This is a genomic window from Sphingomonas morindae (assembly GCF_023822065.1).
In the GTDB taxonomy this organism is placed as follows: domain Bacteria; phylum Pseudomonadota; class Alphaproteobacteria; order Sphingomonadales; family Sphingomonadaceae; genus Solisphingomonas; species Solisphingomonas morindae.
The window spans coordinates 56,834-114,277 of the sequence record NZ_CP084932.1 but is presented as its reverse complement, the minus strand read 5'-3'; the positions used below and the strand labels follow the sequence as shown (position 1 = coordinate 114,277).

Genomic DNA, 57,444 nt, shown 5'->3' with positions numbered 1-57,444 from the left:
GACTGGTGGCCGGACCTGCTGGCCCACATCCCGATTGAGGACCCGTGGGCCGAACCCGACGTGCTGGTTGCGGAGATTCGCAGCTACGATGACCCCTGGATCCCGGGGACCCGCATCCTTTGGTCTGCGTTGATTCCTACCGCCGAGTTCGATGCCCTCAACGGCCAGCTTATCGCCTTCAACTATGAGGTTGAATCGACCGGGCGGCCCGGCCCCGGCCGCAATGTCGCGGGGTCGGTCAATCCGCGGTTCTGGATCGGCGCCTATACTGACGGACGGCGCATCGAATGCGAGCCGCTGATTCTGGGTTGGGAGAATCACAATCACTCGGCGATGGTACTCGACCCCAAATTTGCGATGACTTACGGCCTCATGCCGCGGGCATTGAATGACGGTTCAATCCATTGGGACAATCCCGCGGAACCCGAGTTCGATGTGGCCCGTGTCAGCGCACCGTCGATCTATGCCGACCTCCAGCAATCCGGCGCCCGAGCGACTGTCTCGCGTGATTATCTCCAGGACTATTTGAGCCTGCGCGGGATGGAGCTGGTCCAGGTCTACTGGGAAAGTCGCCATGGTCCCGTTGATGCCGCCGCCGACGCACTGCTCGGCGATCGCCAGCAAGCGAACGAGAAGCTGCGGACGCGTGAGGTGGACGTTCGCCGTCGGCGCGAGGGCGGCTTCTTCGCGCAGGTCTGGGGCGCGCGGCACATGGCCCGGCCGGGCCCGCTGCCGATTACCAACAATCCCCTCGAGGAGGCCGGGCTTTCCTGGCCGGGCATAGAGGTGCCGGTCACGATGACGGTCGCTCAGCGCTTCCGTCCATGGGACCATGTCTATGTCCGCGACACGGTACTCGGCATCTATGAAGGACGGCCCGGCTTTCACATCGGGGCAGAGGATGGACATGTCGGTTACGGCAACCAGTGGAGCGTTGGCCCGACGAGAAGGCTTGGTCGCGACGTTATCCAGCTTGAGGTGCGCAAGCTCTACGAGGGCACGCCGGCGCGAGTGGTTCAACACTTCCACGACCACGCGGTCATGCCGACCCCCGAATTGCTATCCGCGCAAAGCCACCAGGCGCGGAATGTCGGTGTTCGCGCAAAGGAGCTTGTCTACAGCGTCGCCGACATCGGGGTCATGCTCTGCGGGCTTGCCGCGATGTTCGGTCTCGATGCGGTCGGGACCGAGGACTACGTGGGGCTGGACCGCGCCTGGCTGACGCACAACGGGTGGTGGAACGGCTCGCACGTCGAGCCGATCCTGCACCATATCCCGGTTGATCTTTCGCGGGCCGATTTCCTGACCCGGTGCCTCGATCTCGACAAGCTGCTGATCGAGCCGCTCGCGGAACGGCGCCTTCGCCCACTCGTTCTGGCTTTCGGGACACCCGCGGATAAGATCACCGACTTTCGCGGACTGAAGCTGCTGGATCGGCTGATTTGCCTTTGCAATGTCGCGATCGATGCCGCGCTGGTTCCGTGGCAGGCCGGCGATGAGATCCTTCGGCGCTACGCCGAGGATGGGAGCGAACCGTCTCGACCGCTCGTGAAACTCTTCGCCCTCTCGGACCTTCGGCAGGCGGCTGGGCACAGGAAGGATCCGGATATCGTGATGCCGTCTGCGCTTGAGCGCTTCGGCCTGGACATGAACGCGGCACGCGGAGGCTGGGGGCTCGTGCTTGACGAAGTCTACGACCAGCTTTCCGCGCAGCTCGCACAGATCCACGCGACGCTCGTCGGCGTGATGAGAATCCCCGCCCGGTAGCCGATATCAAGCCGGCGGCGCTCCTCCCAACGCTGCCGGCAGTACCCAATCTTCAGCGACATAGGCCCCGTAACGCCGGAGAATGCCGCGGGCGGTGCGAGACGTGTCCCACACCAGCCCGTCGGTGCTCAGCACGCCGTTGAAATAGGTGCTTAGCGCGGCAAGCTGCATGTCGATGACGTCGTTGACGCGCAGATGGTGGGCGCGCCCCGTCTGGCGCCCGGTCTGCACCCAGAGGATGTAGTAGACCATCATGCACAGCGAGTAGCGGAAGGCGAACATGCCGCGGGCCTGGGTCAGCTTGATGCTCTTGCGCCGGGGGAGCGGCTGATTGTCGACGAAGAAACGAGCGGTTGTTTCCTTCAGAAGGCGGAACAGGATTTCGCGAGTCTCGTCGCTCACATTTGCGCCGGTCCGCAGCTCCTTGATTTGGGGCTGCTTGAACTCTTTGGTGATGTCGACGAGCGCTTCTTCGAGACCCTCCATCTGCTTGCCCAGCTCGGCGATGACGTTGACGGCTTCCTGCTCGAGTTCGGCCATTCGAGCCTTCAGGGCGTCCGAGGGCGGCAACTCCCTCAGCCCCTTCATGATGTGGTCGAGCTCAACCCCGCCTTCATAATCGAACAGGAGATCGACCTCTGAGGGCGACGCAATATCGAATTCCAGCAGCTCGTGGGTCCGCTTCAATAGGAAGACCTGGTTGGGAAAGGCCGACGCGATCAGCAGCGACTCGCGTGAGGTCGAGAGCGCGTTGCGTTTGCGCATCTCGATGAGCGTCAGGTCCGAAAGCACGATGTGATGGTCGCGCGCCGCGGCGAGATAGGCGCGGAGATCGGGATTCCTGAGTGCGTTTGAGTCAGCGAGGAGCATGGACATTCCTCCAAGCTAGCGCGCGAGATCATCTTTTGAACGCGAAATACGCTGGCCCAGGTTGGGGGCCCCTGAAGCAGGAGCTGAAGAACGATCGATAGGAGCTCCTTGACTCTTATCCGCACGCCATGAAACAAAAAGGGAACAGAATCACTGTCGCCGAGTCTCTTGAATGCCATGCGTCAATCCGCCGTCCTCGAAGATTTGCGAGCGCGCATCGCGCGTATCGAGGGCGTAGGCGTCCGCCACGACGCGCTTCCGTTCGGCATCGACGAACTGGATCAGCGCCTGCCGGGCGGCGGCATTGCAGCAGGTGCGCTCCACGAAATGGCGGGCAGCCCCGATCTGGCCGACGATGCGAGCGCGACCGTTTTCCTCGCAGGAATCCTGGCGCGGATGAAGGGACCGGTCTTCTGGTGCCTGCGCTGGCGCGACCTGTTCGAACCTGCGCTTCACCTTGCGGGTCTCCATGCTGACCGCGTGATCTATGTTGAAGCCGGCAACGACACCAATGTCCTGCTCGCGATGGAGGAATGCCTGCGGCATGCCGGCATTGCGGGCGTCGTGGGCGAGGTCGGGAAATATTCTACCACCGCGTCCAAACGCCTGCAGTTGGCAGCGGAGAGCTCGGGCGTAGCGGCGTTCGTTTTCCGCCGTGCGGCGAAAGCCGAGCAGGTTGCCGAGGGAACCGCTGCGGTGACGCGCTGGCGGGTGACGGCTGCGCCGAGCGAGGATCTTGGGATACCGAGCCTTGGGCGACCGCGGTGGCGGGTCGATTTGGAACGTGTGCGCGGCGGCAACCCGCACGCCTGGATTGTGGAGGCGTGCGATGCGACGGGTCGTATCGCTCTTCCTGCCGCACTGGTCGACCGACCGGCTGCGGCGGAAGATCGCAAAATTGTCGCCTGACCGCCGTGACGGACTGATCCTCGATCGTCCGCTCGCGACAGCGATACCCGATCATGGGCGCCGTATCATCGCGGCGCTCGATGCGGACGCGCGCGCTCTCGGCATTCGGGCGGGGATGACCGTGACAAAGGCCCGCTCGTTGGCGCCCGAGCTGCAGGTCGTGGATGCGGAGCCTGACAATGATCTCCAAGGGCTCCGCGATCTCGCGCTCTGGGCCGGTCGGCGCTATTCGCCATTCGTGTCACCCGACGCGCCCGACGGCATCTGGCTCGACGTCACCGGCTGCGCGGGACTATTCGGCACCGAAAAGGCGCTGCTGAAGGATCTTCACCGGCGTATCGCGGGCTCTGGCCTCAGCCTGCAGATCGCGGTGGCGGATACCGCCGGCTGCGCCCACGCGGTCGCTCGGCATGTGCCCGCCGGTCGCCCGGTGACGATCGAGCCCGGCGCCCAGCGTTCGGCGATATCGATCCTTCCCATATCGGCATTGCGGCTGCCAATGAGCGACGTCGAGGGCCTGCGTCGGCTAGGGTTCGAACGGATCGAACAGCTTATCGGCACACCCCGCGCGCCGCTCGCCAAGCGGTTCGGACGCGAGCTGCATCGCCGCCTGGACCAGGCCCTGGGTCTGCTCCACGAGCCGATCGAGCCAATCTTCCCCGAGCATCTTCCCCAAGCTCGCCGCGGCTTCATGGAGCCGATCGCGACGGCAGAGGCCTTCGCCCAGGTCATCAGCGATCTCGTCGAGGATGTCGTGGGCCAACTTGCCTGCATCGGCAAAGGTGCCCGGCGGCTGGACTGTTATTTCCATCGCGTCGACGGCAACACCCAGGCGATCCGCGTTGGGACCGCGGTCGCCTCGCGCGATGCGTCACATCTCGCCAAACTCCTGAGCTCGAAGATAGAAACGATCGAGCCGGGGCTCGGCATCGAGGCTATGACGCTGGTTACGCCGCTGGCTGATGTGCTGGCGCCGCGACAGGGCGAAGGGCTTGAGAATCGGGGCCGCGGCCCGGACCTTGGTGCCCTGGTGGACGCCCTCGCAAATCGCTTCGGCGCGCGAAGCCTTCACCGGGCCCGACCCCAGCCGAGCGTGATGCCCGAACGATCGGTCGTGATCTCGCGCGCGCTGACGAAGGAGAGTGGGGCAGGTTGGGACGATGATCTGCCCCGCCCCGCGCGGATGCTGGACCGGCCTGAGCCGATCGACGTCATCGCATTGCTGCCCGACGACGCCCCCCGGCTCTTCGTCTGGCGCCGCAAGCGCTACCGGGTGACGCAGGGCGACGGTCCCGAGCGGCTTCATGGCGAGTGGTGGCGCGAGAGCGGAGACGAAGCTGACAAGGCCCTTATCGTTCGCGATTATTATCAGGTCGAGACCGAGACCGGCGGCCGCTACTGGCTCTTCCGCCTCGGAGATGGCGTCAATCCCGCGACCGGGACAATGCGCTGGTTCATCCATGGTGCCTTTGCATGAGCGCCGCCGAGGCCGGCTATGTTGAACTGCAGGTGACGACGCATTTCAGCTTCCTGCGAGGCGCATCGTCGCCGGAGGAGCTATTCGCGGCGGCTGCCCTTCTCGGCATACCCGCGCTGGGCGTCGCCGACCGGGGGACCGTCGCCGGCATTGTTCGAGCCTGGGATGCGGAACGCACGACTGGCGTCAGGGCGATCATGGGGTGCCGCGTCGATCTGAACGATGGAACAGCTCTCCTCCTCTATCCGACCGACCGAGCTGCTTACGGCGGAATGTGCCGGCTGCTGAGCGCCGGCAAAGAGCGCGCGGGCAAAGGCGCCTGTCATCTCGATTGGCCAGATGTCGAACAATGGAACGAAGGGAATATCGCGATCCTCAACCCTGATCGCGCCGACGTCGCCACCGAGGTTGCGCTCGCTCGGACGAAGCGGATTTTCGGCGACCGGGCCTATCTTGCACTCTCGGTCCGACGACGGCCGAAAGACGCCATCCGCCTGCGCGATCTTGCAGCCCTCGCTGCGGCCGCACGGGTGCCGACCGTCGCAACGAACGACGTGCTTTATCACGCGCCCGATCGTCGGATGTTGCAAGACGTGGTCACCTGTGTTCGCGAGAAGTGCACGATCGACGAATTGGGTAATCGACGCGAGCGATTCGCCGATCGGTATCTCAAGACCGGCGAGGAGATGGAGCGGCTCTTTCGGCGCTATCTCAAGGATTCTTCGCCTGTCGCGCGCACGCTCGAGGTCGCCGCACGCTGCACCTTTAGTTTGGAAGAGCTTCGCTACCAGTATCCCGACGAGATCAACGTCCCGGGTCGGACGCCGCAGGAGGAGCTAGAGCGCCTCACCTGGCAGAAGGCTCCGGAGCGTTATCCCGAGGGCGTGGACGACAAGGTCCGTGCGCAATTGGAGCACGAGCTGAAGCTCATCGCCGAGCTGGAATACGCGCCCTATTTCCTCACGGTTCATTCCATCGTGGCCGAGGCCCGTCGGCGCGAGATCCTCTGCCAAGGTCGCGGTTCCGCCGCGAACAGCGCCGTCTGTTATGTCCTCGGCATCACCTCGATCGATCCGGTGCGATCCGAGTTGCTCTTCGAGCGGTTCGTCTCGGCCGAGCGGCGCGAGCCTCCGGATATCGACGTCGATTTCGAGCATGAGCGGCGGGAGGAAGTGATCCAATGGATTTACGAGACTTATGGTCGCACCCACTCCGCGCTGACTGCGGTTGTCACCCGATATCGCGCTCGCGGTGCGGTCCGCGACGTAGGCAAGGCGCTAGGCCTGAGCGAGGACGTTACGGCCGGGCTATCCAGTTCGGTCTGGGCCTGGAGCCGGGAGGGCGTCGAGGAGAAGCATGCCGAGGAGCTCAATCTCGATCTCGGCGATCGACGCCTGGCTCTGACCCTGGAGCTGGCGCGTCAGCTCATCAACACCCCGCGCCATCTTTCGCAGCATCCGGGCGGGTTTGTCCTCACGCGCGACCGGCTCGACGAACTGGTGCCGATCGAGCCGGCCGCGATGGAAGACCGGCAGGTGATCGAATGGGACAAGGACGATATTGATCTGCTCGGCTTCATGAAGGTCGACGTGCTGGCGCTGGGCATGCTCTCGTGCATGCGCCGCGCCTTCGAGTTCATGGAGAACGACAAGGGCGTGAAGCTCGACCTTGCCACGATCCCGGCCGAGGATCCGGCGACCTACGCGATGATCCGCAAGGCCGATACGCTGGGGGTCTTCCAGATCGAAAGCCGTGCGCAGATGGCGTCCATTCCTTTGATGGCACCGCGGACCTTCTACGACCTCGTCATCCAGGTCGCGATCGTGAGGCCCGGCCCGATTCAGGGCGACATGGTCCATCCCTATCGCCGCCGGCGCAACGGGCAGGAAGAGGTCACCTATCCGACCGAGGAGCTGCGCCGTGTGCTTGAGAAGACATTGGGCGTGCCGCTGTTTCAGGAGCAGGCGATGCGCGTCGCCATTGAATGCGCGGGCTTCACGCCGAGCGAGGCAGACCTTCTGCGGCGGGCGATGGCCACCTTCAAATTGACCGGCGGCGTCTCACATTTCCGGGACAAGCTCATCGATGGCATGGTCAGCCGCGGCTACGATCAGGAGTTCGCGGAGCGAACTTTCAAACAGATTGAGGGGTTCGGCTCTTACGGTTTTCCAGAGAGCCACGCGGCGAGTTTCGCGCTGATCGCCTATGCGAGCAGTTGGGTGAAATGCCATCATCCGGACGCGTTCTGCGCCGCGTTGCTGAACGCCCAGCCCATGGGCTTCTATGCGCCTGCGCAGATCGTGCGCGACGCGCGCCAGCACGGCGTCGAGGTGCGGCCGATCGACGTCAATCATAGTCGTTGGGATTGCACGCTGGAGCCGACGGGCGGCCAATATCTCGCTGTCCGGCTCGGACTTCGCATGGTGAAGGACCTTGCCAATACGGACGCGGCGGCCATCGTCAAAGTGCGAGGCGACGAACCCTATACGAGCGTGGAGGAGATCCAGCGCCGGGCCGGAGTAGGACGCGGCGCGCTCGACCGCATTGGCGAGGCCGACGGGTTCGGATCGCTCGGGAACAGCCGGCGGGAGGGCCTGTGGAGCGTGAAGGGGCTCGGTAACTGTGCGTTACCGCTGTTCGCCGCCGCCGACGAGCGCGAAGGCAGGTTGCGCGAGGAAGCGATCGAGCCGGAAGTGATCCTGGCCCCAATGGGTGTCGGCGCCGAGGTCGTGGAGGACTATCGAGCCTCCGGCCTATCGCTGCGCGCCCATCCGCTTGCGTTTTTGAGAGACGAGCTGCGCAGTCGGATGATGATCACCTGTGAAGAACTGCAGAGCGTGAAGGATGGTCGCTGGATCAATCTCGCTGGTATTGTGCTGGTCCGACAGAAGCCCGGCTCCGCGAAAGGCGTCATGTTCATCACGCTCGAGGATGAGACGAACGTCGCCAATCTGGTCGTCTGGACCAATGTGTTCGAGAAGCACCGCCGCGTCGTGCTGGGCGCGTCGATGATGGGCGTGCGTGGGCAGGTTCAGCGCGAGGGCGAGGTGATCCATGTAATCGCGCAGCGGCTTGATGACCTCTCTCCGCTGCTCGCGAGCGTCGGAAACCGCGCCGATGTCGCCGATATCTATCGGGTGAGCCGCGCCGACGTGGTGAAGAGCCCGATGCGTCCGGACCCTCGTGATCCGGAATCACCTCTGGGACGCCAGCCCCGCGACATTTTCATCCCCGACCTGCGTCTCGGGTCCGGCATCGTGCCGGGCAGGCCGACAGAAGGCATCAAGATCAAACCACGCGATTTCCGCTGACTAAGAGACGCGTCGCTCGATACGGTTGCCGCCAGCCGACTTCACGATCGAAAAGCCGTTGGGCACGGCTTGCTGGACCATCGGAACGTGAGAAATGAGACCGACTGCCCGGCGGTTGCCTACAATCGCCTGCAGCACGTTCAGCACCAGGTCGAGCGTGCCGCCATCATTGTCGGTATCCAGGCTTCCAAAGCCTTCGTCGATGAAGATGGTATCGAGGCGGATCTGGCCGTGGCTCATCTCGACGATATCGGCCAGACCGAGCGCAAGAGAGAGTGCCGCGATGAAGGTTTCGCCGCCCGATAAGGTGCTAATCTCTCTTGCACGCCCGGTCTCGATATCATGGACACGGACATCGAGGCCGCGTTTGCTCCTTCCACCCACGGACTCAATATCGCGTTCGAACCGGTAACGTCCTGCCGTCATCGGACCGAGCCGGAGGTTGGCTGCATCCAGCACATGATCGAACATTGTTCCGATCGCGAAGGTCTCTAGCGGGGTTTTCAGGGCGTTATCGCCGGCGAAAGCATCAGCCAGCGCGCGGAGAGGTCCGGTTTCGCGCTCGAGCCTCTCCAAATTGTCGAGTTGCTCCAGCAGCGATGTGCGCAGATCGACCAACAGCTTGAGAGCGGCCTCTATCTCCGCGGCCGTGCGGCGCGCAGCCAGGGCATCCGCTCGAGCCGTCTCAGCGTCTTGGGCAGTTACAGTCAGGTCCGGCCGGGTGAGGTTTTCGACCGCCGTTTCAGCTTCATCGATCCGGGCATCGGCAAGGTTCACGTCGTCGCGAAACTTCTGAACTTTGGCGGTTAGTACCCCGATCTCGGGAATCAGTTTGACGCCGTCCCGGTACGCATCGAGCGAGAGACCAACTTCCTCCAAACGCTTCGCGAGCGCGTCCCTGGCACCTGTCACGGCCGACCGAGCAGAGCCGACGGCGCGAGCCGCAGCGGTGAGCTGTTCAGCCGCAGTCGCCTTGGCAACGGCGGTGGTCTGGCGCTGCTTGTCCGCAGCGGCGACCGTCTCGCGAAGGGATTTGATCTTCTGATCGACGCTTGATGCCTCGGCATCGAGGACGCTCACGTCCCGCAGCGATTCCGGAACTCCTGAGATGGCGTCCTGGTACGATCGCGCCGCAACGGCTTCAGCGGTTTTCTTATCCTGCAAATGGCATCGGGCAGCGTTCGAGGCAATGATCGCCTCTTCGGCCTCTCGCTTCGCCTCGACGAGATCGCCTTCCATCGAGCCGAGGTCGACCGGCTCTCCGAGGGCCGACAATTCATCGGCGACCTCCCGCCCCTCCTTCTCGATGAAATCCACGTCCGCCCTTGGCGCTGATTGCTCGGCCAGCAGCTTCGTCCGATCGGTCACCAGCGCTTCTGCCGGCGTGATCGCACCCTCGGCGATCGTCGCGTCACGGACGACGCCGTCGTGCTTCCTTCGCGCCTCGTTGAAGTTCCTCTCAAGGCGCTTCGGATCACCCTCCCCGTGTGCTGGTTGAGGGTGGTCGGCGCTTCCACAAACTGGACAGGGTTCGCCGTGCACCAAATGCGTGCTTGCCAGCATTTGGGCCTGTGCTCCGATGAAGGCGCGTTCGGCGAGAGCCAGTTGCTCTTGTGATTGCTCCACAAGACCGGCGGTTTGGTCCCGCCTCGCCTTCGCTCTACCCAGGTCTTCAATGGCTGCGTCAAGGCGCTGTTTGGCTTGGGTGAAGGCCTTCGCCGCCCGGAATTCCTCGCGCAATGCACCCAGCTTCGCGTCGAGTTGTGCTCGCTCGAGAGCATTTCCACGGGCGACTGCAACGCGCTCGGAAATATCACTATAGAGCGTCTCGAGGCGAACTCGCGACGCGTCTGCGGTTTCGAAGGCATCTTGGGCGGCCTTATGAGCAGCCGACGCAAGGTCGGACTTCGCCTTTAGATCGGCCGCGCCTGTCAGCGCCTCACGATGGCGCTCCAGCTCGTTCGATCGCTTTATCAGTCCATCGACTTCAGTTGCCGCTGCTTCCGCGGCAACGAAAGCCAGTTCGCTTTCGTCATGGTCGGATTTTGCCTTAAACTCGTTATCGCGGGCTTTGGCTTCTGCAGCGGTCACGTCATCAAAATATCGTTCCGCTTCGACTACCCGAGCATCCAGATCTGTCGCCTTCAGCGCATTCTGGGCGGTGGTAACCGCCCTGTCGGCTATGTCGACGTCGTCGCGCTGCGTTTCGAGTGCTGCGCGCGAAGAGCGAGCATTCTCAACGGCCGAAAAGCGCGCTTCGAGCGATTCCGCCTCGCTGTGGGCTTTATCGGCGGCGGCCGAGATCGTCTCGGCGCTTGTGGCAACCAGGTCACTCTCGTTTGCCCGATTCCGAGCCTCTTCGATACCACTCGCCAGTTCGTCGGTACTGGCGAAGCCACTCTCGGTCAGCCGCTGGGCGACGAGGCGATGGCCGTCTTCGAACTCGCGCTTGGCGGAGATCGCGCCTTCCTTCATTCGTCTGGTAATGTCGCGATAGAGGGATACGTCGAAGAGTTCGCGGAGAATGGCGACGCGCTCATCGCTGCTGGCGAGAAGGAATTTCTCAAAGCGTCCTTGGGGCAAAAGGACGATCTGCCGGAATTGCTCGACCCCATAGCCGAGCAACTCGCGAATTTGGCGACCGACCTCGCCCACTTTCTTCTCAGCGAGGACGACGCCGCAGTTATCGGTGGTCACTTCGTCGATCGGGACATCAGTCGCATCGAACAGCCAAGCGGCGTGGCTATCGACGGTCTCGCCATCTCCGCGCCTCTTCGGGCGCGCTTGGTCGGGCTGACGACGCACAAAATATCGTCGGTCACCAAGCGCGAACAGGAAGGAGACCTCGGTCATACGGTCGGGGTCAGCATGTTGAGACCGCATCGTGATGATCGACTGTTCCTTCTTCGCGCCTTCGCCGAAGAGAGCGAAGGTCATGGCGCTGAAGATAGACGACTTTCCCGATCCGGTAGGTCCATAGATGCCGAACAGGCCAGCGTCGACGGCATCTCGAAAGTCTATCTCCTCCATACCGGCATAAGGGCCGAATGCGGACATGATGAGCTTGATGGGTCTCATGCCGCTTCTCCCCCAGCAGCGAATTCGGCGACCGCCTCGTCGACGAGGGCTTTCTCCGCGTCGGTGATGGGAGTTTCGCGAACGAACCGAACGAAGTTGGCGATCACCTCGCGAGGTTGGTCGAGCGCCGCGCGCCCCTCGGCGTATCGCCTCTCCTGGGACCGATCATCACGTTCGTAGCTGAGCTGCACAGCGTTTGGATAAAGCGCCCGAAGGCGCTTCATCGGGTCGATCTGAGGATGTTCGTCGGTGAGCACCACTCGGATCAAGTCAGCCGAGCCTTCCGGGGCTGCAAGGAGCTCGGCGAGCTTGCCTCTGATGGCACGAACACTGCGGATCGGTACAAGGGGAAGCTCCGCAAGCGAAACCGAGCCGTCAGCGGCGAGGTCGACGAGCGTCATAGATTTCGCATGTCCCTCCTCGTCAAATCCGAAAGCGAGTGGCGCGCCCGAGTATCGGATGTGACTCACCCCGACCGCTTGGGGGCGGTGAAGATGGCCCAAGGCGACGTAATGAGCGCCCTCGAAGAGCGATGCTGGCACTGTTTCGATTCCGCCGACCGACCGTGTCAACGGACGCTCACCCTCACTGGTGCTGGCACCTTCGACAAATGCGTGTGCCGCGACGACCCACCGAACGCCTTCCGGCAGGTGACGCCGGGCGCTTGCGATCTGCTCGGCGAGAACGTCCGCCGGGCAACTAATGCCTTCATTCTCGTAACACGCGCGTGCCGAGAACTCATATCCGAACGGCAGCGCAGAGATGGCCACAACGCCATGTTCGTCGGTGATCAGGAGCGGCCGTTCGTCCCGATCGAGCGGGCCTCTAACCAACGCATGGGCGGTGTTAGCAAGGATGCCCATCGCACCGATTTGCGCGGCCGCGTCGTGATTGCCTGCGATCAGGACGATTGCCAGTTTGCCGTCTGCAGTAACATTGCGAATGAAATCGGAGAATCGACGGAGCGCAGCTTGCGATGGCGTGAGCCGATCGAAAATATCTCCAGCGATAATCAAGGCGTCCGGCTGATGCTCGGCGATGGCCTTCTCCACCTGCGCGATGATCGCATCATGATCCTCCTCCAGGCTCACCCCATGGAACTGACGTCCGAGATGCCAATCACTCGTGTGCAAGATGCGCATGCCCTGGGTCCGTGTAATTTTTATTCGTGTAGAAACTAGATGGATTCGCTGACTGGAGTCAACTATGCTCCCCTCATGACCGAACTCGAACCGAAACCCGCAATGCGGGCACGCCTCCATTATCTTGACCAGTGCTTCGCCTGGTTGGGACAGGCGAATCGGCGGGATCTGATCGAGGCATTCGGCATCTCGAACGCTCAAGCGGCGGTCGACTTTCGCGCATATCTTGAACGGGTTGCGTCGCCGGCTCCGACATATGATCCGGTCAGGAAGATGTATGTGGCCGCTAAAGGCCATGTCGGGTTGAGCGACACACCGGCCCCTGCTTCGCTCGAGGCGATCTATGCCAAAGCCCACGGCGATGCCTTCGCCCGATTGCCAGGCCCTGCCCGGCATTGCCCCGAGGAAGTCATGCGCGAACTCAATCAGGCGATCGAACGGCGATGCTTCGTGGAGATCGACTATGTTTCGATGACAAGCGGCCGTCGAGATCGCCAGTGGATCGCGCCAACGCACATTGCGAGCGACGGCGAGCGACTGCATGTGAGGGCTTGGAGCGAGGACAGGAAGGAGTGGCGTGACTTTCTTCCGATCCGAGTGTCGGCCGACAGTAGCTTCGCGACACGGCCGATCAAGGAACAGCTCCCTCCCGACATTGACTGGGAGACCATCGTCGAGGTGAGGCTGCGGCCGCGGTCTGATCTATCAGCGGATCAACGGCGCGCGGTGCAGCGGGAATTTGGGTTCGAAGGCGAGGCACTGAGCTTTCAGACCCGGCGCGCACTCGATTTCTACGTCGAGCGACGCTGGGGGCTCGACCGGCCCGGCGCCCGTCTCGAACGATTTTAGGCGCGCCGATGGCTAACGTCACCGTCGCGCCGCGAGAACGCGCCACCCCCGTCGAGGACCCCGCGATTCCCGAGGCTCGAAGCCTACGGACCGGAAAAATCTTGGACGCAAAGCGCTTGATCAGCGCGTTCCCCTATGACGCGGCGATACGACTGAGGGAATGCCTCAAGCTGGCGGCCTTTGCAGGCCAACCTCGACTGTCGTGCCCCATTTGCGGCGTGACGCTTTTCCTCGCCAGCAGCATGCACAAGAACTTCTACCTCCGGCATCGGTCAGAAGATGGGTCATGCCCGGCGGTCACGCGTACCGGATTGTCCGAGGCAGATATCCGAGCGATGAAGTATCGCGGCGCCCAGGAGAGCGGCGCACACCTCCGGATCAAGGAATTGCTGGTCCGTAGCCTGGAGGCCGATCCACGCTTTCGAGATGTTGTCGTCGAGAAGACGTGGCACGCCAGTGAGGGAACGAAGGGCCTTCGGCGACCGGACGTCGCCGCCCGCATCAACGAGCTTAGACTGGCCTTTGAAGTGCAGTTGAGCACGACGTTCCTCGATGTCGTGCTGGGGCGGAAGATCTTCTACAGAGAGCAGGGCGCCGCGCTTGTGTGGATCCTGCCAGGTTTCGACCCGAACTATCGTCGCATGACGACCGACGACATCCTGTTCGGCAATAATTCGAATGTGCTCGTCGTGGACGAGGCGACCGTGGCGGCGTCCGTCGCAGCCGGTCGATTCATACTCCGGGTCTGGCATCGGCAACCCAAAATAAAGGGTGACCGGGTCGTAGACGACTGGATCGAGAGGTTGGTTGGATGGGACGAACTGAAAATCGACGTCGATCGCCAGACGATTTGCGCGTTAGATTTCGAAGCGTCCGAAGCTGCCTGCTACGCCGAGCTTCGCGAAGCGCGCGAACGTCAGCGCGTGGAAGCCGAGGCCGCTCACCGTGGATCCATCGCTCGCATCGAAGAGGAACTAAGGGGTGAAGTCTTCGAATGGGCGTTGACCGCCCCGGAGAACATCAACCCGGTCGAGCATGAAAAGCGGTGGGAAGCGCTGAACTATGCCTTGGTGCCCTTCTGTTACCACCTAGAAGGTCCATCGTGCCGCATCCTCGTGCCGATGCGCATGGTGTGGGTGATCGAGACGGCACGCACCGGCGTTCCTGTCGGGTTTGGCCATCGGAACGTCCTGGAGGTGGCACATCATCTACTCCATCAGCACCCTGAGCTGATCATCGGATTTGGTCATCTCCTGCGCGCCTACGGCAATTTTCATTTGCTCGAGGAACTGGACAAGACCGGCAAATGGAAAAGCAAGATAAGGAGCTATCGGGCGCTCATGCGCTCGGACCCACGCTTTAAGCTCGCCGAAGACGAGGACCGGCTGTTCGGTTTTCTCTCAAACGAGCTGTGCAGAAAGCCTCCCACCGAAAAGACGCCAGACTAGATGGCTGACAACAAAAACCAGCACTTTGTTCCGCGGGTCCACCTGCGCCCATTTACGGTGGGGGGCGAGGGGCTGGCGATCAATCTGTTCAACCTCGATCGCATGAAGGCGATCCCAAACGCGCCGGTCAGGAACCAGTGCTCCGGGGACTATTTCTATGGCCAAAACCGGCTGCTGGAGAACGCGATCAACTTCATCGAAAACCCCTATGGACCCGTCATTCGCCACCTGGCTGACAACGGCGCGATAGGTTCGGCTGTGGAAATCGTGCTGAAGCGATTCATTTACCTGCAATATCTGCGAACGGAGGCCGCTTCCTTCAAAGCCAGCGAGATGGTGCTGGCATTGCACGATGTTCCCGGTTCCGACCTGCCGGTGCCGACCGTCAAAGAAGCAGCGAAGGAGGCGGTCCAAGCTGCGATGCTCAATTACAAGGACACGATGCGCATCGTTGACGATCTCACTCTTTGCGTCGTGCGAAATCGAACTGGTTCGCCGTTCGTAACGTCGGACGATCCGGCAGTATTGACGAACCGACTTCACATTCAGCGGCCCAGAAAGGCTCGGCCGAGCTTTGGCGCGAAAACGGCCGGCGCGATATTCATTTTGCCGCTGACCCCAATGCTCTGCGCCCTCCTTTACGACGGGGCAGTCTACAGCTCGGGCCACCGCGCACATTGGATCGATGCCGATCGATCTGCAGATATCCTCGCTCTCAATTCTCACCAGATCATGGGCTGTTGGGCCAACCTGTATTTTCGGGATTGGGACGATCGCGAGCTTGTTGCTGCGCAGGCGGGGACGAGCAAACCGCTGCGCCCGGAGACCCGCCAGACCGTGACGCAGGCTGTCCTGGAGAAAACGAACGACTGGGGCGAATATTATGCGGTCAAGAAGCCCACGAATATCCGAAACGGCGAGAAGGTGCTGGTGCATGTGGTGTCGAACCATCCAGTCCCGGCTGCATGGCCGTCATTCTTGCGGTTTCGGCCGAACGGACGGGCTTATTCCAACAACACCGGCGCTGGCCTGACCCGTAGCTGGTGTCTCGAGCAGGGCTTCGTGCGCGGCGAGGGCTATCACAAAGTATCGATCTGAGGCGCGCAGTCTCGCGGGAAGGACTTTTGAATGACGGCGGTCACGGCATCTTCGGTCTACTACATTAAGCTCGGGCGCAAAGGCGATTGGGAAGCCGAGAGCATCCACGACGGTGTCATCCGGTTTGGTTATCGCGAGGCACCGCATGACCTTTGCGCGGCGGGAGATTGGGCGGCCGTTCGTGAGGCGATGATGCGCATTAGGGGAGATGCCGGCGCTGCGACCCGCGACGTGAAGCAGATCCGCGCCTTCTACGAGAGCGACGAGACGGTCATCTTCATCACGTTCGTGGGTGGTCTGCTCTATTGGTGCCGGCCGTCTGGCGAGATCGAGATCCTCGGCGACAACAGCCACCGCCGGCCTACGCTGGATGGGTGGCGCAGCACCACGATTGGCGGCACGCTGCTGACCGCCGACCGCCTCTCGGGCCATCTTCTCAAGGTGCAGATGTTCAGGGGCACGATCTGCGACGTCGCCGCTGCCGACTATTTGCTGCGTCGACTCAGCGATGAGCTGTCGCCTGAAGTGGCCGCGGCAGAGGAGGCAGAGAGCGCGCTCATGACGGCCGTGATCCCGCTGATGCGGCTCCTGACGTGGCAGGATTTTGAGCTGCTAGTCGACCTGATCTTCTCTTCGAGCGGCTGGCGCCGGGTCAGTCAACTTGGGCGAACTCAGAAGACCATCGACCTCGAACTGGTGCTGCCGAGCACGAGCGAGCGCGCGTTCGTCCAGGTAAAATCCAAGGCAAGCCGCGCTGCACTGGATGACTATGCTGTGCGCCTGGAGGAAGCCGAGGCCTACGACCGAATGTTTTTCGTTTGGCATACCGGTGTTATCCCCGAGGATGAGGCGCCGGAGGGCGTTATAATGCTGGGTCCGCAGCGCCTGGCAAGAATGGTGGTCGACGCCGGCCTTTCGTCGTGGCTACGCGAGAAGGTCGCTTAGGAATTGGCGGTCAGGTATCGGCCAATCGGACGGATTATTCGGACGGCCCTGACCTTGGGTCGAGATAGGTATCGATCAGCTCGAAATATTTGCGGGTGTCCGCGTAGACATATTGCTGCGCACTTTGGATGGATATGCGGTTGGCGGCATCGATCAGCGCCGGCGGCGCCAGGGCGTCGAGTTGGTTCAGCAGCTCGCTGTTATAGCTCGCGAGGAAGATTGCTGTCGGGGAGAGCGGCAGCGAGATCAGGCAATCCGGCGATCCAAGGCCCGGCAGCATGCAGATCGGAAAATCGCTGGTAAGGAGTCCATAATACCAAGATTCACTGATCAGAACCCGCAGGCCCACGCCCGTAGGCCGAGCGACATGATCCGCCAAGGTTGCTCGACGAGCTTGTTCCAGGCGTCGCAACAATGGTCGACAATCTCGTCGTAGGAGCCGAAAACACGGTTCGACAGCCAATTGTCGCGGATGAATTGCCACACGTTCTCCTGCGGATTGAGCTCGGGGCTTTTCGAGGGGATCGCGACGATCGAGATGTTGTTGGGTACGATCAGCTTCGGCGTCAGATGCCACCCGGCTTGATCCATGAGCAGCACGGCATGGGCGCCGGGTGCAACGTGCAGCGCGATCTCTTCGAGATGCAGGTTCATGGTGTCGGTGTTGCAGAAGGGAAGGACCAGACCCGCCGCCTTGCCCTGCTGCGGGCAGATCGCGCCAAAGATGTAGGCGGATTTGGTGCGCTGATCGTGCGGCGCCGAAGGGCGGGTTCCTCGCTTCGCCCATCGCCTCGTGATCTTGTTCTTCTGCCCGATCCGGGCCTCGTCCTGGAACCAGATCTCTATCGATGTGCCGCGCGGGAGGGACGCTCTGACCTTGTCCAGCTCGGCGGCAAAGCCCCCCTTTTGAAGGCTTCGATCGCTTCCGGGTCCTGAGCGTGGTGCTTGGGCCGCGCCGAGAGCTTGCGATATCCGAGCGCACGCAGCTCGCGGCTCAAGGTGGGCCGCGATACCGAAAGCGAGAAGTCGTCCCACAGCATCTGCGCCAGATCGACGATCCGCCAGCGCACCACGCCATGGACTGCCGGTATCGGACCCCGCTCGATGGCCTCGACCAGCGCTGCGCGGTGGGTCGCATTCAGGATCGACGGCTGTCCTGGCGCCTTCCGGTCGATCAGCCCCTCCGGACCGGCAGCGTTGAACTTCATCACCCAGTCCCGCACGATCTGCAACGTGACCCCGCCGATCCGCGCCGCCTCCGTCCGGCTCGCCCCATCGTAAATCGCCGCCAGCGCCAGCAATCGCCTGGTTTGTGCGCCATCCTTGGAGTGGCGGGCCGCATACCTCACAGAGGCGGCGTCAAAATCGGTGCGAAGCGCGATCGGCATGGCAAACTCCAATCCGTTTGCCATCTTGAATCAGCCCGAGCCGCAACTGGCAAGCCCGCGAGTCACGATCTGTGAGCCTTGGTATAAGGGCCGTCGCGGAAATGGAAGACGCGCCAGTCCATTCGGGCGATGTCCGCCTTCATCTGCGGCAAGTCGACCAAGCCCGGGATCAGCGTCGTTCCAAAATCCTCGACCAGGCCGTCGATGCCGCGCTCCTTCAGAAACTCCATCAAGGTCGGCGGGTGCCCGGGACGGCGCAACGCCACATACTCCTCGGGCCGCGCCGCTATTTCCCGCGCCAGCGTCTCCGACGCATCAGCCTTCAACTTTCGCAGGAGGCTCGGCAGGCGCACCAGCAGGGACATCAGGAAGCGAACCCATGCTATGCGTAAGTCCGTCTGCAGCGCCGGCTGGGTGTCGCTGAGGAGTATTCGCAACGCCTTCGCGGCCGGATCGTCAATCTCCGGCCCCATGAACTCGCGTTCGATCGCATTGCGATGTTCGGGGGGCACGCTGTTCAGAGCATAGAGGCCCCTCTCCGCTCCAATTGTCTTGGGCGCATATTCGCGGACGTACAGCTTTCCCTGCTGGCGCGAATAGGTAGAGAGCCTTCCTTGCGCGTTGGCCCAGCGTGAGAGGTAGAATTGCGGCAGGAAGTGGTGGCGATCGGGGTCGCTCAAATTGGTCCCCTGTCGATAGGGCTTTGCATGCTCAGAGAAGCGCCTGCTGCGCGCTGATCGGCGGATAGACCTGGGTCGGGATGAGGCTACCCTTAGGCAGGACGCGCAGGACCTCGCTCGCCGGCACCGATGGGTCGAGCCAGTCGGCCCAGGAATCCCGCGGTAAGGGGATGATCTGCCGGTGGTGATAAGGCTTGATGTCTTCGCCGGGCTCGGTGGTCAGCAGCGTGAACGCCTCGCCCTCGGCCGTTGAGCGCCAGATGCCCGCGATGCAGAACCAGTCGTGGTCGCGCATCGTGAAGAGCCATTTGGTCTTCCGTTTCTGCTTGGAGTCTTCGGGCGTTGTGAACTCGTAGAAGCCGTCGGCGAGGATCAGGCAGCGATGCGACGTGAACTCCCGGCCCTCCGACTGGTAGTTGTAGACGGGTTTGCCGTTGTGGCCGGGCCAACTCCATCGTCGATTGACCAGCTCGCCGATCCCCCTGCCCTCGCCGCTGCGGACGATCGGCGCGATATCGCTGATCTTGATGTCCTCGCGGGCGGCCACGTTAGGCGTGCCCTCCGGCATTTTGATCTTGATCTTGAGGTCGTCGAAGTCCTCGACGATCGAAGCGATGTCGACCTCCAGACGATAGTCATTGCACATCGGTCACCCGTTCCGCTTGTTCTTGCGACTCATTCGTGTTCCATATATGTTCTTCTCATGTCCACGCCAACGCCGTTCGACTCCGAGGCGCCCCTCGAGAAGCTTCTACGCATCATCCGGCGAAATCCGGACGATATGCAAGAACTGGAAATGGTCGAGGCCCGTTGGGGCTCCAATCCCCGATTCAGCGATGGAACCTCGTTTCGGTTCGTTCGCGCGGAAGGCAAGACATTCCCGAAGCAGCGCTGCCTGGTTCCCGCGTCCGAGTTTCATATGACGGTGGGCGATAAGCAGTACCGGGTGAAGCTCGACGACGGTAATTTCTTCTATCTTGCCGCAGTGTGGGAGCCGGCGATCGCCGAGTGGCCGCTCTCGTTTCGGGTCATCACGGTGGCCGCCAATCCGGAGGTCAGCCGTTATCAGGATCGGCACGGAGCCATCATACTGAGGCGCCAGCGCATGCAATGGCTCGACAATAGTGTTCCTGAGTCCGACCTTCTCGAGACGCCGCCGGCGCGAACCTTCATCGTTGAGGAAATCACGCGCGGACCGCGGCAGAAGGCGCTCGCGCTCTAGTCTGGAACGACGATGGCCATGCCGGCGAGCCGGGAGGTCAGCTCGGCACGCGTGATCGGCACATCGTAGCGCCATTCGAGCAGCCGGACGCCGTGTCGCGCCAGCAAGGCGCGCTTCTTCTCATCGCGAGCGCAGGTAAGGTCGAACCCCTCCTGCCCCCCGAAAAGCGCGATCGGCTCGTAGTGCTGCTGCCCTTGATATTCGATGGCGAGCATCAGCTCGGGCACATGGATGTCGATCGACTGCATGCCGAGGAACGGCGGGCGCCATTGATGGACAGCGGATGGCCAGATCGAGCGAACAAGGTCGAATAGTGCGACCTCGGATACCCAGCCGCGCCCGATCTCAGGGATTGAACGCTCTCGGCGAAAGGCTTCCTCCGCTGCAACCATGGCGCTCGCGAAAAACTCCGACGCGCCGGTATCTGCGACGCCGATATTCCGGGAGAAGATCCGGCCGCGCTGGCCGCTAGGATTGGAGAATTGGGCCATGTGGCGCCGGTAGGTGGCCCAATCGGCCGAAGGCGGCAGCGGCGGTATCATCGACGATCCGAAGTCCGGGCGCAGTCTGGTCATCTCTCCCAGAACGGGTGGCTCGAGCGCGAACTGCGCGTCCAGATGATCTAGAAAGGCCTCGAAATCCTCGAGCAGCCGGTCGGCGATCAGCGATCCTAAGACGTGCTTGCGCGCGAGCACCCGAATGTCCTGAGCCTGAAGCGGAGATCCGGTCAGAAACCGCAGATAGATGACTTCGTCGAACAGGGGCTCCCGCTCGCGGCCGGGGACAGCCTCGACCAGCTCTAGGGCCTCCTCGAGCCGGTCCGCCTCCGTGAGGTCCAGCACGCGCTGCCAATGCGGGTCGGGGTCCCAGGGGCCGGCGTTCACATCGGGAAGGTCGGCCGGCAGCCCGGACCCATCGACGCCGCGCCATTGGTCGCCCATCAGGCGAGCCTGCAGGCCGTACCCGCGCGAGCGATTATTGTCCTCCCAGATCCGCGCGATCGGCAGCGCCGGATCGAGTGGCGTTGCAGTCCAGGATTGGCCCTGAGCAATTCCCTCGGGCCGCATCACATAGCCGATATCGAAACCGGCGGCCGAATAGTCGCCCATGGCAAGATCGCCGATGGCTTCCACGAGCCGCTCATAGAGCCGGACCTGATCCTTGCGCACCCCGACCGAGACGAGGACACGCCCGCGCGTCGAGATCTGGCGAGAGACGGCGGGCGCATAGGTGGCAAGCTCGACTGCGCGTCGCCTGCGGATGCCGGGGCCTTCGAGGAAATGGATGCGGTGCGTGATGTCGTCGGCGAAGTCGGGATAGGAAAGCGGCACCGGTACGACCGTCTTGGCCGGCCGCTTCCTGGCCGGGGCCTCCGATCCATACTCGGCGAGGAGTTCGCCGCAGAGTTTCGAGAGCTTCGCGAAGTGCCTCGCCGCGGGCGAGCCCGGCTCCCGCTTGCCGGAAAGCGTTGCATAGAGCTTCTGCCATTTGGCGAGGTCGCCCCGGTACATCGTGCGCAAGGTGCGGTTTTTCAGCGTGTCCTCATGCAGCTTCGCATCCGCGCGAAACGCCTCAAGGCCTGCGTCTCCCTTCTCTGGCGGTGGCGGCTTGAGGATCATAGGCTGCTCAGCCGAACGACGGCGAGCCGTCGGCCCAGCCGGACGCCTGCCAGAGAATATTGAACTGGTCGCGAAGCTGCGGCTGCATTGGCGCGGAGAGATCGTCCGTGCGCAACTCAGGCAGGAATAGCTCCGGCTTGCGGATCCCGCGGCCACCGCCGCGCGCGCGGGTGAGCTCGACATCCTCCACGCCGCGAAAGGCGATCGACACCAGTCCCGGGCCGGTCAGCCCGACGGCGGCGAGCACGCCGACCAGCCGTTCGAGATGGCTGACGATCCCGGTCTCAAGCTCCCGGCCATCAACCACGATCTGCGGATCGTTATCGATCCGCGTGCCGATCGTCGCCTCATACTCGATGGCGCCAGGCCGCACGAAGCGGGTGCGCCACCTGGTCTCCGGATTATTGTCCGTCGGGATCAGCGGGAGCCCATAGCTCCACCATTGGCGCTCGTCGGAGTCCGACTGCACGCGCACCTGCATGTCGGGCGGAAAACGCAGCGCGGCCGTCATGACGAGCTTGGGATCGATCGCCGGCCGATCCATGGCGGCGAGGGGCACGATGCGCAGCGTCATGCTGGGCGTGGCGACGATCTCAGGAAGCCCGCCGCGCATCCGGTCCATTGCCAGCTCATTCACGGTGGTCTGGGCGGCTTCCCATCGGGGATCGACTTGCGGAGCGGCGGGCGGTGGGGCAGCGACGCGGATCCGCGACCGCCCGACCTTCTCGAAAGCATCGACGGCGTCGATCAGGGCTGTCGACCGGCTGTTCAGCTCCTTGACGGCCGCCAGTGTCGACGGCTGCATGCCGCGCCTGACATCCTCGTCCGTTTTCACCCAGGCCATATTGTGGTTCTGGTTCATGACGTGGACCCGCTCGTAGACCAGCTCCATCAGCGATGTGTTCGCCGCGCGCACCGCCAGTGCCGCCTTCTGGAGTGCCTCGTCCTCAAAATCGAATGCGGCGCCGGCCCAGGTGGAGGCCACTTCGTCGAGGGGATCGAGGGCCCTGCGCGGGTAAGGCGTCCCGAAATTATGCTCGCGCAGGAACAGGCGCAGCGGCTCGGGAAACTGCGCACGATAGCGCTGCAGTAGCTCGACGTCGTGCGGATGAGGCTCGGCCGGCGGCTGCGCCATGCGGAGCACTTCATCGTCGAGGATCAGGCGAAGCGCGCTTTCCAGATCCTTCTGCAAACCGAGCCTGGCCGCCTGCCGATCCTCATCGCTCGCATCCGCCGGGCAGTGGAACAGGATCGGTCGCTTGAAGTGCGTGAGGTCGAACGGGAGCGGATGATCGTCCGGGTGCCCCATTGCTGTGTTCATGACGCCAATCATCCTGGCCCACCCGCGGGATTTCAGTGCCCAGCCATGCTCAAGCAGGACATTGGGATTGGGAGAGAGCTGGCGGTTGGCCCGGGTCGCGACATGGGTGAGGTCGGAGAGGAACGCGACGGCCCGATCGATCTTCCCGAAAATGGTGTCCGCGAGCGGCGGCATGCCGCTGACGTTGATCGTATCGCGATCCGCACGAAGGTCGCGTTCTGCGGGATCGACATCGGCGTCTGCGTTGAGCGCCTTGATCGCACGATCGAGCGCCCATTGGATGAAGCCTCGGCCGATACGGTTCTCCGTGTCGCTCTGCCAGGAATAGAAGATGTAGTTCGGCATTCCGCTAATGATTCGCCCCGTTTGCCCCTGGCGATCTTGCTACCACGGCTCTGCCCGTCGGGCAGCAGCGAGAACGCGGGGCTCGCGTCAGGCCCGCTGTCGCCTGCTAGTTCTGCTCGTGAACCTGTTCGCCTTCGCTGCCATGATGGCGCAGCATGTGCTGCAGCATCGACCAGCTCGAGCGATAGCGGTTTGTGGCTTTCGGATCGCTCGACACCACGACCAGCGCCGACAGGTCGGAGGGCGACGCCTTGGAGAAGATCATGCGCAACGCGTCGTCGGGCGATTGCGCGCGCGGCGCGGAGGCCGCGTTGGTCGCCGCGCGCAGCAGATAGGTCGCAAAGTCGATGCTTTCCTCCAGCACGTCGGTCGTGGTCGGGCTGCGCACGCTCTCGACGGGCTTCACCAGCGGGGGCAGTGGCGTCTCCTGATCGCCGAGATTCTCGTAGAAGATGTAGGCAGAGGCGCAGTCATTGGCCGCAAGCAGGTTCAGCTGGGGTCCGCGCAGCATGTTCGTCTGTGAGACGCTGGCGGTGGGCCGTGCGTAGCGTTTTGCCTGGAAGATCAGCGGAACAATGCGGCGCTCCTCCACCTCCCTCTTCGCGCCGGGCTGCACGGTCCTGCCATCGAAGTCGAGGATCAGCCCAAAGTCGCCGCCGGTTGCCTGCTCCCCGCCCCCGACCTGAAGATCTATATCGCTGATCGCGAGCGTGGCGCCGCTGCGGGCAATGGCTGGAGCGATGACTTCGGACCACGCCTTGCCCTGCGCCGCCAGCGCCTCGAGCAAATGCGCGGTGAGGCCTTGCTCGCCCTTCTTGGACGTGCAGCGTTCGAGCTGGAAGCCTGTCTCGGCCTCAAGCGCCGAAAAGAACAGCCACCAGTCGGCGAGGTCGCGGTAGCAGGGTGGTTGCGTAAGCACGCGTTCGAGCAGTACGGCCCAGGAATTCAGCGTCGCAGGGTCTTCCCTCAGCAGGTACATCATCGACATGTGGCCCGCCCCGCCAAGCCATTCGCTGGTGCCGCGCACGGCATCGGCCTTTCGCCTGTCGGCAGCCGGACAGGCATTGGTGAACTCGACCATTCCCCGGACAGTTTCCTCGTCCGTCACGAGGGAATGTGCACGACTCATGGCGGCGAAGATCTCATCGCCGTCCATCCCGAAGGCGCTGAGCATGGTCTGGTCGGTCCCGGTCATAGCAACGCCTATTGTTCTCCCGCTGATGTGCCCGGAGCCTAAAGCGGCTCCGGGCCGGTGACCATCAGTCTCGTCTTCAGATTGCCGTCCGGACGGCGATGAAGATCGATGATGTGCCCGGCGCCAGGCTCGAACTTCATCAATGCCGCGACCGTCTCATAGGACGTATTCGGTCCGAAGAACCGTTTCGGCCCGTGCCATTTCTGCCCTTCTATCAACCGGACACGATAGGTTCCTGACGGCACCGGAACTTCGACCCGCTCATTGGCACCGACATAGATCGACAGTGCGTGACGGTTGTCGGGCTGGTAGAGCTGAACTACGGCGTTGGCCGCACTGGCCGCGATCGTGAGAGAGCTTTTGCTGACGAACCCGACAAGGTTGCCTGCAACGGTGACGGACCCCGTCTCGGGAAAGGGCTGGGCGGCCTCAAAGTCAGGAATCCAGCCCTTTCGCTGCGCCTTGCCGTAGAACGGAATGAGCGTCGCCAGGATGGACAGCATCAGGATCCATTTCTGGGCCGGGTGGACTGCAAACCTTGCTCGGGCAGTTGTAGTGCCCCGCCGGGTGGCCCGGCTTTCCTTCGGATCGATCCAGAGCCCGGAATGTTTGAGACGGCCCTTCGCGTCGATCCACGACGCGCTTCCCAGACGTGCCGCCGCCTCGCGACGCCGCCGCTCCCGCACATAGTCGCGATCATCGATGCCCATCCTGGCCCTCCCCCTTCAAAACCAGCCGTCCTTGCGGCCTTCATTGCTGTCGCGCAGGCTCCGCCCGTCGACCGCGGAGCGCCGGATTTCCAGCTCGACCTGATCGCCCTTCCGACGCGTCCGGAAGTCCGCCTCGCTGAGGCCGTTGCGGCGCGCATAATCCTCCGCCGCCTTCTCGCTGCCAAACTTGCCGCCTTCGTCAAAATCCCATGCCATGATCGGTCTCCTTTCTTCTGGCCGGCACCGCGCCGGCCCTTCGCTACAAATCGAGGCCCAGGCTCCGCTCCGGGAGCGGCGGCAGCAGGTCCGCTTTGTCTGGCTTGAGGTCGGCGGGTGCCTTGAGATCATCACCTTTGGGCGGCGCCGCTGTCGGCAGCGGGCCGTCCGGAAGCGGCGGCAGATCAGCGAGGATGTCATCCTGTGCGGCAAGGTTGATGCCGTCGATCGGGCCGGGGTCGAACTTGGCTCGCTCGGGTCCGGCTTTCTTGCCGTCGATGTCGAGACGGCCGAGCGTTTCGAGAGCCGAGGTCTTATTGCCAGGATTAGCGTCGAGCTGACGCTCGAGCTTCTGCTTGTCGTCGACGACCATGGTCAGATCGTCGCGGACACGGGTCACGCCCACATTGAACAGGCGCTGATTGGACAGATTGCGCTCGTGACTGTCCATGACGGTGATGGCTTTGTCGGTGGTGATACCCTGCGCCATGTGCATGTTGAGCGCGTAGGCGAGGTCGAGGCGCGAGAGCATTGGATCGCCGAGGTCGAGGGTCAGGGTTTGCCTCGTCGTAGTTTCGACGGTGACGCCGCTCCCATCGACCGACAGCACGCGGGCGAGCGCGGCGTTGTGGAGATCTCGCGCTTTGTCATTGGCGGTCCATCGGATGCGGTCGCCCTCACGGACATGGAGGTCCTTCCTCTCGGTGAGTTCGAGGCGATCACGCTTCTCGGTTGGCGAGAGCTTCTGGGGGTCGAACCGAATTCTGCGCCGCCCGTCGAAGAGCTCCACCTTGCCCGAGGGCAGCACCTTGGTGACGTCGTAGCGGCCTTGCCCGAGCCCGACGTCCTGCGCGCCGCCGCGCCCGACATCGAGGGTCTGGCCGGGGCGATAGAAGGAGGCATAGCGCAGCTCCTCCCGGGTCAGGTTGACCCGCTCATAGACTGTCAGGTGGATGCCCTCGCCCCGGACGCTGCCCTCGGCTGCGAGCCCGTCCTGAATGCGCTGGTTGATGATCGCGCGGGACTCGCGCCCAGAGGCGAACACGGCGGTGGCTGCGCGGTCCTCGTCGCCGAGCGCGAGCCACATTTCGGCGGCGGTCTCGGGCGGGCTTTCGCTTTCATGGACCTTGTCGCCCAGGACCTTCATCGCCTCGCCGGCCTTCCCGACATTGGCGAGCGCGGCGACCGTGCGCAGCGTGTCGGTGCGCTGGCGGATATTCTCGTCCATGCGCGCCATTGTCCCGCCGCCGGCCTGGATCATCGCGAAGGATTTGCCGGCATCGATCGATGAGAGTTGCTGGCGATCGCCGACCAGGACGAGCTTATCGACCCCGAGCGCGTCCGCGATCTGGTGGAGCCGCAGCATGTCATTGCTCGACACCATCGAGGTCTCGTCGACCACAAGCATGGCGCCGGCGAGCCTGGAGCGCGCACCCTCGAACCGCGGGCCTTCACGTTCGGTCACGAACTTCTCGTTGGCGAGGACGAACGAGGCGATCGTCTGGCTCTGAATCCCCGCCCCCTCGGCGAGATCGGCGACCATCTTGTTCTGGAAGGCGAGGCCGAGAACCTTGCGCCCCTCCGCTTCGGCGACACGGGCCACCGCCTGGAGCATGGTCGACTTGCCGGCGCCGGCGATGCCCTGAATCGCTACCGTGCGATCGGCCGAGGAGAGGATGAGCGTCGCGGCACCGAGCTGGCCGGCATTGAGCGGCCGGTCGGCCACCGCCTGCAGCCGCTCTGGAGCGTCGGCTGCCGACTGCATCGGCGTGGCCTTTCCGGTGCCCGTCTCGACCGCGGCGAGGATGTTCTCCTCGGTGCGCAGCGCCTCCTGCGTCGTCAGCATCTCAACGCCCTTGTCGCCGATGCGTGCGACCCCCTGGATGAGCTGGCGGTTCTCGATGAGCTGGCCGATCCGGTGCTCGACCGTTTCGATCGTCACCCCCTTGAGACCGAGGTCCAACGCGGTCTTGGAAAGTTGATGGTGGCCGAACGCCGCCTCGCGCTCGGAAAGGATCCGCACCGCCGAGGCAACCGCGAGCTGCGAGCGCGCGACAACAGACGATTTGGTGGCGCGGGCAAGCCCGCTATCGACCAGCGGATCGGGCGAGCGAAGGAATCCGCCGATGATTTCGCGGGCGCCGGTGATCGCATCGGTGACCGCGCGAAAGCCCCGCTCGAGACGGCTGTCGGAAAGGCCTTGCCCAGCCCGCGCCTCGGCCGAGGCAAGCAGGCTCTTGCCGTCGAACCCGAGCGCGGCCGCCTTGTCGATCCAGCCCTGGACGAGGGTGCCCCGGTCTTCGACATTGAGCTTGGGATCGCGGGTCGTGGTGGTGACGCCGTCGCGTCCCTTGGGCGAGACGATACCGAGTTCCGCCGCCTTCTCGAGGATGGCTTCGCGCCGCTGGCTGAAGGCGTCGATCACCGCCTTCGGTACACCGACGATCTCGAAGGTGCCGTGCTTGCCCTTCATCTCGACCTGGTAGCCGAGCTGCTCGAGCCCGGCGCGCAGATAGGCGTGGTAGATGGCACCGATCGTCGTGTTGTTGCTCCAGATCTTGTCGGCATGGAGCGCCTGCCATTTGCCGTCCGGCATTCGGGTCAGATTGGCGACGACAGCATGGACATGGGCCTGCGGATCGAGCGCCCGGCTCGTGTCGTGCTGGAAGAGCGCGTAGACGAGATTGCCAGTGCGGACCGGCACCTTGCGGCCCTCGATATCCTTGCGCCCTTCGGCAAGGTTCTTCTCGACCCAGGTCATGGTCTTCTGGACTGCGCTCAGGTTCGCGGCGAGCACGCGCTTGTCGCCGGCGATATAGGCCATCAGCGACACCGACTTGGGCACTGAGAAGGTGAGGTCGAGCCCGTTCCGCCGGTTCTCGACCTGGGCGACCCCCTCCCCGCTCGGCAGGACGCCGCTCAGCGTTTTCTCAAACGTGTCGCGCGCAACCTCGCCCGATAGGCCGAGCGCCTCGGCCTCTGCCCCGCCCCATTCGCTGACCTCGGCCGAGCCGTCGGCCGTGTAATAAGTGTCCTTGAAATCGTCCTTCGCGAAATAGTTCGCGGCGCCGGCTGCGGAGCGGACCGAGGCGATCGAGTGCATAAGTCAGATCCCCATGTCGAGATCGTCGTTGTCGCGCCCGGCGGCGAACCCTTGGCGCAATTCGATGAAGGTTTGGTCCTCGACCTGCGGGGCGGGCGCGACAGTGCCGCGCGCATCGCGCCGCTCGTCTTCAGGCCGCGTGGCGGACGCTTGCTCGCCCTCCTTGGCCGCCCCGTTTGGCGCCTTGTCGGACGAGCGGGTAGCCGGCGTCGACTGCTCGTCGCGATCGTCATTGCGCTGGGCGCTGCGCGCGGGGTCGGAGCTCTCTTCCTCCGGCGGGCCCTGCAGGATGCGGGCTGCCATATCTTTGGCGAGATTGGTCGATTCCACGACCTCGTCGATGATCTGCGCGGCGCCGTCACGACCGCCCGCCTCGCCCCCGTCTTCCGCGAACACCTCCTCGCCACGGCGTGAGCGCACCGGCTGCATCGAGGGCCGGGCTATGAAGCCGCGGGCGATCTCGGGATAGTCCTTCCACTCGAGCAGAATGCGCGCCGCGGGGAAGCCGTCGGGAAACTTCACGAACCCGTGCATCGAGGGCAGGTTGGTGATGTCGTCGGCGATGACGAGGGGCTCGACCTGCTTGCGCGGGGTCAGGGTCGAGGCATCACGATTGTTGTTGTAGCCGTAGCTATAGGCCTCATCCATCTGCCGCACTTCGCGGTTGCCGATATATTGCGAGCATTCCTCGGCGGTCTTGAGTTCGCTGGTCGCGAGGATGAGTTTGGTGCGTGCAAGCGATGCGAGATTGCGTGCGCCTTCCTCGCCATAGACCTCGACCAGTTTTTGAAAGCTGTGGAGCCCCAGAATCATCGCGCCACCAAAGTTACGGGCGGTCTGGAGTCCCTTCTCGATCGCCGGCAGGCGGTGGAGCGCGCCGACCTCGTCGAACATGAACCAGGTGCGCAAAGACCGGGTCCGCGGCAGCGTCATAAGGCTGGTGATGGCAAGGTTCATCCAGAGCGTGAGCAGCGGCCTGTTCATCTCCAGGTCGTCGTAATCGGAGGTCACGAACAGGATCGATCCCGGCGCGCGATCCTCGGTGATCCAGCGCCGGATCGAGAACTGTTCGCCCTCGTCGGGAAGGAAGCGCAGGACCTGCGCATTGGTGTTGAAGACGGCGCGGATGGACTCGGCCATGCGGGCGGCTTCGGGCGCGGTAAGCGGGTCGGCAATCGTGTTGGCGAGGAAGCGGTGAACGCGCTTCAGGTCCGCCGTCATTAGATTCTCGGAGAGCGCGAGATTGCTGGTCTGGCCGCGCTCCTGGAGCCGCACGCACATCTCGATGAACAGGGTCCGCGCGGCGAGGGCCCAGAAGGGTTCGGAAGAGCCACCATCGGACGGGATCAGCGCCGCGGCGGCGGATGTGAAATGGCTGTAGGTCGAGCAGTCGTTGAAGATCGACCAGGCCGGGCAGCGCTGGTCCATGGGGTTGAGGATTGTATCGCGGGCCGGATCGTAGAAGGCTTCCACATAGGCGCCGGTGAGGTCGAAGATGACCGCATTGTCCTGGCGCTGGCGCATCTGGGTGACGATGCTTCTGAGTTCCGTCGTCTTCCCCGCGCCGGTCGTGCCGATGAGCATCGTGTGGGACTGCTCGAGGCGGTGCGGATAGGGGACGCCGGCGAGGGAATAGGGATGATGGATCCCGCCCGCCTTTCGCTCGGAAAAGGGCAAACGGAGCACGGCGTTCGGGTTGAGCCGGGGGAAGAACTGGCGCGCATCTTCGGCGAACTTGGCGGCGTTGTGCTGCGCGATTTCGGAGACGAGGACGGCGCGGTCGACGAGCATCGCGCCCCGCTCATGGCGTTCCTGAAGGATCGTCTTGCCGCGCCTGCGGGAGATGTCGACGAACCAGATCGCGAGGGGCGTCACGACGAAAATCGAGACAAGGAGCGAGCCGATCAACGCGTGGACCGTGGTGGCCCAGGCCTTTTGGACGGCGGGGATATAGGGCACCGCCGGCATGATGGTTTTGTAGATCTCGCCGCTCGGCAGCGTGACGTTGACGCGCTTGTTCGGATTGAGGTCGACCCAGTTCCAGAGGCCCGCATAGACCTTCATGCAGACAAGCTGGAATCCGTGCTCATCGAGGCGGATCGATAGGATGATGAACCACGCCAGGAGGAAGGCGAAGAACCACGCCAAGATCGGCAGCTTGGCCCCTGAAAACCACATCAGCATCTCATGAGTGAGAAGCTGCGAGCCGCGGGTGAAATTCCCCGAGTTGCGCTGCACGCGGCCGCGCGCGCTGTGGTGGGTCAGCGGGATGTTTTTCCCGTTCGAGCGGATGTCCTCACGCGCCATGATATTGGACCAGGCGCTTGTCGGTTTCTGCTACGAGACGGTCGCGCAGCTCGGGATATTGCTCGCGGATGATGACGTCGAGGGCGAGCTGCTGGAACTCGCTGATACGGGCGAGCCGGCGTTGGCTGGCGGTCAGGACATCGGAGGAGGAGAGGAAGACGTCGAGCGCCGATCGGACGATGTCGGCGACAGTCAGCTTCTGCTCAGCGGCGATCGCGCTGAGGCGGTCCCATTGGGAGCGCTCCAGGCGAATATTGTAGTGCCTGTAACTGGTAGCCAAGACCAACCTCCTAGCAGGGAGGCTGGTGGGGACCGAAGAAGAGCCTTGTTTATAGCGTTTGAGCCCTGGCCGAGCAAGTTGATCGTTGGGGGCCGGCTCCCTGTAGTCTCGCGTAGTACATGGAACTGGCGGTTTTCCGTCGCTTTAGCCCAGTCCGAACAGCGTACTACGCCATACTCTCCTTCCCTTCCGCGCTAACCCGTTGTGCAACAACGGAAACCCAGCACATTCAGGTGCGTAGGGTGTGCTCTTCCTTAGAGACTGATACCAGGTTCCGGGCTTGTTCGTTGCTGGTCTGAGAGTGGCGCTTGCCGGGTCCGGCAGGGCAGAGGTCCGCCGAGAGGCGGAACGGCGATTCCCGGGGCTGTCCAGACAGCCCGGTCGCGAAGCGGTATGGTCGAGGGGCGTCCTCGCCGCGCTCGGGCAACGCCCGAGGCGCGGGACCAATGGCGGCCGAAGGCCCCATTGTGAAGGCGAGGATCGTGACCCGAACGGGCGGAGACAAGGCGTCTGCCTTGACTCCGTGAGCTTGGCCGCCGGCCCTTGCAAAGGGTTCGGCGGCCTTAGCGAATAGAGCCGTGATCGGGCCTTGGCCCGATTCGCCCAGCCGCCCAAAACTTCTTCTTCCGGGCGTCAGTTGCCACGGCTATATTCACTCGGTTCATAGCCCGATTAGCCTTCACAAGAGGCACCTATGGCAAAGACATTGGAACAGGAGCGTTTGGCACTCGAAGAGGACGAGCGGAAGCTGCAGAGCCGACGCAAGATGCTCGAAGAGAAGGAACGTGAACAGGCGATCACGCTGGTCGACCGAGCGGGACTGCTGAAGCTCGACGGCAAGCGGTTGGGAGCCCTCATGGATCGGATCAAGACACTCGGTATCGAGGCCGTGGAGAAGAAGCTGGCTGCCTGACCCCGACCCGCCGCGGCAGCGCCGCGGCACGGCCATGGGGGGCTCGATGCCCCTCATGGCCGTATCTCTCCCACACAAAAAAGGGAGAGGCGCGTGGCCCCTCCCCTCACCTTCAGAACTCGTCGGACATCCGGCCGGGGACCGTGTGAACAACCCGGTCGATGATCCGCGACGGCAGCGCATCGTAGTCACCCTCGTCGATGGCGACGTAGCGGCCGTCCTCCTCCTCGATGACATGCTGGTCGAAAAAACTGTGTAGGGCGCGGCGCTCGGCGAATGCGAGAGCGGCGAGATAAGCAGCGGCGTCAGCGTGGGCGGCGGTCGAGATGATCTGCATGGTGGTGCTCCTGTCGTCTTGAATGACAGGGAAATGGCCGTCGTTGAGGGAACCGCCGGGTCAGGGACGCCGGCACAGCCGGCGCCGCGAAGCGGGGAGTGGGGGTGCCGATTTTGTCGTGGCTGGAGCGCAGCGAAGCGGAGCGGAGGTCGCGGCAAAATTGGGGGCACCGCTCATCCTTGACGCGGCGGTTCCATCAACGACATCCTCGGAATTCTGTGAGAGATTTTATCCTCTGAAGGGTGCGCCAATGTCGCCCCAAGGATCAACAAAGCATGATGCCGCGCGGCGGCGGCCGAACCGCTGGACAGGTCCATTAGCCCGCGCATAGCAGGTGCGTCTTTCGGGCGGTTGTCACCCGTCGGGTTGGTTCGACCGTGCGCCTGTGTTAGGTCCCTGATGCGCTGCAGAACGGGCAGCGCCGGGACTGGTAATCCCGTCGAGAACGGCAACTCGGGGTGAGCTTTCACGCCGGGGTGCCTGCGCATATGTCCAGGTGCCTCGGCACTAAAAGCGTAGGCGCATGTCTCGACGTGTTACCAGCCCCGGCTCCCGCGCCCAGTGCGCGGGAGTTGATCTGGTCGGGGCGTGCCAACATCTCCTTGGAAGCCTCCGCGCCCGGGGTGACGCTATGGATCTCAAAGCGAATGCGCCGCCCGTCCAGCGGGCGCTCGGTCTGGCGCTGATGCGGCAGGCACTGGAGTATCTATCCACGATCGGCGAGGACGAGGCGTCACATCATCTGAGCAGTGCAATTGACGCGCTGTTGAAGCCGAAGAACGACCGGGAAAATCCCCCAGCCTCATGATCGCCGATCGAACCGACGGCTAAACGCGAAAGGGCGGCAGGCTCTCGCCCACCGCCCTCTTTCACTTCTTCTTGCCGCCCTGTTTTAGGGCGGTGATCACAGCCGCGAGTCCAAACAGGATCTCTGCGAAATTGTGCCATTCCATCGCTCTGACTTTCAGCGATGGGGACGCGCCCCCAGATTGAAGGGGAATACGTTGCAACGCGCTTGTCCGGTGTTTTGAGGGGCCGACCCCTATTGTCCTGGTTCGCTCTTCTGGATCTGGGTTCGCTGTTTGCTGGCTTTTTCGGGTTCGCTGTTTGGATCTGAGTTTTTGCTGGCTGTTTTTCGGTTTGCTGTTTGGCTGTCTGGGTTCTGATTTTTCAGTTTGCTGGTCTGTTTCGCTATCCAAGTGAGGGCGTGGCCACACCCTCCCCTGAAGAATTGGACGCGACCGTTCGGATTTCAAGGATGCCGCGCGCGAGACGCTGATGAGCTTTGGCTATTGGGCCAAAAAAAAGGGCGCGCCAGCATGGGACGCGCCCTTCTTCCTACCGTCGATCGGGCGGAGGCTAGGCCCATTCGAGGCGCGAACTGTCGTCGGCATCTGCGATCGCGAGAAGACGCTCGAGCCGCTCGAGCATGGTGGAAATTCCATCGGCTTCCGCGCGGCGCCGTATCGCCGGATTGGCAAGCCGACCACGGATCGTATCGATCGGGATTTCGCCGACATCGTCGGGATTGAGCCCGAGGCCTTCGAGCAGTGCATGGGCATCGCTTTCGGCGAGATCGAGCTCAGCGCCATGATCGGATGTGAGCGATGGGCGCATACGGATCACGCGATCACTTTCGTACCACCAGACTGCGATCCGTCGATCCCGGAACTGGGCTTCGTCAAGCACCGCGATGACCGCGGCATCGTGGTCGAAAACGCGCGCGACCGAGGCGAGCGCGAGCGGGCACACGCGTGCTTCGAAGTTCAGCGCGAGCACGCGGTCCTCGTCGCTGTCGGGATCGAGCAGGGCAAGGCCCAGACGTTCGCCCTCCTCCCGCAGATAGGCGCGGAAGGCAGCGAGCTGGCGCGCATTGATGGTAGCGACAGGACCGGGTTGATCGTCGGAAGCGGTAGCGATGCGGAACGTGATGGACATGGACGTCCTCCCTCGTTGGAACCGCTCCCTCGCTCCTCCTCTCCTCGATCCGTTTCCGGGGGTCTGAGCGCGTTAGCGCCCGTAGAAATTGTCCGCCAGAGACCGCTCTACGGTGTCGAGCATCCCGCTCGCCCAATCGCCGAGAACTCGATCATTCGCCCACGCCGCCAGCGGCGCCTTGAAGCTGGTAAGATGCGCGTTGAGCGATCCGCCCCAGGAACTGGGATAGATGCGCTGGCGAAGCGCATCGCGGAAACGCTTGCGGCCGCCATAGAGCTTGGCGAGCTGCTGCAAGGCCGGGTGCCAGGCGAATGTCCCGCCCTTCTGTTCGAGGATGGGGAAGAAGCTGAGGAGGAAGGCGATCCGGGCATCCGGGTCGACCTTCACCCAATCGAGCATGAGGCTGAGCGGCGTTCCGAAGAGCGCGCCCGGACCGGTGCGCGAGACGTCATAGGCAAAGAGCTTGGTCGCCGAGATGATGGCGTTCAGACGCTCCCGCTCGACGCGGGTGGCGATCTCGTAAAAGCCCGCGAGCACGGGCCAGACCTCCGTTGGCGCGCGCTGGATCACGATCGGAAGCGCGCTGCGCAGCGCGTCTGAGCTACGACCGTTGCGCCCGCCGGCGGTTCGGCAGGCCTGCTCGATCTGAACTGCGAACGCGTACGCAAACGTCCGATCGATCGCGCCGGCGGCATCGAGCAGCCGGAGCATGCGATCATAGTTGTAATCGGCATTCGATGCGTTGCCTTCGGCGCCGTCGGCGATCGATGGCGAGAGAAGCGCGACCTTCACCAGCGCGATCATCTCAGGTGCCAGCGCCTTGTCGCCGTGGGTGACCATGGAGAGGATTTCGAGGGCGGCCCAGGCGCCGCCGTCTTCACCGCGATCAACCAGCGCGTGGATGAAACGTCCGAGCGCGTCAGGCGACACTTCGGCGAGGCCCTTGCCGTAGGAGATGACGACGGTCTGCGGCGGCGTGACCCGCTGCTGACGGACATCGTCGGTCAGCTCGTCGAGACGCTGGTCGGTGACGCGCAGAAACGTCGGAATGTACATTCGGTTGGCGGTGAGAACCGTCGAGTGCTTGGCGATCGCCTCGAGCTTGGCAACCTCGTCCGGCTTGTCGGCGAGGCGGCGATCGAGTGCTGACAGGAGGGCACCGACAAAGTTGGCGCCCGCCCGATTTCCGCTGGAATCGAGCGCGGTGACGGCCTGTTCAATGGCATCGAGCGGGTCCGGCAGATGTTGCGCCAGGGCGTGTGCGAAGGGATGCGGAGAATTCAGCTCCTGGCTCGACATGATCCGAATGGCTCGCGCGCGCTGGTCGGGGTCTGCGGCGATGCCGGCTGCGAGCGCGGCGGCGCGCCGTGCGCCATATTCGAAGTCGGGATTGTCACGATCCTCGGCATATCGCCGATCCGGGTCGTGGATATCCGATACCCAGAAACGGCTGTAGAGCAGCGCCTGATCGACGGGGTCTTTGGGCAGGGTAACATCATAAAGACCGCGGACGGCGCCAGAGAAGTTCGTCGGCGTCTCAGGGCTGTCGAAATAGAGCCAATCGCCGATGCTCTTGGTCGCGGCGAGATAGTGACCGGAGACCGCGACGACGTCGCCTATGAACGCCTCGATCGTGGGGAGCAGCTCGGGCATGATGAGATTGCGCAGGTCGCCTGCGACGTGTTCCTCGATCGCGGGACGAAGCGCGGCATCCTTGGTCCAGACCTCGCGCAGGCGGTCGAGAGCCCAGTTGAAATAGGCATGGATCGTGCCGTTGTCTGGCGGTGCCCATTCGGGCCGATAGGGTTCGGCGCCGACCTGCTCGAAATCTTCCGAACGGGAAAGATAGGTCTGGATCATGGCGCCGAGCGCTTCGACGCCGGCGCTGCGGATGCGCGGATCGTCTTCCTCGAGTGCCTGCTCCAACGCTTCGCGGCGCCGCCGATCATCGGCTTGTGTTCCGGCGAGCGCGACCTGGAAGAGCTGGCGCAAAAGACTGACGATGGGTTGCGTTCCCTCGGTGTCTGCGACGGCTGCCAGGCGCAGGATCATCTGTGCGGCGGGCCGGAAACTGTCCTGGCGTCCAGCGAGCAGTCGCAGCGTATCGACCAGTTCCTCCGTGACCTCGATCGCAGCCAGATCATCGAGCGGCATACGGCCGATGACGAAATAGAGGGCAGTGCCGACACGGTCGGGTTCGACGTGCGCGAAGGCGGGAAGATATTGCGCCACGTCGGGATGGACGATGGCCTCGTCCGCAAAGGAGCCGCGCAGGAGGCTATGGATGACGTCGCTCAAGGTGCGCGATCGGGTGAGATAGCGCCAGCGCGCGAGCATCGCCTTACGGTGATGAGGAAGTGCGCCGCCAAGAAAGCCTATCACGGTAGATGGCCGCAGATAGTCAAGCCGGCGGAGCGCGAGGAAGTCGGCGATCGGTCGGGGCTGTGCGTTCATCGCGCCATAGTTGCGACCGACCAGGTGCTGCCCGGCGGCGATGACGAGGTTTTCGTACATCAGCTCGCCCTTCATCTGAACCAGCATCTCTGCGATCTTGTCGAACGCGCCGGGATCTTCGTCGGGCGAGAGCTGGCTGAAGAGCGAGAGGCACTCGAGCGCACGGACCGTTTCGCGTTCTGCGCCGACACCATCGAGAATCTGCTGGGCGACGGCGTCGGCCGACTTGAGGATGCCCGTCTTTCCGTAACTCCTGGTGAAGGACACCGCGATGCGTGGAAAGCCGTCACAGAATTCGGCGAGATAATCGAGTTCGTCGGCCTTTGCCTTGGGCAGTCCGGCCTTGAGAATACCGCGAATGGTCGACCGGTCCGCCGAGGTCGGGCGGATCATGACGCAATTGTCGTCGTGGTCGATGCCATCGGCGCCGATCGTGATGATACGCAGCGCGCTCCCCTCGCCCCGCGCAATGTCGTTAAGCCGGCGAGCCTCGCGCAGCGGGCAACCGTCGACCACGAGCACCGTATCCGCGCCGTCTTTCACCAACTGGTTGGCGACGTCCCAGAGGCGCGAGGCGACCTCATTATAGTCGCAGAAGATGAAGTTGGCGGCCGTCAGCCCGCCGAGCAGGCCGGTAGTGGCTGAGAGCGCATGATAGAGCGCACGGGTCTTGCCGATACCGGACGCACCCCATATGCGGGCGGAGGTGCGCGGCTCGTCCAGTTCATCGGCAAGGCGAGCGGCAAGCTGGGAGAAGTCGATCGCGTCGGCATCGTGGGGGCCAAGCGAGAACTTCCGATCCGGGCTGTCGACAAAGGCCGGCGCCGCGATTTCGGCACGCTTGCTCCATTGATCGAGGGTGGAGAAGCCGGCGAGTTCAATGGTCGCGTTGCGTTGCTTGATCCAGACCGCCACAGCCGGGTGTGCGCTGGCCCAAGCAGCAAGCTTGTTGCCGCCATAGACGTCGACGGCGGCGAGCTTGGTGGGATCTCCGCCCGCCGTCTTGATGCCCTTCTTGATCGCCTGGACGCGATCGGCGGGCTTGTCGCCGACCAGCGCGGTCGTGGTGATCCCGATATAGCTGCCGCCGCGGGCGAGGACATCGCGGACCGCATCGCTGAGGACCTTGACCGCGACCGTCTTTGGCTGTGTGGGCTTCGTCCAGACCTCATGTTCCCACTGAACGTTGCCGCGGTCCTTCGCCTTGCATTGGAAGATGATATCGCGCCCGGGGAAGAAATCGGTCGAGGCCTCGCCGCCCGTCCAAAGGATGCTGGCATCCTGGCCGCCGTCGGCAACGGTGATCTGAAGCGGCACGTGGACGCTGCGCAGCGGAACACCGGCCTTGCGGGCTTCGGCATAAAGGAGGCGGCGCAGCAGCTCGACCAATTCGCCGCCGGTAAAGTCTTTGATCTCGTTGTGATGAACAGTGAACATCAGCCGTCCTAACCCGGCCACACCTGCGACGAAACGAAAGTTTCATCCACGACCGAAGGTCAGTCCCCGGCGGCGCGAGGGGGCTCGATGCCCCTGAGCGCCGCATAGCGACAAAAGAAAAAGGAGGAGAGGCCCCGGCCGAAGCCAGGACCTCTCCGCTCGGGGCTCACGCGCCCTGCTTGATGCGCTGGTGTGCGAGGCGGACGATGTGCAGCGGAACGCCAGCCTGCCGCAGCTTCTGGGCGAGGTTCTGCTGGATACCCGAGCCTTCGCAGACGACGGCTTCGACCGGCTTCAGACCCAGGATGCGGTCGTTGCGTACGAAGGCCGCACGGTTCCCCTGGCTCTTGTCGAGGCGGAACTGGATGACCTTGACGCCGCGCGATGCCGCCCATGCGTGGGCCACCGCATCGCAGCCCTTGGCCTGCGCGGTTGTGGCAAGGATCATCTCTGGAACGCGTGCCCTGATGCTGTCGAGACCGTCCCAGAGCAGGTCGACATCTTCCCAGACCTGACCTCCCGAGAAGGCAACCACCGGGCCTTCGGGCGCGAACTGCTCGCGGCGTTCCCGTGCGCGTGAGGCCAGATAGTCGCGCGCGTCGACCATCGAGGCGGTCAGAGCGGACGAGACCCGGCTTCCCCGGACCGGCGAGAAGGGCTTGCCGGTTTCGACGCGGTAGACCTCGGCGGCATGGTCGCGCATGCACTCCATCGCCTCGCGGCACCCCTGCAGCGTCTGGCAGAGAAGCTGCGTGTCTTCGAGTTCGAAGGCGTAGCTTTCCGAGGGGTCGTAGTTACGCGCCAGGTCACCGAGCTTCTTGGCGGCGTCATCCTCGCGGCCTTCGATCCGCTTGGCGACCACATGGAAGCTGTTGGCGAACCCCCAGGCGAGATCGCTGGCGAACTCTTCCATGCGGGTGTCACGCAGCACATCGAACATCGTGGCCATCATCATTTCGACGGCGACGCGAACCTGATCCGGATCGGGCATTTCAGCCTTTTCTGCCGGATCGACGATGGTCATCTTCGCCATTTCATCATGCTCGAGGAACGCACCCTCGTAAGTTTCAACCTGGGCATCGTTGCCGCGGCTCGCTGCGATGTGGCTGGCAAGGTCTGCGAAGTTCGTGAAGTTGGTCATGATAGCCTCCGTTGGATCTCATCCACTCGATGAGGCTCTCCTCAGGACGTGCGGTGGTCGGGGCAGTCAGGGACGTTCACCGGGAAGCCGGCGCAGCCGGACCCCGGTTAACGCCGCCACGCGGGGAGCGGGGGAGCCGATTTTCTCGGGTCCGGTGCGAAGCGAAGCGGAGGACCGGGCGCGTGAAAATTGGGGGGGACCGCTCATCCTTGACGGACCCGGATCCCCGCACGTCATATCTAGGTGGTCAGAGAGAGAGATTTTTTAGGGCACTCCCCTCGCCCCCGGACCCCGCAAGGTGATCGTGACCCGGCAGGGCGGAGACCCGGAAACCGGGGCTCCGGGAGCCGCAGGCGAGTAGAGCGCCGGGCCCGTCCAGCGGACGGGATGCCCCGCCTCTTCCCCGGTTCACGCTGGTGCAGCGAATGTTGGTCGAACCCTGCCCACGAATCTGGCAAGTGGCGGACATGACGACGAACAATCCCTTTGGGCCAGGAAGCCCTCTTAACGATCTCTACAAGCGCCAGCGCGAAATGGCCGATTTGCTCAAGCTCGCGCGGGGGCCAGGCTATGAGCTGCAACAGCGCATGAAGGCGCTCGAAGGACCGTTGGCAGCCTATCGCGACCTGGAGAAGACAGGTGTGCTGGCGCAGATCGCCAGCCTTCAGAACAGCGGGGTGCTGAGCAACCTGCTTTCGAGCAGCACCTTTCATGCGGCCAATATGGCCGCGGTGCAGGCGCGCTCGACGCCCTCCTGGATGCTGGCGCTTCAGAGCACGGCGCTGAGCGTGGCGCGCAAGGATCTCGGCCTCCTCAAGACCCAGCAGCTCCTGGCCGCGTCGACGGGCGCCGATATCCTCAAACTCGCCGGGCTGGTCGACACCAATCGAACCTTCATCGAGAAGATGATGGCGGGCTCGAAATGGACCGAGCAGTTCCGCGCTCTCTCGGATCGGTTTGCGCCGAACCTCGCCGGCATCAAGCTGGCCGCCGAGCAGGCCCGCATGCTCGATATGATGACATTGCGTGCCAGCGCGGAGGTCGTCGCCAGGAGCACGGTGGTGATCGTCGCCGAACAGGTGCTCGAGGCGCACGGACTGATCGAGGCGATCGGCCATGCCGACAGCCAGGCGCAAAGCATCGGCCTGTTCGCACAGCTCCTGTCGCTGGTCGGCACGATCTTCTCGGGGCTCCAGGAGAATACGCTCAAGGAGATCAAGGGCGTCGGCGCGATCAAGCTGATCGAACTGGTGCTGATTGCGATAACGATCTGGCACTTGATGGTGCCTGCCGACTTGTCGCCGGCCGAGCAAAAGGCGTTCACCGAGATGAACGTCAAGATCGAAGCGGTGCAGGACAAGCTCGACAAGATCGTGACGGCCAACGAGGCGGCCGACGCATCCTATGTCGAGGGCCTGCCGCGGGCCGAACTGAAGCGCGACGCGGCGATCCGCCGCGAGCCGCAAGGAAAGGCCCCGGTGCTAATGCGCGGGGTCGAGGGAACGCAACTCGCGGTCAAGGAAGCCCGCGGGAAATGGCGCCTCGTGGTCTACCGCGATCTCCTGACCGACCAGCTCTCCGAAGGCTGGGTCTATGCGCCAGCGGTGCAGATGCTGGACGAGCCCGCTTCCTGACGAAAAGATGGATGGGCGGCGCCGGAGCGCCGCCCTTACTGGTCAGAAGAAGTCGATCTTGTCGGCCCGGATCTCGCAGCCGTAGCGGGTGATGCCTTCGCGATCCTCCCAGCTCGAATAATGCAGGCTGCCGCTGATCGCGACAACGTCACCCTTCTTGCGGGAGGCGCCGGACCGGGCGAGGCCGTTGAAGCAGGTGACCTTGTGGAATTCGGTCTCTTTGGCGGTGTAGCCGGTGGCCTCGTCGACATAGGTTTTGCCGTCCTTGAGCTTCACGCGGTCGGTTGCGACGATGAGGGTGGTGACGCTGCCGCGGGTCTCGGGATCCTTGGCGACACGGCCGGCGAGATTGACGTTGTTCATGGTTGTGCTCCTTATTGGTCCAGCGGCCTTCCCGCCGGTGACACCGAAGAGCGGCGTGCGGGATCGGCGCGCACCGCAGCGCAAGCGAAGGGGAACCCCTGGAGGGAGCTGGCGCGGGCAGCCGCGTAGCGGCAACACGGGCGACCGGACGGGGTTGCGGGCCGGGACCGTTCGCCGCAGGTGTCGGGAACAGGCGAAGGAAGGACGCTGGACTCAATGGGGCACCGGCCCACGACGCATCGATCGCCGGCAGCGCATGACCAACCTGGAACTTGGCTGCGCTTCAGACCCCGGTCATGACACTGGGTGGGCGAGGATGGTGACTGGCTTGCCGCGAACAACCCCGGCTCAGCCGGGAATAATCGTCCATAAGGACAATATTCCGTCCTTGCCCTCCCAGTCGCCGCCGACCCGGGTGAAGCCGGATCGCTGGAGGTTGTTCCTCATGGTGTTGCTGGAGGTCGTCGCGAAGGTCGGCTCGGTGATGTGCGCGAGGATGGCGTCCACGAGTCCGCCCGAAAGGTGCCTGCCGCGCATATCGGACGCGATCACGACATAGCCGAGTTCAGGCGCAGCCTCGAACCCCGCGATCGGCACGGCGGCCGCGGCGAAGCTCTTGCGCCGATAGGTCGCGGCCGGGGTCTTCCATGCGGCGGCAGCGACGATGCGGTTGGTGTCCGTCTCCCGTAGCAGCGCCACACAGCGGGTCCGCTTGAGGCGCATGAGAAGATCATCGACCGTGCCAGTGACGGCTTTCCCTTTCACGACAAGCTCGGCGATCGCGCGCTGATCGGTCGGATCGAGAGCGTTGAAGTCGCCGGACCAGGGATAGGGATCGTCAGCCATGCACGTTTCTCGGTTTCTGGGATGGTAGCAATGCCGGTTATGTGGTGGGCGCGTAGTAGATTGCATCGAGCATGGCGACGCGCGCGTCCCACAGCTCCATGTCGCGGCCCGTGGGCCGGGCGGCATTGTACCAGGGCGCTTGGCGGATCGGCTCGATCACCCAGTCCCAATAATTGTCGAGGGTCAGCATCGTTGGGCGAAAATCGAGCGCAACCGCCAGGCCGGGCTTGTTGCCGCCGTTGACGCAAACGAAGACGTCCGGGCGTTTCATGGCGAGCAGACGGGTCGCGGGCCCGAGCCGGGCGGTCCGGGACGAGCCGGAAAAGGCGTCGGTGAACGCCTGGACATAGACGCTGAACTGGGTTTGCGTGACGGCTCCGCGCTTGGGGATCGAATCCAGCGCCGCGGCGAGGGCCGCGTTCTGCTGGCCGATCCGCTCGGCGAATGTGCCGGCGCCGCCCATGGATCCGAACCAGCCCCAATCGAAGTCGTCGAGACCGGCGGCCTCGGCTTCGATCCCGCCAAGTACGCCGGCGATGCCCTTCCATTCGGCGACGGAAAGATCGGCGAAGGACGCACTCTTGGCGAACATCTGCTGGATCTCGCGAACGAGCTTCATGCGTTTTTTGAAGTCGTGGTGCGTGTCCTTGCGGGCGAGCTTGACGAAGTCCCGCCAGGACATCGTCGCGAGCGGCGAGGTGATACGTGCCCAGTCCTTGGCCTCGGCGGGCAGGACCGGGTTCTTCGGCCTCGGCGCTTTGCGCGCGGCCTCGGCCTGACGGCGATAGCTATCCGCGAGCTTGCGGGTGATCGGCAGGTGAAGCGGCGCATAGCCCGCGAGCTGGTCACGCACCTGTTCGAAGAAGGTATCGTCGGCCGCGCCCTTCACATGGACGCTGGCCTCATGGTTCGATCCGAGACCTCCCTTGGTGAAATTGGCGCTGCCGACGATCGCCTCGGCCTTGGCGCCGGATTGAAAGTAGAAGATCTTCGGATGGAAGCAGCCCGGCCGGTTCTTGGCGACGAAGGCGCCCGGAACATCGACAAGGCGGTCGATCAAATCGGGATCGGTGGCCGAGAAGTCGGCGCCAAGGAGGACGGACTCGAACTTGGCCTTGGCGGCGAGCAGGCTCTCGGCGACATCGGTCAGGTCGCCCCACGCGACGGCAATGGAGATCCGTTCATGCTTTTCGATGAGCGCGGTCAGACGGCGCGCGATCTTCTTTGCGTCCAATAATGCGATTTGCATGCCCCGCCCTGTACCCCTGCTCTATTTGGTTCGTACTTAGCCAGGTGTTGGGGACACGCATAGAAATTCCCGGAGATTGACCGGGATCGGGCCAATCAAACGAAAAAAAGGCCCGCTTCGCGAGGAAGGCGAAGCGGGCCGGAGAGAGGGGCGGTTGGCGAGGCTCAGTCGGCCATTTCCGGCGTGCGACCACGGCGACGACCGCCGCCAGCCGGTGCCTCGCCGCCGAAAGCGCCTTCGGCCGAGGACTCGCCCAGACCGTCACCGGAGGCGGGCGGAGCGGTTTCGCCGGCACCCGGCAACGGCGGCAGACTGTCGTCGGCGGCAACCGTGTCGGTGGGCGCATCGCGCCGGCGGGTGGGACGGGACCAGACGACGTTGTACGAGCCGTCCTCTTGGCGGAAGGCCGAGATGTAGAGCGGCTTGTCGAGGCTGGGATCCTCGATCTTGCCGTTGAGGAAGCTCTCGCCGGTCGAGTTGGACGACAGTTCGAACAGCGATCCGACCTGGACCCACTGACGGGCGGCCGAGAGCGCGAGGATCTCGAATTTTGGAGCGCGCGGATTGGCGGACTGGACGGTGCGCAGCGCGATCACGATGGCGAGAGTGAGGGTCGAAATCTTGCCAGTGTAGGTGCCGCTGGCGTTCTGCGTGATGGTGCCGATGTTCATGGGTCGTCTCCTGAGAAAGTTCGCTCGAACCCCTTGTCCGAACACCTTCTCTCACCCCCCTCCTCTCCTCGGCCGTTCGGCCGAGTAAGGCGGGCCAGCGCCGCTCCGATTGGCGCCACTGCGGCGCTATCGGGTTGTTTCAGGTCACCTACGAGTTGTCCCGGGTCTCAGGTCCCTGGCCGCGATGCCGGCGAGCGCCACAAGGCGATGATGTCCTGCATCTCCTCGGCAAATCCGAGGCTATCGATATAGACCGCACCGCGATCGTTCTGGCCCAGGAAGCCGATGACGGTCGTGATGTCGTTGGCGATCGCGACGTCGAGCCCAAAGATATCGGCTATCTGGAAGTGGCCGAGGTCGGGTCCATTCCACCAGGCCATGAGAAAATCGGCGACGCGCTTCGACTGCCCGGTGTCGCTCATCGCGATCGGGATCAGCCGGGTCAGCGCGGCCCGCGCTGAATCATAATCGGTCGCAACGGTCGTCATCGACGGTCTCCCCGCTGTGGCTCAGACATCTTCGTAGTCGATCGAGAGACTGGCCGCGAGCTTCTGGATCTCGTCATGGCAGACGGGATCGGCGATATCGCGCTTGCTCAAGCCATCCAGGATATCGTCCGGCACACGATCGCCGAACAGGAGCACCGCGAACTCGGGACCATATTGATAGGACGTATAATAGAGCCCTTGGGCGGACGGACAGGCGGCGTGAATCTTCTCCGCCCAGCCCCGCGTGACCGGATAAGTGCTCCTTGGACCAGCCAGGAGGGCGTTGCCATTTACGCCGATCTTGCGTTGACCCGTCGTCGTGATGCTGACCAGGTTGAGGTCATGCTTCGTGCGCACATGACTGTGGGCGTGTAGCCGATAGTCATGGGGATAGACGATCTCGGGGGGCGCGACCTTCGTGCGATTGCGCTGCGGGCTGTCAGGGCAGCGCAGGATGATCTCACATGCAGCACATTCGAACGATTGCGCCGCATAGATGGTCGGGATGATGGCGCCGCCAGCATCGCGGATCGGCGAGAAGCGCGCATTCCCCTTGTTCGTGCCGTTGAACTCGGCCGAGCCGAATTCATCGAGATGAACTCGATGCAATTCTGTCCCGGCCTTCAGGAGATGATAGTCCTCCTTCCCAACCTTCATCGTGGCTGGGTTGGGGATTTTCAGGCTGATCCGCATCAGCCATGGACCTCGGGCTCGATCTCACGCTCGAAGGCTGCGATCACGGCCTCGGGTTCACTACCAAGCGACGCGCCAGGCGAGTCCTCGAAATCGAGATGAGGCCGGGTTAGCCAGTGGAGCAGCCGAAAGTTGGTCCAATGGTCGGGCTTCCTGGCGATGATTTCGCTCAGAGCCGGATAGATCCGGCGACCCTCGACATCGAACTGCAGCAGCGGATAGGCAGCTCGACCATCGACTGTGAAGCGGAGCAGCTCGTTCTTCTCCTCCTTGCGCTTCATCGTGGCCGAGGGATTAGCGCCGGAGAGACCGAGCAGCTCACAGGCCTGGGCCTGATCCGCCATCTGCGTGCTCGCGAGGATCCGCTCCTGAAGGCGAGCGCGATTGAGCGCGGCCTTCAGTTGCGCGTCGTCACCCGTCGCGAGATTCTCGCGGAGCATCAGCCGATATTCCGAGATGAGTTTTTCGAACTCGGTGGAGAATTTGTCCTGGAGATAGCGTGTGGCAACCTTCTCGAATGCTGTGACAAGAAGCTTGACCGCGGCTGCCGGCAACTTGGCTCCGCTCGCTTTGGGCGCGGCCTCGGACGCGCTCAAAGCGAGTGCTTCCCTGAGAACGACGAGATTGTCTGGATCCTGTCCAATCGAGAAATCGACCACGACGTGACCATTGTCGGCGGCGGCGGCGATGCGTGGCGACGCGTAGAAGGCGCGCTTCTTGCCGCGCGCCCGGCTCGGCGTGCCGACACGGGCCTGTGTATCGAGAGTGGATGCGGCTACCATCGGTAAAATCCTAGTTTCGCTATATCGCGTAATCCATATAGCACAAATAGCAGAGATTGCGAGTCCATTGTAATCTGCGATGTGGGACTGACCATCGTTCAACCGGCAAGACGGCTCGCTAGTGGACCGATCCGAAGAGGCTACGCTTCGCAGCGGCCTAGTGGGATCCGTCCTTGACGCCGATCGTCTCGCGCATCTCGTCCCCTAGCCTGACGGCGAGATCTTCCGGGACGATAGCATGCGGCTCAACAATCGCGATCGCGGCCTCTGGTGTCAGCAGCTCGCCAGGCTCGGTGCCGATCCAGATGAGAGCCTCCCCTTCCTCGGGCTCGTCCACCGTGACGAAGAAGACCTGCGCGAAAAACGTCTGCAATGGCCGGTCCCAACCGATGGTGGCGCGCACGACATGGGGCTGATCGGCCTTGGGCTGGAGATGGTGACGGCTCATCCACATGTCCTCCGAATACGATGCTGAACATGACGCGCAGCGCCCTCGGCGCTGCTGATCGCCTTGCCTGCGGCCGAGGCAGCCTGACGGGCACCTGCCTGGCGCAACAAGGTACGGGCTTCGCGCAAACGCTCAACTGCAATCGCTATTGCTTGGCCATGCTCGGGGGTCGCCGGCGTGATCCGACGCATTGGATTTCTCCTGATAATCTGTTGGAAGGGGGAAACGAGGCAACCTAGTCGTCGCCGCGAAGCATGATCGTCATGACCCGTGTGGTGACGCTGGGGTCGGCCGGGTTTTCGGACCCCCATTCGAGCGCCCGATCGTAATAGTCGATCGTGAAGCGGACGCTTCGGCCTCGAAGGATCAGCTCGCCGCGCGCGCGCTCGGGACCGTCCTGAGGCGCGAACGCGTAGCGGCGAACGGCCCCAAGCACCTCGGCCTGGGCGAGGACCTCTGCTTCGCGCCCTTCGGCCTCGCTCAGTGCCGCGAGACAGGTGGCGGTGATGACGGTCCGCGCCGTGCGGTCGAGGCCGAGCCGACAAAGGTCGTTGAGCTCGGCGATGCGGGTGGTCTGGTCGGTCATGCTGCCTCCTTGAGCCGGCATTGAAGGTGTCGATCCAGGCCTCCACGGGCTAGCCAGGTGTCAGTCGAGCAGGGATCGAAGGGCGAAATATTCTCGGCACGGATCGTATGCTCGGCCTCCTTCGACGTCAGGCAAAGAGGCGCATGGGCTGTTCGACCGGCGAGGTGAGGTGCAGGTCGCGCGCCAGGCGGGCGGCGAAACGGTCGGGCGCCATGAGGTCATTGACCGATGCCCAATGATTGCGATCGCCGCAGTGGTCGTCGCGGCCGCGAACCCGGCGATAGAGGACTTCCCGGCCTTGGCCCGAACAGCCCAGCGAGAGCTGCACCCAGGCCTCCTCGCCATGGAGCGTGATTTCGCCGGAGACCGCGGGGCCGCCCTTGTTGTAGCGAATGTCGTAGCTTCCGTCAGAAAGATTCAGGGCGTCGGCCAGGCGCCGCATCGCGGAGCGGCCTTCGGAATGGAAAAGCCGCTTGGCAGCCTCGTCATAGCTGACGCCGCGATAGGCCAGGTTTCGAAGTACCGGGGTCCGGCGAATTTCGGCGATCTGGTCCATGCAGGTGCGGCGAAGCTCCAGGCTGGACGGCCGATCCTCGCACACCGCATTGAGATGGCGAACGAGCAGGATCACGGCAGGATCGGTTTCGGCATCCTTGCCAGCGTTGCGGCAGTCCTTGATCGCGGCGCCGATGGCGTGGAGGGTGGTGCCGACCGTGATCAGCGAGCTAGGATCAAGCGCTTGCTGGTGGCGCATGGCGACGTCGTAGGTCATGGGGAGAATCTCCGGTCTCGAGCACAAATCGGCTCAACCGCCCCTCCCCCTCTCTCCTTTCTCCCCGGTCAGCCGGCGAAGCCGTCCCGGTAGATGTCGGCCGCCCATTGCTCGAACCACGGGAAGGTCAGCTCATCATGGTCGAGATCGCCGGACTCGATCAGGGCGCGGATTTCTGCGCGGGCCTGGGCAATCGCCGCTTCCCATGGATCGCTCGGTGTCACGTCGATCGACAGATGCGCGATCGACGGAAGACGTCGCGGCTGCCGTGAGAGCCGGTCGTGCTGGGCGCCGACCCAGTCCTCCAGATGTTGGGCGACAAAGCGGTCGGTCTTCGAGACCCCGGCCTTGCGTGCTGACCGGCGGGCGCCGACACCATAAGCTTGGCTGTCGATCGAAGCGACCCTGTGGCTGAACGGGAGGAGGTAGGGCAGCACCTCGCCCTTGGCGCCGAAGACGTGAAGACGCACGCCCACCGGCAGGATCTGGTCGAGATGATCGATAACGGCGATCAACCCTTCGGGTCCGTGGGCGGGCCGGCGGCACATGCTGCCGACGCCGATAAGGGCGCCGGGCTTCATCGCCGTCCAAAGAGCGTCGACACAGCGCCCATAGTCCTCGGGCAGACGGCCTTGGATGACAGGCATCAAGGTCGCGACGATCCCATGATCTTCGGCGAGCTTGCGGCAATCGCGATTGGCGCGGATGGTCCGCGAAATGCGATCGATGACCTCATCACGATCGCGCGCGATCTCAGCCTCGACGCAATAGTCGGCGCTGGCCCACCAGCGGAACGGGTAGGCCGCGGCCAGCGCGACATAGTCGGGAAGCGACCAGGGAAACCCGCCATAGCGGGCGGTGGCGACGAAGCCGGCGGAATCGAGACAAAGTGCAGCGAGACCCTCAGCGTTGGCGAGTTGGCGCAGCCGCCATCCGATCCATTCCCGCCAGCCCCGCTTCTCGGACCAGCGCGAGAGGCAGTTTGCAGAAATGAGCGCGGCTTGGCGCAACGACCGTGTCCGCGCAAGGATAGGGCCCTCACCGAGATGCGGAAGTCCGACGATGATCTCGATCGACATGGGGTGCTCCATGGAATGGCGGTCCCGGTTGACGGTCTCGCATGTTCACGTTACGTTCTGTTGCGCAGGAGATTCGCCATGAGGACAGACAAACTTCGCGACCGCTTCGACCTCGACATCACGCTTCGTGACGCGGCGCTGGATGCCGAGAATCGGCCGACGCGCCGGATGATCGCAAACGCGTCGATCGGCATGGACGTAGAGGACGCCTATTATTCAGTGCGCGAGCTGCGGCAGGCGGTGGCCTGGGTCCATGTGGGCGAGCCCTCGGGCAAGGCAAAGCTGGCTGCGATCCTCGCGAACGACGGGGCGGACGATTTCCAGCGCTGCGTGTATTTTTGCCTCGCGGGACGGGGCGTCGTCGCGATGCTCGACGATCTCGAATGGCTTGAAGACCTTCTTGAGCGCCGTGGCCGGGTCGCGGGCGAGCAGAAGCGGCGGAAGGGTTCGCGGATGCCGCTGACTAATCCCTATGTGGCCGATTCGCCCGACGGGCCGATGGTCAAGTTGGATGCCAATTTCGAGCAGGGCCCGTCCTGGTGGGCGGACCCCGCGCTGACCGACTGAATCGTCAGCGCTCGCAGCGCAGCCTTTCGCCATGCCGCCAACGGGACGGTTCGAGCCACGTCCCGGCAAACGCCCCTGCCCTGCGGGCTTTCGCCTGGGTGAATGCCGACTGATATGGCGCCGCTCGGGCCGAATCGCCGCGCAGATATTGGGTCTCGGGCACGGCGAGGCCGGCGCGGATCATCCGCTCGCCAAGATCCTGCCCATCGACGGTCACGATCGCGACTGGACGACCGTAGCTGGATGAGGGCGTCAGCTGGATCGATGCTTTCTTCGAGCGGAGCGCATTCGCCGCGAAATCCTGTGCGGCCTTGCCGCATTGCCAGCAGCCGGCGACCTTCTGACAGAGCTGCCGGCGCTCGAACGCATCAACCCCAAGCAGCCTGAAATCGACCGCGACCGTATCGCCATCGAGGGCTCGGGCCTGCGCATCGAAGGTTTGCGGCTTCGCCGGCGAGGCCGCGGCGGTCATTGCAAGCACCGCGAGCGTGAGGCCGGCCGTATGCCGCATCACGAAACCATCTCCACCTCGACCATGTCGGTGGCCGACGGCGAGGTGCAGACGCGGAAGGGTTGGAGCGGATTGACCGTGCGCACAATGCTCAGCGGCTCGCACCGCTCGTCGAGCAATCGCGACGCTACGCGGTTGGCGTTCTCTCGGCTGCAGAGCAGGAGACGCTTTGGTGACAAGCCGTCAGTCTGGGCGAACATGGGTGCTCCTCGTCGATGAAGGACTGATAAAGGCTGCGCGCCTCAGGCAAAGATGGTCTTATGGACCTTTGTCACCGGCACCAACTGCCATGCCAGGTCACGGAAGCCTGTGATCCGGTAACGTTGGCAGGTCTCGGGATCACGAAAGCTGACCCGTCGGCCGCGCTTCTCGACGATGAACTCCGACCCGGTATGTCCGTCAACGAACTTGAGCGGCGTTTCGAGCCTGATCCTGTCGCCATCCTCGATCTTGCGGGAGCGGCGCTCGAGCCGGGCGCGGCAACGGCGGCGCCAGTCCTGGGCGTGCTCATTATTAGTCGGGGTCAGGAGATCGAGGATGCTCTGCGGACAATCGTCCTCACAAGGGCCCATGGATTCCTCCATGTCCTTATAGCCGAACTGCTCGCCGGTCTTGCTGCCCGGGCACCAGTGGACCTTGCAGACGATGGCGAAAATCTCGCCGCCGACGCCATTGGTCATGACCTGGGTGGCCGCATAATAGGTGCGGTTCTGGGGACAAGATGAAGCCAGAACCCGCAGACCTTTGGAGCCGCCATCGACCTCGCGCGTGTAGGTGAATTGGTCATCGAGATAAGCCTTGGCGGTGGGGTGTCCGCCCATCGAGGCAAAAGGCATGGTGAGCCATCCCATGATTGAACTCCTTGTCGATCAAATGAAAGCGCCGCGTCAGGCGGCCTCTGCGAATTGCTCAGCGGCCCCGGGCCGAACGTCCGTGGAAGCGGTCGCGACCCCGGTCGCCCCGAAGGCGCGCAGATAGTTGAAAGCTTGCTCGGCCTTGGAAGCGGCGTGGATGATCGCGGTCTTGTCGGCGCGCAGGATGCCAAGCCAGTGGGCGACATAGCTGGCATGATTGTCATGCAGCTCGTTCGGTAGCCCGAGATGGGCGCAGACGAGGCCGCTTCCGATCTCGGCGACCAGCTCCTCGAAGCTATAGGCCTTGTCTCCGAACCGCTTTCCGAAGGTCCGGGCCAGACGCGCCGTCCCGCCCGACCAGTGGACGGTCTCATGAGCCCGGGTCGAGGCGTAGTGGTCCATGGTCTTGAACGACCGTTGATGCGGCATCTGGACATAGTCGAAGGTGGGGTGGAAGAACGCCCGGTCTCCGCCATGGCGCACGTCCGCAGGGATCGCGTGGAAGAAGTCATCGATCTCAGCTTGGCGGGCAGAAGGATCGGTCGGTGCCGGATCTTCGTCAGCGGGATAGAAATAGGCCGGCAGACCGTCGATCTGATCGGCGTTGAAGACGATGTAATGGCGCAGGAAGCGGATGCTCCGCTCGGTCTCGACGCCAGTGACGGGGTCAGCTTCGGTCTTCTTGAAGCTGGAATAGTAGACCGATAGGGAGCCTTGCTCGCCTCGACGGACGTTTCCGCCCAAGGTTTCCGCCTGGCGATATGTCATCCAGTAGCGCGAGCGGTATCCCTGCGCGTCCGCAATCGCCCAGAGATAGAGGACATTGATGCCGGTGTAGGGCGTGCCGCAATGACGGAGCGGACGGCCACCGGCACCGCTTACCCGCCACGGGCGGCTCCAGGGTGCAACGCCCTCTTCGAGCTTGCGGATGATCAGGTTGGTGATTTCGGCCGCGACATCGCGGTTCGGCTTCTGCTTCGTGGGCATATCGGTCGATCCCATGGCTGGAAAGGGAGACCGCCGATGCTGGCGAGCACCGGCGGTCCGTCACTCAGTGGGGAATGGCCGGCGGCGAAACCGGACGGCCGCCGGGTCGGCACCGTGATCGCGGATCAGGCGGCCACGGATTCCCCGAGCTCTTCGTCGGCGATGGGCGCCACCTCGTCGGTGGCCCCCTCGTCCTCGTCCTCGGCCTCGGTAGCCTCTTCAGCTCGTTCTGCGGTCGGATCGACGGGGGTTTCCGACGTCCGATCGAGGAACCGCATCGCATTGGGCACCCAGGCAAGAGCGGCTTCCTTGACCTCGGGCTCGACGATCACCTCACCGGCGAACAGCTTCTGACAGCTCTCCGAGATCTCGGTCTTCTTGAGAGAGGTGTGACGAACAGTCAGCGCTGGACCGCCGATCTCCGTGAGCAGGCTGAGGATGCTGCCCTTGTTGACCCGGTCGAAGAAGTTCTCCGAGGTCGGCCGCCACCAGCTCGCGACGTCAATCTCGAGGATCGAAGCGAGGCGGTTGTGCAGCGCGATCTGCTCGTTCGAGTAACCGGGTTTTGCCTCGAGCGAGAGCGCGACGATGTAGGCGAGCCAATTAGCCTTGCTGTCATCGTCGAGCGCCCGGAATGCCTCGAACCGCTCGACCTCGCACTCGGGCTCCGTCCAGGCTGCGTCCAGCCCGTCCCGAGCCTCGGCGAGATAGTCGCGGGCGCGGGACGCCGGCAGGTCGCCCGTGACCGGATCCTGAGGGCTGCTCGCGCGGATGGTGGTCCCATATTTGACCGAGCTGAGGTAACGCGACGCCGAGTTGGTTCGTGCGTCGACCATGACGAACAGCGCATAGTCGAGCGCGAGCGCCGGTTGGGCCAGGATACAGGACGCGAGAATGTCGCGGCGCTGGACCGAGAGCTCGTCGTAGAGCCGGGCGCTGAGCGGCTTGCCACCGGGCGCGACGGCCTCGGGTCGGTATTTCGGCTCGGAGCTGCTGTTGCCCCGCTCACCGGCGCCATCACCTTCGCGGTCCTCGTGATCGTCGCCGTCCTCGCCGTCAGGTTCGTCGATCACCAGCTCCTGCTCGCTGTAATATTGGGTATCCAGCCGCATTTCGCCCTGCGGCGTGAGGAGCAGGAAGGCGCCGACATGGCCTTTCATGGCTTCAGGCAGGACCGGAGAACGGTTTTCAATCGTCTCGGCCTCGGCGATGAGGCGATCATCTTCCTGATCCAACAGCTTGAACGCCTCGTCGGAGAGGTCGCTCTCCTCCATCTCGGCTTCGAGCATGGTGCGCCGCTCCTCAATCTCGGCCAGACGCGCGGCCTGCTCCTCCGTAAGGGGAGGCTGCTGCAGGATCGCTCGGTACAGCCCATGTGCAGCGTTGTGGGCATAGTTGCTGGCGATGGGCCGGATCCAGGCGAGGCCGGTTTCCTCGCCGATACGCTTCGCTTCGGCTTCCATGATCTCGCCGGCGAGACGATGCGCGATCTCCGGATCAATCCAGCGGTCGTTGCCGTCGGTGAACAGGTCGCCATCGATCTTGCCGCCGGCTTCACGATAGCGCGCCTCGCCGACCAGGACTGCGATCGGATCGCTGGCCTTCATCGTCTCGTTCGCGATGACGCGCCGGATCGTGTCGGCCGTGACATAGTTCGTCTGATACCCATTCCAGACGAGGAGCTGCTTCTCCTGGTTCTCCGTCGAAGCATAGGCCTTGGCGATGTCGAGGGTGATCTCGCCGCGGCTGAGCGCTTCGAAGATCGGCTCGGCGAGCGACGCCAGGCGCAAACGACCTTCGACGAACCGACGCGTGACACCGAAGCGCTTGGCGACGGCATCGAGATCACCGGTCGACCCAATGAAATGTTGGAACGCTCGGCATTCCTCGGCGGGCGTCATCTTGAGCTGGTGGAAGTTGGTCGCGGTCGACTTCTCGGAGAGCTCTGCGTCGTTGCCCGTCAGCACCATGACCGGGACGTCAAAGTCGGCGTCCGAAATCGTGCCGCGAGCGGCAAGAAGGCGCAGAGCCCGCCACCGGCGGCCGCCGTCGAACACCTCGAACATGCCGCGCGGCTTTTTGGCCGGCGTGATGAGAAGGTTCTGCAGAACGCCTTCGGCTTCGATGCTCGCCGCCATCGGTTCGATCTGAAGCTGCTCGTCCGGCGCGGTGCGGACGTTGACGGGCGAAAGACGCAGTTTGTTGAGCTTGATAGTCCGGATCACTGGGGTCACTCCTTCTGGCGTCCGGCAAATCCCGGACACCATCCCAGCTCCCCCTTCCCTTTCTCTCAGGCATGCCTGAGGACGATGATGCTCACGCCCCGCGTGGGGCGGCTCGAACCGTCAAACCTGGGGACCGGACTAGCCGGCCCCGGCAATAAGCCGCTCGACGATGTCGGCCGCGCTCGGGACGGGCAGGAATACCCGCGTGCGATACTGGATCACCTCGGTGAAACAGCCGAGCGACTTGAGCCAAACAAGCTGGCTGGGCGGCGCGCCGACCAGTTCGATGCGCGACGACCCATTCACGAGCGCACGCTTGATGGTCATCGGGAACGGGCGCGTGAGATCGACGCTTCGACCAGACAAGGCCGATTTGACGATATTGGGTGCCGGCAGGGTCTCGGCCTGACCGATGCCGAGTTTCGTGAAGAGTTGAACGACGTGCTCGTCGAAGACGAGGCGTCCAAGCCAGGAATTGCCAGCCTTGTCGGCGATCCTGTTGACCACGAGATGATCGCTCGGAAGCGCGGACCAGATTGGAAGGAGAAGACCGGTAGCAAGGCGGATGGTTTCGGTGTCGACCTTGTTCGCGGCCTCCTCAGCTTCTTCGAGCCACTTCGCACAGAAGGCCTCGCGGTCGATCGGTGCCCAGGCGCTCTCATAGAGGTCGTCTTCGCGCATATATTCCCGGCGGGTCGGACGCGTGAGCTCGATGCGCGGAATAGGCGTGCCCTCCTTCTCTTCCATGAGCGCGCGGGCCCGCGTTTGAAGTGCCACCTTTCCGGATTTGGCGTTCACCATGAATTCTGCCGTGCCGTCGCAGTCTCCGATTCTGAGTATCCGCTCCAGTGAAACGGGCGTCCGGCGCCGGGCGATCTCGATCGTAAGGAGATGGGAGGTCGCGCCGCTCAGCGGATCGGTCCGTAGCAAAGTGTCGTCGATCAGGGTTGCCGTGTCGACGAGGATGGTCTCGACGCCGACATCCAGGCGACCGGCCTCGCGCGCGGCGGAGACACGGGTCTCGACGAGCGAGAGGAACTCGTCGAAGATCTTGTTTTGCAACGCGATCGGCAGCGCGAGTATCCGGTTGAGCCACCGCTGGATGGGCGGGAGATCGTCCTTCATGACGCCATCCTTGTCACAGAGCTCAAGGCCGGTGCGTCGCTCGAACTCGGCGTGGGAGATGCTATTCAGCTTTCCACCGACAAGCAGATGGAACCAGCTCACCAAGGCCGCGCAGGCGTATTCGCTTTCAAGGTTGTCGGCGGGGTCGAAGAGGTTCTGACCGCCGGTCTGGCGCTGTCCGCGCGTCAATGCGCCCAAGCTGTCGAGGCGGCGGGCGATCGTGCTTGTGAATCGCAGCTCACCCTTACAGTCAGTGGTCACCGGCCTGAACAGCGGTGTGCTCGCCTGGTGGGTGCGATGGGTACGCCCCAGGCCCTGGATTGCGCGATCGGCACGCCACCCCGGCTCGAGCAGCAGATGAACACGCTGCTCCTGATTGGGGGCATCGCGCGAGGCGTGATATGAGCGCCCCGTCCCGCCGGCATCCGAAAAGACGAGGATCCGCTTGCGGCCCTGCATGAACGCGGCGGCCTCGGCCTGGCTGGTCCTGGCTGAGCGGTTTTCGAGCTTCTGCCGCCCGTCAGCGGTCGCAACGAGACGCTTGGTTCGTCCAGTCACCTCGGCGACGTCCTCGTGTCCGAACTGCTCGAGGATGCCATCGAGCGCGGAGGTAATCGGCGGCAAAGCGCAGAGATGTTCGATAAGGCGAGCCCGCGCGGCCTCGGCCTCGGGATTGTAGACAGGATTGCCCGCATCATCCTCCATCGGGAGCGAGCGCTGCGCGCCGGTATCGTCCGTGAAGACCCGCATCTGCCGTGTCGGAAAGGCGCGTTCGAGATAGTCGATCACATATTCGCGGGGAGACAGATCGATCTCCAGTTCGGCTCGTTCATCCGGACTGAGCGAACCCAGGCGCCGGTCGAGGATGGATTCGGCGGTGGTGACGAGTTGCATCACGACCGACTGGTTCGCCTTGAGGTGCTCCCGGACGGCCGCGATTACGGTCGGCAGCTTCATCGAGAGGAGCACTTGGCCGAAGAAGCGTTGCTTGGTGGATTCGAAGCGCGAGCGTGCGGAGGCTTTGGCCCCGCTATTGAGTGTCGCATTTTCGAGTCCGTCGACCACGCCCGTCAGTTCGAGCGCCCGCTCCATGTTCTGATGGATGATCGACCACGTGTCGGCGTAGGTGTCGTAGATCTCGATCTGGGCGGGGGTCAGTTCGTGCCGCAGGATCTCGTATTCGACGCCAGCGAAGCTGAGGGCCCGTGCCATATAGAGACCCGTCGCCTTGAGGTCGCGCGCGACAAGCTCCATCGCTGCGATACCGCCCTTGCTGATCCCGCTGATGAATTGCTCGCGATCGGGGAAGGCCGTGCCCGGTCCCCAAAGCCCGAGCCGCACGGCATAGGCGAGATTGTTGACGACTGACGCGCCGGTGGCCGAGGCATAGAGAATCCGTGCCGCCGGAAGATGGTTCTGTAGCAGCACTCCGCAGATGCCCTGCTGGGATCCGTCCTTGGCGCCAAGAGCCCCCTCCCCGCCTGCGACGCCCCCCATCTCATGAGCTTCGTCGAAGGCGATGACACCCTCGAAGTCAGCACCGGCCCAATCGATGATCTGCTTCAACCGCGTTGAATCGCCCCGCATGGAGCGCAGAGTCGGATAGCTTACGAACAACACACCCTGATCGAGGGCAATCGGCTCATCGATTTTCCAGTTGGAAAGTGGCTGAATGTCACCGCTGAGACCGCCCAACGCCGTCCAATCGCGGCGCGCATCTTCGAGGAGAGGGGCGTTCTTGGAGACCCAGATATTGCGGCGACGGCCCTGCAGCCAGTTGTCGAGTATGCAGGCCGCAATCTGGCGTCCCTTGCCGGCGCCCGTGCCGTCGCCAAGAAAGAAGCCTTTGCGATAGGTATGACCGTCCTCGGCGAGGATCAGGCCGACGCCCTCTTTGTCGGGTTTGAAGTTTCCGGGGATCCATTGAGCCCAGGCGTGACCGGCATAGACAACGGTCTCGAGCTGCGAGGCCGATAGGAGACGTTCGCTGACGGTCCGTTCGGGGAGACATGGCACGTAGTCCGGGATCGGTGCCGGGATCGACCCCATCGCAACGGATTCGAC

General features: G+C 63.6%; 50 protein-coding genes (2 of these 50 only partly in view). 13 read left to right on the top strand and 37 right to left on the bottom strand.

Going from position 1 to position 57,444, the window contains the following annotated elements:
- Positions 1-1,767, top strand: the 3' portion of a protein-coding gene (locus tag LHA26_RS19555) for a hypothetical protein (protein WP_252168912.1). 9 nt of this gene lie to the left of the window's left edge; 1,767 of the gene's 1,776 nt are visible here — the last part of the coding sequence; the start codon falls outside the window, past its left edge; its stop codon occupies positions 1,765-1,767.
- A 6-nt stretch (positions 1,768-1,773) separates the two neighbouring features.
- Here the strand turns inward: LHA26_RS19555 and LHA26_RS19550 are convergent, their stop codons facing one another.
- On the bottom strand, positions 1,774-2,637 hold the full coding sequence (locus LHA26_RS19550; RefSeq protein ID WP_252168911.1) for a hypothetical protein: 864 nt from the start codon (positions 2,635-2,637) through the stop codon (positions 1,774-1,776).
- Positions 2,638-2,814: 177 nt separating this feature from the next.
- Between LHA26_RS19550 and LHA26_RS19545 the strand changes: the two genes are divergently transcribed.
- The 3 genes from LHA26_RS19545 to LHA26_RS19535 are packed head-to-tail and all read left to right on the top strand — an operon-like array spanning position 2,815 to position 8,334.
- Complete coding sequence (locus LHA26_RS19545; RefSeq protein ID WP_252168910.1) at positions 2,815-3,546, top strand: ImuA family protein; 732 nt, start codon at positions 2,815-2,817, stop codon at positions 3,544-3,546.
- Positions 3,467-5,023, top strand: coding sequence for a DUF6504 family protein (locus LHA26_RS19540; protein WP_252168909.1), 1,557 nt, complete (start codon positions 3,467-3,469; stop codon positions 5,021-5,023). Before LHA26_RS19545 ends, LHA26_RS19540 begins: the two co-directional genes overlap by 80 nt.
- Positions 5,020-8,334, top strand: a complete 3,315-nt coding sequence (locus LHA26_RS19535) for an error-prone DNA polymerase (RefSeq protein WP_252168908.1) — start codon at positions 5,020-5,022, stop codon at positions 8,332-8,334. Before LHA26_RS19540 ends, LHA26_RS19535 begins: the two co-directional genes overlap by 4 nt.
- Here LHA26_RS19535 and LHA26_RS19530 read toward each other — a convergent pair whose 3' ends face one another.
- Positions 8,335-11,412 carry an AAA family ATPase gene (locus LHA26_RS19530; protein ID WP_252168907.1) on the bottom strand — a complete coding sequence of 1,026 codons (3,078 nt, stop codon included), beginning with the start codon at positions 11,410-11,412 and terminating at the stop codon, positions 8,335-8,337.
- A complete protein-coding gene (locus LHA26_RS19525; protein ID WP_252168906.1) occupies positions 11,409-12,554 on the bottom strand; it encodes an exonuclease SbcCD subunit D in 1,146 nt (381 codons plus the stop codon). The genes LHA26_RS19530 and LHA26_RS19525 overlap by 4 nt, the downstream gene beginning before the upstream one ends.
- Before the next feature lie 75 nt (positions 12,555-12,629).
- Between LHA26_RS19525 and LHA26_RS19520 the strand changes: the two genes are divergently transcribed.
- From LHA26_RS19520 to LHA26_RS19505, 4 genes are read left to right on the top strand one after another with little or no spacing between them, the layout of a single operon-like run.
- Positions 12,630-13,403 (top strand): BrxR family transcriptional regulator, encoded by a 774-nt coding sequence (locus LHA26_RS19520; protein ID WP_252168905.1) that lies wholly within the window; start codon positions 12,630-12,632, stop codon positions 13,401-13,403.
- An 8-nt stretch (positions 13,404-13,411) separates the two neighbouring features.
- On the top strand, positions 13,412-14,851 hold the full coding sequence (locus LHA26_RS19515) for a DUF6035 family protein (RefSeq protein ID WP_252168904.1): 1,440 nt from the start codon (positions 13,412-13,414) through the stop codon (positions 14,849-14,851).
- A complete protein-coding gene (locus LHA26_RS19510) occupies positions 14,852-15,949 on the top strand; it encodes a DUF4238 domain-containing protein (protein ID WP_252168903.1) in 1,098 nt (365 codons plus the stop codon).
- A 30-nt stretch (positions 15,950-15,979) separates the two neighbouring features.
- A complete protein-coding gene (locus LHA26_RS19505) occupies positions 15,980-16,894 on the top strand; it encodes a restriction endonuclease (protein ID WP_252168902.1) in 915 nt (304 codons plus the stop codon).
- A gap of 34 nt (positions 16,895-16,928) precedes the next feature.
- On the opposite strand, the gene LHA26_RS19500 is transcribed toward LHA26_RS19505, so the two are convergent.
- The 4 genes from LHA26_RS19500 to LHA26_RS19485 form a co-directional block, all read right to left on the bottom strand.
- Positions 16,929-17,243, bottom strand: a complete 315-nt coding sequence (locus LHA26_RS19500; RefSeq protein ID WP_252168901.1) for a DUF4238 domain-containing protein — start codon at positions 17,241-17,243, stop codon at positions 16,929-16,931.
- Positions 17,225-18,282 (bottom strand): IS630 family transposase gene (locus tag LHA26_RS19495; RefSeq protein WP_252168900.1). Its coding sequence is split into 2 segments (ribosomal slippage): positions 17,225-17,794 and positions 17,797-18,282, totalling 1,056 coding nucleotides; the frame shifts between segments, so codons are not numbered across the junction. Before LHA26_RS19495 ends, LHA26_RS19500 begins: the two co-directional genes overlap by 19 nt.
- Positions 18,283-18,344: 62 nt before the next feature.
- Positions 18,345-18,962: a DUF4238 domain-containing protein gene (locus LHA26_RS19490; RefSeq protein ID WP_252168899.1), complete on the bottom strand. Its 618-nt coding sequence runs from the start codon at positions 18,960-18,962 to the stop codon at positions 18,345-18,347.
- A 31-nt stretch (positions 18,963-18,993) separates the two neighbouring features.
- Complete coding sequence (locus LHA26_RS19485; protein WP_252168898.1) at positions 18,994-19,608, bottom strand: SOS response-associated peptidase; 615 nt, start codon at positions 19,606-19,608, stop codon at positions 18,994-18,996.
- A 57-nt stretch (positions 19,609-19,665) separates the two neighbouring features.
- Between LHA26_RS19485 and LHA26_RS19480 the strand changes: the two genes are divergently transcribed.
- On the top strand, positions 19,666-20,184 hold the full coding sequence (locus tag LHA26_RS19480; protein WP_252168897.1) for an SOS response-associated peptidase family protein: 519 nt from the start codon (positions 19,666-19,668) through the stop codon (positions 20,182-20,184).
- Here the strand turns inward: LHA26_RS19480 and LHA26_RS19475 are convergent.
- The 8 genes from LHA26_RS19475 to LHA26_RS19440 form a co-directional block, all read right to left on the bottom strand.
- Positions 20,181-21,803 carry a hypothetical protein gene (locus LHA26_RS19475; RefSeq protein WP_252168896.1) on the bottom strand — a complete coding sequence of 541 codons (1,623 nt, stop codon included), beginning with the start codon at positions 21,801-21,803 and terminating at the stop codon, positions 20,181-20,183. The two genes, LHA26_RS19480 and LHA26_RS19475, sit on opposite strands and share 4 nt — an antisense overlap.
- 7 nt (positions 21,804-21,810) lie before the next feature.
- Positions 21,811-23,469 (bottom strand): hypothetical protein, encoded by a 1,659-nt coding sequence (locus LHA26_RS19470; protein ID WP_252168895.1) that lies wholly within the window; start codon positions 23,467-23,469, stop codon positions 21,811-21,813.
- A 106-nt stretch (positions 23,470-23,575) separates the two neighbouring features.
- Complete coding sequence (locus LHA26_RS19465) at positions 23,576-24,664, bottom strand: hypothetical protein (protein WP_252168894.1); 1,089 nt, start codon at positions 24,662-24,664, stop codon at positions 23,576-23,578.
- 38 nt (positions 24,665-24,702) lie between these two features.
- Entirely contained in the window at positions 24,703-25,374 is a 672-nt protein-coding gene (locus tag LHA26_RS19460; RefSeq protein WP_252168893.1) for a hypothetical protein, read from the bottom strand.
- Positions 25,375-25,389: 15 nt separating this feature from the next.
- Positions 25,390-25,590, bottom strand: coding sequence for a hypothetical protein (locus tag LHA26_RS19455; RefSeq protein ID WP_252168892.1), 201 nt, complete (start codon positions 25,588-25,590; stop codon positions 25,390-25,392).
- A 43-nt stretch (positions 25,591-25,633) separates the two neighbouring features.
- Positions 25,634-28,693 (bottom strand): MobF family relaxase, encoded by a 3,060-nt coding sequence (gene mobF, locus LHA26_RS19450; RefSeq protein WP_252168891.1) that lies wholly within the window; start codon positions 28,691-28,693, stop codon positions 25,634-25,636.
- A gap of 3 nt (positions 28,694-28,696) precedes the next feature.
- A complete protein-coding gene (locus LHA26_RS19445; protein ID WP_252168890.1) occupies positions 28,697-31,000 on the bottom strand; it encodes a type IV secretion system DNA-binding domain-containing protein in 2,304 nt (767 codons plus the stop codon).
- A complete protein-coding gene (locus LHA26_RS19440) occupies positions 30,990-31,280 on the bottom strand; it encodes a hypothetical protein (protein WP_252168889.1) in 291 nt (96 codons plus the stop codon). The genes LHA26_RS19445 and LHA26_RS19440 overlap by 11 nt, the downstream gene beginning before the upstream one ends.
- Positions 31,281-31,974: 694 nt before the next feature.
- On the opposite strand from LHA26_RS19440, the gene LHA26_RS19435 reads away from it, so the two are divergent.
- Complete coding sequence (locus LHA26_RS19435) at positions 31,975-32,193, top strand: hypothetical protein (protein ID WP_252168888.1); 219 nt, start codon at positions 31,975-31,977, stop codon at positions 32,191-32,193.
- Between the two features lie 112 nt (positions 32,194-32,305).
- Here LHA26_RS19435 and LHA26_RS19430 read toward each other — a convergent pair whose 3' ends face one another.
- A complete protein-coding gene (locus LHA26_RS19430; protein ID WP_252168887.1) occupies positions 32,306-32,530 on the bottom strand; it encodes a hypothetical protein in 225 nt (74 codons plus the stop codon).
- Positions 32,531-33,161: 631 nt separating this feature from the next.
- On the opposite strand from LHA26_RS19430, the gene LHA26_RS19425 reads away from it, so the two are divergent.
- A complete protein-coding gene (locus LHA26_RS19425; RefSeq protein WP_252169024.1) occupies positions 33,162-33,338 on the top strand; it encodes a hypothetical protein in 177 nt (58 codons plus the stop codon).
- A gap of 61 nt (positions 33,339-33,399) precedes the next feature.
- Here the strand turns inward: LHA26_RS19425 and LHA26_RS19420 are convergent, their stop codons facing one another.
- The 4 genes from LHA26_RS19420 to LHA26_RS19405 form a co-directional block, all read right to left on the bottom strand.
- Positions 33,400-33,729 (bottom strand): hypothetical protein, encoded by a 330-nt coding sequence (locus tag LHA26_RS19420; protein WP_252169023.1) that lies wholly within the window; start codon positions 33,727-33,729, stop codon positions 33,400-33,402.
- Positions 33,730-33,889: 160 nt separating this feature from the next.
- Positions 33,890-34,468 carry a hypothetical protein gene (locus LHA26_RS19415; RefSeq protein WP_252169022.1) on the bottom strand — a complete coding sequence of 193 codons (579 nt, stop codon included), beginning with the start codon at positions 34,466-34,468 and terminating at the stop codon, positions 33,890-33,892.
- A 72-nt stretch (positions 34,469-34,540) separates the two neighbouring features.
- Positions 34,541-38,359 carry a hypothetical protein gene (locus LHA26_RS19410; RefSeq protein WP_252169021.1) on the bottom strand — a complete coding sequence of 1,273 codons (3,819 nt, stop codon included), beginning with the start codon at positions 38,357-38,359 and terminating at the stop codon, positions 34,541-34,543.
- A gap of 166 nt (positions 38,360-38,525) precedes the next feature.
- Entirely contained in the window at positions 38,526-39,500 is a 975-nt protein-coding gene (locus tag LHA26_RS19405) for a DUF2493 domain-containing protein (protein ID WP_252169020.1), read from the bottom strand.
- A gap of 467 nt (positions 39,501-39,967) precedes the next feature.
- Here LHA26_RS19405 and LHA26_RS19400 point away from each other — a divergent pair, with 467 nt between their 5' ends.
- Positions 39,968-41,134, top strand: coding sequence for an SH3 domain-containing protein (locus LHA26_RS19400; protein WP_252169019.1), 1,167 nt, complete (start codon positions 39,968-39,970; stop codon positions 41,132-41,134).
- A gap of 42 nt (positions 41,135-41,176) precedes the next feature.
- Here the strand turns inward: LHA26_RS19400 and LHA26_RS19395 are convergent, their stop codons facing one another.
- The 11 genes from LHA26_RS19395 to LHA26_RS19345 all read right to left on the bottom strand — a co-directional run bounded on the left by LHA26_RS19395 (position 41,177) and on the right by LHA26_RS19345 (position 49,111).
- Positions 41,177-41,497 (bottom strand): single-stranded DNA-binding protein, encoded by a 321-nt coding sequence (locus tag LHA26_RS19395; protein WP_062769707.1) that lies wholly within the window; start codon positions 41,495-41,497, stop codon positions 41,177-41,179.
- Positions 41,498-41,845: 348 nt separating this feature from the next.
- Positions 41,846-42,343, bottom strand: coding sequence for a hypothetical protein (locus LHA26_RS19390; RefSeq protein WP_252169018.1), 498 nt, complete (start codon positions 42,341-42,343; stop codon positions 41,846-41,848).
- 37 nt (positions 42,344-42,380) lie between these two features.
- The gene (locus LHA26_RS19385; RefSeq protein WP_252169017.1) at positions 42,381-43,592 is read right to left on the bottom strand and encodes a phospholipase D family protein; all 1,212 of its coding nucleotides are present in this window, start codon (positions 43,590-43,592) and stop codon (positions 42,381-42,383) included.
- A gap of 164 nt (positions 43,593-43,756) precedes the next feature.
- Positions 43,757-44,263, bottom strand: a complete 507-nt coding sequence (locus LHA26_RS19380) for a DUF736 domain-containing protein (RefSeq protein WP_252169016.1) — start codon at positions 44,261-44,263, stop codon at positions 43,757-43,759.
- 167 nt (positions 44,264-44,430) lie between these two features.
- Positions 44,431-44,751, bottom strand: a complete 321-nt coding sequence (locus tag LHA26_RS19375; protein ID WP_010124609.1) for a DUF7673 family protein — start codon at positions 44,749-44,751, stop codon at positions 44,431-44,433.
- A gap of 21 nt (positions 44,752-44,772) precedes the next feature.
- Complete coding sequence (locus LHA26_RS19370) at positions 44,773-45,444, bottom strand: RES family NAD+ phosphorylase (protein WP_252169015.1); 672 nt, start codon at positions 45,442-45,444, stop codon at positions 44,773-44,775.
- A complete protein-coding gene (locus LHA26_RS19365; protein WP_252169014.1) occupies positions 45,444-46,226 on the bottom strand; it encodes a hypothetical protein in 783 nt (260 codons plus the stop codon). Before LHA26_RS19365 ends, LHA26_RS19370 begins: the two co-directional genes overlap by 1 nt.
- 157 nt (positions 46,227-46,383) lie before the next feature.
- Entirely contained in the window at positions 46,384-46,674 is a 291-nt protein-coding gene (locus LHA26_RS19360; protein ID WP_252169013.1) for a hypothetical protein, read from the bottom strand.
- A 235-nt stretch (positions 46,675-46,909) separates the two neighbouring features.
- Positions 46,910-47,260 (bottom strand): DUF3768 domain-containing protein, encoded by a 351-nt coding sequence (locus LHA26_RS19355; RefSeq protein ID WP_252169012.1) that lies wholly within the window; start codon positions 47,258-47,260, stop codon positions 46,910-46,912.
- 127 nt (positions 47,261-47,387) lie between these two features.
- Positions 47,388-48,032: a hypothetical protein gene (locus tag LHA26_RS19350; protein ID WP_252169011.1), complete on the bottom strand. Its 645-nt coding sequence runs from the start codon at positions 48,030-48,032 to the stop codon at positions 47,388-47,390.
- Between the two features lie 68 nt (positions 48,033-48,100).
- Entirely contained in the window at positions 48,101-49,111 is a 1,011-nt protein-coding gene (locus tag LHA26_RS19345) for a deazapurine DNA modification protein DpdA family protein (protein ID WP_252169010.1), read from the bottom strand.
- Positions 49,112-49,189: 78 nt separating this feature from the next.
- On the opposite strand from LHA26_RS19345, the gene LHA26_RS19340 reads away from it, so the two are divergent.
- Positions 49,190-49,678: a hypothetical protein gene (locus LHA26_RS19340; RefSeq protein ID WP_252169009.1), complete on the top strand. Its 489-nt coding sequence runs from the start codon at positions 49,190-49,192 to the stop codon at positions 49,676-49,678.
- Between the two features lie 4 nt (positions 49,679-49,682).
- Here the strand turns inward: LHA26_RS19340 and LHA26_RS19335 are convergent, their stop codons facing one another.
- From LHA26_RS19335 to LHA26_RS19310, 6 genes are all read right to left on the bottom strand, one after another.
- The gene (locus tag LHA26_RS19335; protein WP_252169031.1) at positions 49,683-50,189 is read right to left on the bottom strand and encodes a thermonuclease family protein; all 507 of its coding nucleotides are present in this window, start codon (positions 50,187-50,189) and stop codon (positions 49,683-49,685) included.
- A complete protein-coding gene (locus tag LHA26_RS19330) occupies positions 50,189-50,389 on the bottom strand; it encodes a hypothetical protein (protein ID WP_252169008.1) in 201 nt (66 codons plus the stop codon). Before LHA26_RS19330 ends, LHA26_RS19335 begins: the two co-directional genes overlap by 1 nt.
- 42 nt (positions 50,390-50,431) lie before the next feature.
- A complete protein-coding gene (locus LHA26_RS19325) occupies positions 50,432-51,040 on the bottom strand; it encodes a DUF6927 domain-containing protein (RefSeq protein WP_252169007.1) in 609 nt (202 codons plus the stop codon).
- A 36-nt stretch (positions 51,041-51,076) separates the two neighbouring features.
- A complete protein-coding gene (locus LHA26_RS19320) occupies positions 51,077-52,030 on the bottom strand; it encodes an ArdC family protein (RefSeq protein WP_252169006.1) in 954 nt (317 codons plus the stop codon).
- A gap of 125 nt (positions 52,031-52,155) precedes the next feature.
- Complete coding sequence (locus LHA26_RS19315) at positions 52,156-54,255, bottom strand: ParB/RepB/Spo0J family partition protein (RefSeq protein ID WP_252169005.1); 2,100 nt, start codon at positions 54,253-54,255, stop codon at positions 52,156-52,158.
- Positions 54,256-54,393: 138 nt separating this feature from the next.
- Positions 54,394-57,444, bottom strand: partial view of a strawberry notch-like NTP hydrolase domain-containing protein gene (locus LHA26_RS19310; protein WP_252169004.1) — the 3' portion only. Its footprint extends 1,173 nt past the window's final position; 3,051 of the gene's 4,224 nt are visible here — the last part of the coding sequence; its start codon lies off the right edge, out of view — the gene reads right to left on this strand; its stop codon occupies positions 54,394-54,396.

What these genes read in the sequence shown, in the direction of transcription:
- LHA26_RS19550 (WP_252168911.1), bottom strand. Translation starts at nt 2,637, where the DNA reads ATGCTCCTCGCTGACTCAAACGCACTCAGGAATCCCGATCTCCGCGCC.
- LHA26_RS19545 (WP_252168910.1), top strand. Translation starts at nt 2,815, where the DNA reads ATGCGTCAATCCGCCGTCCTCGAAGATTTGCGAGCGCGCATCGCGCGT.
- LHA26_RS19540 (WP_252168909.1), top strand. Translation starts at nt 3,467, where the DNA reads ATGCGACGGGTCGTATCGCTCTTCCTGCCGCACTGGTCGACCGACCGG.
- LHA26_RS19535 (WP_252168908.1), top strand. Translation starts at nt 5,020, where the DNA reads ATGAGCGCCGCCGAGGCCGGCTATGTTGAACTGCAGGTGACGACGCAT.
- LHA26_RS19530 (WP_252168907.1), bottom strand. Translation starts at nt 11,412, where the DNA reads ATGAGACCCATCAAGCTCATCATGTCCGCATTCGGCCCTTATGCCGGT.
- LHA26_RS19525 (WP_252168906.1), bottom strand. Translation starts at nt 12,554, where the DNA reads ATGCGCATCTTGCACACGAGTGATTGGCATCTCGGACGTCAGTTCCAT.
- LHA26_RS19520 (WP_252168905.1), top strand. Translation starts at nt 12,630, where the DNA reads ATGACCGAACTCGAACCGAAACCCGCAATGCGGGCACGCCTCCATTAT.
- LHA26_RS19515 (WP_252168904.1), top strand. Translation starts at nt 13,412, where the DNA reads ATGGCTAACGTCACCGTCGCGCCGCGAGAACGCGCCACCCCCGTCGAG.
- LHA26_RS19510 (WP_252168903.1), top strand. Translation starts at nt 14,852, where the DNA reads ATGGCTGACAACAAAAACCAGCACTTTGTTCCGCGGGTCCACCTGCGC.
- LHA26_RS19505 (WP_252168902.1), top strand. Translation starts at nt 15,980, where the DNA reads ATGACGGCGGTCACGGCATCTTCGGTCTACTACATTAAGCTCGGGCGC.
- LHA26_RS19485 (WP_252168898.1), bottom strand. Translation starts at nt 19,608, where the DNA reads ATGTGCAATGACTATCGTCTGGAGGTCGACATCGCTTCGATCGTCGAG.
- LHA26_RS19480 (WP_252168897.1), top strand. Translation starts at nt 19,666, where the DNA reads ATGTCCACGCCAACGCCGTTCGACTCCGAGGCGCCCCTCGAGAAGCTT.
- LHA26_RS19475 (WP_252168896.1), bottom strand. Translation starts at nt 21,803, where the DNA reads ATGATCCTCAAGCCGCCACCGCCAGAGAAGGGAGACGCAGGCCTTGAG.
- LHA26_RS19470 (WP_252168895.1), bottom strand. Translation starts at nt 23,469, where the DNA reads ATGCCGAACTACATCTTCTATTCCTGGCAGAGCGACACGGAGAACCGT.
- LHA26_RS19465 (WP_252168894.1), bottom strand. Translation starts at nt 24,664, where the DNA reads ATGACCGGGACCGACCAGACCATGCTCAGCGCCTTCGGGATGGACGGC.
- LHA26_RS19460 (WP_252168893.1), bottom strand. Translation starts at nt 25,374, where the DNA reads ATGGGCATCGATGATCGCGACTATGTGCGGGAGCGGCGGCGTCGCGAG.
- LHA26_RS19455 (WP_252168892.1), bottom strand. Translation starts at nt 25,590, where the DNA reads ATGGCATGGGATTTTGACGAAGGCGGCAAGTTTGGCAGCGAGAAGGCG.
- mobF (WP_252168891.1), bottom strand. Translation starts at nt 28,693, where the DNA reads ATGCACTCGATCGCCTCGGTCCGCTCCGCAGCCGGCGCCGCGAACTAT.
- LHA26_RS19445 (WP_252168890.1), bottom strand. Translation starts at nt 31,000, where the DNA reads ATGGCGCGTGAGGACATCCGCTCGAACGGGAAAAACATCCCGCTGACC.
- LHA26_RS19435 (WP_252168888.1), top strand. Translation starts at nt 31,975, where the DNA reads ATGGCAAAGACATTGGAACAGGAGCGTTTGGCACTCGAAGAGGACGAG.
- LHA26_RS19430 (WP_252168887.1), bottom strand. Translation starts at nt 32,530, where the DNA reads ATGCAGATCATCTCGACCGCCGCCCACGCTGACGCCGCTGCTTATCTC.
- LHA26_RS19425 (WP_252169024.1), top strand. Translation starts at nt 33,162, where the DNA reads ATGGATCTCAAAGCGAATGCGCCGCCCGTCCAGCGGGCGCTCGGTCTG.
- LHA26_RS19415 (WP_252169022.1), bottom strand. Translation starts at nt 34,468, where the DNA reads ATGTCCATCACGTTCCGCATCGCTACCGCTTCCGACGATCAACCCGGT.
- LHA26_RS19410 (WP_252169021.1), bottom strand. Translation starts at nt 38,359, where the DNA reads ATGTTCACTGTTCATCACAACGAGATCAAAGACTTTACCGGCGGCGAA.
- LHA26_RS19405 (WP_252169020.1), bottom strand. Translation starts at nt 39,500, where the DNA reads ATGACCAACTTCACGAACTTCGCAGACCTTGCCAGCCACATCGCAGCG.
- LHA26_RS19400 (WP_252169019.1), top strand. Translation starts at nt 39,968, where the DNA reads ATGACGACGAACAATCCCTTTGGGCCAGGAAGCCCTCTTAACGATCTC.
- LHA26_RS19395 (WP_062769707.1), bottom strand. Translation starts at nt 41,497, where the DNA reads ATGAACAACGTCAATCTCGCCGGCCGTGTCGCCAAGGATCCCGAGACC.
- LHA26_RS19390 (WP_252169018.1), bottom strand. Translation starts at nt 42,343, where the DNA reads ATGGCTGACGATCCCTATCCCTGGTCCGGCGACTTCAACGCTCTCGAT.
- LHA26_RS19385 (WP_252169017.1), bottom strand. Translation starts at nt 43,592, where the DNA reads ATGCAAATCGCATTATTGGACGCAAAGAAGATCGCGCGCCGTCTGACC.
- LHA26_RS19380 (WP_252169016.1), bottom strand. Translation starts at nt 44,263, where the DNA reads ATGAACATCGGCACCATCACGCAGAACGCCAGCGGCACCTACACTGGC.
- LHA26_RS19375 (WP_010124609.1), bottom strand. Translation starts at nt 44,751, where the DNA reads ATGACGACCGTTGCGACCGATTATGATTCAGCGCGGGCCGCGCTGACC.
- LHA26_RS19370 (WP_252169015.1), bottom strand. Translation starts at nt 45,444, where the DNA reads ATGCGGATCAGCCTGAAAATCCCCAACCCAGCCACGATGAAGGTTGGG.
- LHA26_RS19365 (WP_252169014.1), bottom strand. Translation starts at nt 46,226, where the DNA reads ATGGTAGCCGCATCCACTCTCGATACACAGGCCCGTGTCGGCACGCCG.
- LHA26_RS19360 (WP_252169013.1), bottom strand. Translation starts at nt 46,674, where the DNA reads ATGAGCCGTCACCATCTCCAGCCCAAGGCCGATCAGCCCCATGTCGTG.
- LHA26_RS19355 (WP_252169012.1), bottom strand. Translation starts at nt 47,260, where the DNA reads ATGACCGACCAGACCACCCGCATCGCCGAGCTCAACGACCTTTGTCGG.
- LHA26_RS19350 (WP_252169011.1), bottom strand. Translation starts at nt 48,032, where the DNA reads ATGACCTACGACGTCGCCATGCGCCACCAGCAAGCGCTTGATCCTAGC.
- LHA26_RS19345 (WP_252169010.1), bottom strand. Translation starts at nt 49,111, where the DNA reads ATGTCGATCGAGATCATCGTCGGACTTCCGCATCTCGGTGAGGGCCCT.
- LHA26_RS19340 (WP_252169009.1), top strand. Translation starts at nt 49,190, where the DNA reads ATGAGGACAGACAAACTTCGCGACCGCTTCGACCTCGACATCACGCTT.
- LHA26_RS19335 (WP_252169031.1), bottom strand. Translation starts at nt 50,189, where the DNA reads ATGCGGCATACGGCCGGCCTCACGCTCGCGGTGCTTGCAATGACCGCC.
- LHA26_RS19330 (WP_252169008.1), bottom strand. Translation starts at nt 50,389, where the DNA reads ATGTTCGCCCAGACTGACGGCTTGTCACCAAAGCGTCTCCTGCTCTGC.
- LHA26_RS19325 (WP_252169007.1), bottom strand. Translation starts at nt 51,040, where the DNA reads ATGGGATGGCTCACCATGCCTTTTGCCTCGATGGGCGGACACCCCACC.
- LHA26_RS19320 (WP_252169006.1), bottom strand. Translation starts at nt 52,030, where the DNA reads ATGCCCACGAAGCAGAAGCCGAACCGCGATGTCGCGGCCGAAATCACC.